54 protein-coding genes (2 of these 54 cut by a window edge) are annotated in these 56,409 nt (G+C 65.3%); 34 read left to right on the top strand and 20 right to left on the bottom strand.

Annotated elements, in window-relative coordinates; translation table 11 throughout:
* The 3 genes in view from RhoFasB10_RS02090 to RhoFasB10_RS02080 are tightly spaced (each overlapping or abutting the next) and all read left to right on the top strand, a layout consistent with a single transcriptional unit that may run on beyond the window.
* Positions 1-441: the final stretch of a thiolase family protein gene (locus RhoFasB10_RS02090; protein ID WP_167674898.1), read on the top strand. Its footprint begins 687 nt before the window's first position; 441 of the gene's 1,128 nt are visible here — the last part of the coding sequence; its start codon lies off the left edge, out of view; its stop codon occupies positions 439-441.
* On the top strand, positions 438-1,118 hold the full coding sequence (locus RhoFasB10_RS02085; RefSeq protein WP_167674896.1) for an ABC transporter ATP-binding protein: 681 nt from the start codon (positions 438-440) through the stop codon (positions 1,116-1,118). Before RhoFasB10_RS02090 ends, RhoFasB10_RS02085 begins: the two co-directional genes overlap by 4 nt.
* Entirely contained in the window at positions 1,115-1,717 is a 603-nt protein-coding gene (locus tag RhoFasB10_RS02080) for an energy-coupling factor transporter transmembrane protein EcfT (protein WP_068427763.1), read from the top strand. The genes RhoFasB10_RS02085 and RhoFasB10_RS02080 overlap by 4 nt, the downstream gene beginning before the upstream one ends.
* 29 nt (positions 1,718-1,746) lie before the next feature.
* On the opposite strand, the gene RhoFasB10_RS02075 is transcribed toward RhoFasB10_RS02080, so the two are convergent.
* Complete coding sequence (locus RhoFasB10_RS02075) at positions 1,747-3,189, bottom strand: bifunctional lytic transglycosylase/C40 family peptidase (protein WP_068427766.1); 1,443 nt, start codon at positions 3,187-3,189, stop codon at positions 1,747-1,749.
* A 192-nt stretch (positions 3,190-3,381) separates the two neighbouring features.
* Here RhoFasB10_RS02075 and RhoFasB10_RS02070 point away from each other — a divergent pair, with 192 nt between their 5' ends.
* Positions 3,382-3,765, top strand: coding sequence for a RidA family protein (locus RhoFasB10_RS02070; RefSeq protein WP_243636595.1), 384 nt, complete (start codon positions 3,382-3,384; stop codon positions 3,763-3,765).
* Positions 3,766-3,773: 8 nt separating this feature from the next.
* Here the strand turns inward: RhoFasB10_RS02070 and RhoFasB10_RS02065 are convergent, their stop codons facing one another.
* From RhoFasB10_RS02065 to aroQ, 3 genes are read right to left on the bottom strand one after another with little or no spacing between them, the layout of a single operon-like run.
* Entirely contained in the window at positions 3,774-4,343 is a 570-nt protein-coding gene (locus RhoFasB10_RS02065) for a vitamin K epoxide reductase family protein (RefSeq protein WP_068427769.1), read from the bottom strand.
* Positions 4,340-5,071, bottom strand: coding sequence for a thioredoxin domain-containing protein (locus tag RhoFasB10_RS02060; protein WP_167674894.1), 732 nt, complete (start codon positions 5,069-5,071; stop codon positions 4,340-4,342). The genes RhoFasB10_RS02065 and RhoFasB10_RS02060 overlap by 4 nt, the downstream gene beginning before the upstream one ends.
* A 59-nt stretch (positions 5,072-5,130) precedes the next feature.
* Positions 5,131-5,568 carry a type II 3-dehydroquinate dehydratase gene (gene aroQ, locus RhoFasB10_RS02055; RefSeq protein WP_174551443.1) on the bottom strand — a complete coding sequence of 146 codons (438 nt, stop codon included), beginning with the start codon at positions 5,566-5,568 and terminating at the stop codon, positions 5,131-5,133.
* 66 nt (positions 5,569-5,634) lie between these two features.
* On the opposite strand from aroQ, the gene RhoFasB10_RS02050 reads away from it, so the two are divergent.
* Positions 5,635-6,921, top strand: a complete 1,287-nt coding sequence (locus RhoFasB10_RS02050; RefSeq protein ID WP_068427773.1) for an MFS transporter — start codon at positions 5,635-5,637, stop codon at positions 6,919-6,921.
* On the opposite strand, the gene RhoFasB10_RS02045 is transcribed toward RhoFasB10_RS02050, so the two are convergent.
* Positions 6,896-8,413 (bottom strand): adenylate/guanylate cyclase domain-containing protein, encoded by a 1,518-nt coding sequence (locus tag RhoFasB10_RS02045; protein ID WP_068427775.1) that lies wholly within the window; start codon positions 8,411-8,413, stop codon positions 6,896-6,898. The two genes, RhoFasB10_RS02050 and RhoFasB10_RS02045, sit on opposite strands and share 26 nt — an antisense overlap.
* A 195-nt stretch (positions 8,414-8,608) precedes the next feature.
* Here RhoFasB10_RS02045 and RhoFasB10_RS02040 point away from each other — a divergent pair, with 195 nt between their 5' ends.
* Both RhoFasB10_RS02040 and RhoFasB10_RS02035 read left to right on the top strand, forming a co-directional pair.
* On the top strand, positions 8,609-10,276 hold the full coding sequence (locus tag RhoFasB10_RS02040; RefSeq protein WP_167674945.1) for an MDR family MFS transporter: 1,668 nt from the start codon (positions 8,609-8,611) through the stop codon (positions 10,274-10,276).
* A 210-nt stretch (positions 10,277-10,486) separates the two neighbouring features.
* Positions 10,487-12,511 carry a glycosyltransferase family 39 protein gene (locus tag RhoFasB10_RS02035; RefSeq protein ID WP_167674943.1) on the top strand — a complete coding sequence of 675 codons (2,025 nt, stop codon included), beginning with the start codon at positions 10,487-10,489 and terminating at the stop codon, positions 12,509-12,511.
* Between the two features lie 109 nt (positions 12,512-12,620).
* On the opposite strand, the gene RhoFasB10_RS26205 is transcribed toward RhoFasB10_RS02035, so the two are convergent.
* Positions 12,621-14,771, bottom strand: coding sequence for a DUF222 domain-containing protein (locus tag RhoFasB10_RS26205; RefSeq protein ID WP_240930822.1), 2,151 nt, complete (start codon positions 14,769-14,771; stop codon positions 12,621-12,623).
* A gap of 657 nt (positions 14,772-15,428) precedes the next feature.
* Complete coding sequence (locus RhoFasB10_RS02025) at positions 15,429-16,484, bottom strand: endonuclease/exonuclease/phosphatase family protein (RefSeq protein ID WP_167674892.1); 1,056 nt, start codon at positions 16,482-16,484, stop codon at positions 15,429-15,431.
* Positions 16,485-16,575: 91 nt separating this feature from the next.
* Between RhoFasB10_RS02025 and RhoFasB10_RS02020 the strand changes: the two genes are divergently transcribed.
* From RhoFasB10_RS02020 to tuf, 16 genes are all read left to right on the top strand, one after another.
* Positions 16,576-17,373 (top strand): TIGR03084 family metal-binding protein, encoded by a 798-nt coding sequence (locus RhoFasB10_RS02020; RefSeq protein ID WP_167674890.1) that lies wholly within the window; start codon positions 16,576-16,578, stop codon positions 17,371-17,373.
* A complete protein-coding gene (locus tag RhoFasB10_RS02015; RefSeq protein ID WP_167674888.1) occupies positions 17,370-19,061 on the top strand; it encodes an acyclic terpene utilization AtuA family protein in 1,692 nt (563 codons plus the stop codon). Before RhoFasB10_RS02020 ends, RhoFasB10_RS02015 begins: the two co-directional genes overlap by 4 nt.
* Positions 19,058-20,206, top strand: a complete 1,149-nt coding sequence (locus tag RhoFasB10_RS02010) for an acyl-CoA dehydrogenase family protein (protein WP_167674886.1) — start codon at positions 19,058-19,060, stop codon at positions 20,204-20,206. The genes RhoFasB10_RS02015 and RhoFasB10_RS02010 overlap by 4 nt, the downstream gene beginning before the upstream one ends.
* Complete coding sequence (locus RhoFasB10_RS02005) at positions 20,203-21,801, top strand: carboxyl transferase domain-containing protein (protein ID WP_167674884.1); 1,599 nt, start codon at positions 20,203-20,205, stop codon at positions 21,799-21,801. The genes RhoFasB10_RS02010 and RhoFasB10_RS02005 overlap by 4 nt, the downstream gene beginning before the upstream one ends.
* Positions 21,802-21,806: 5 nt before the next feature.
* Positions 21,807-23,759 (top strand): biotin carboxylase N-terminal domain-containing protein, encoded by a 1,953-nt coding sequence (locus RhoFasB10_RS02000; protein ID WP_114328683.1) that lies wholly within the window; start codon positions 21,807-21,809, stop codon positions 23,757-23,759.
* Positions 23,756-24,916, top strand: a complete 1,161-nt coding sequence (locus RhoFasB10_RS01995; RefSeq protein ID WP_068427787.1) for an acyl-CoA dehydrogenase family protein — start codon at positions 23,756-23,758, stop codon at positions 24,914-24,916. Before RhoFasB10_RS02000 ends, RhoFasB10_RS01995 begins: the two co-directional genes overlap by 4 nt.
* Positions 24,916-25,677, top strand: a complete 762-nt coding sequence (locus RhoFasB10_RS01990) for an enoyl-CoA hydratase family protein (protein ID WP_068427789.1) — start codon at positions 24,916-24,918, stop codon at positions 25,675-25,677. The genes RhoFasB10_RS01995 and RhoFasB10_RS01990 overlap by 1 nt, the downstream gene beginning before the upstream one ends.
* A 41-nt stretch (positions 25,678-25,718) precedes the next feature.
* Positions 25,719-26,348, top strand: a complete 630-nt coding sequence (locus RhoFasB10_RS01985) for a TetR/AcrR family transcriptional regulator (RefSeq protein WP_167674883.1) — start codon at positions 25,719-25,721, stop codon at positions 26,346-26,348.
* Positions 26,349-26,395: 47 nt separating this feature from the next.
* Positions 26,396-27,802 carry a guanine deaminase gene (locus tag RhoFasB10_RS01980; RefSeq protein WP_206030422.1) on the top strand — a complete coding sequence of 469 codons (1,407 nt, stop codon included), beginning with the start codon at positions 26,396-26,398 and terminating at the stop codon, positions 27,800-27,802.
* Positions 27,803-28,765 (top strand): antibiotic biosynthesis monooxygenase, encoded by a 963-nt coding sequence (locus RhoFasB10_RS01975; RefSeq protein WP_068427795.1) that lies wholly within the window; start codon positions 27,803-27,805, stop codon positions 28,763-28,765.
* 25 nt (positions 28,766-28,790) lie between these two features.
* Positions 28,791-29,306: a DUF3558 domain-containing protein gene (locus tag RhoFasB10_RS01970; RefSeq protein WP_167674879.1), complete on the top strand. Its 516-nt coding sequence runs from the start codon at positions 28,791-28,793 to the stop codon at positions 29,304-29,306.
* Positions 29,303-29,821: a DUF3558 domain-containing protein gene (locus tag RhoFasB10_RS01965; RefSeq protein ID WP_167674877.1), complete on the top strand. Its 519-nt coding sequence runs from the start codon at positions 29,303-29,305 to the stop codon at positions 29,819-29,821. Before RhoFasB10_RS01970 ends, RhoFasB10_RS01965 begins: the two co-directional genes overlap by 4 nt.
* Positions 29,822-30,106: 285 nt before the next feature.
* Positions 30,107-30,481 carry a 30S ribosomal protein S12 gene (gene rpsL, locus RhoFasB10_RS01960; protein WP_008714048.1) on the top strand — a complete coding sequence of 125 codons (375 nt, stop codon included), beginning with the start codon at positions 30,107-30,109 and terminating at the stop codon, positions 30,479-30,481.
* Complete coding sequence (rpsG, locus tag RhoFasB10_RS01955) at positions 30,482-30,952, top strand: 30S ribosomal protein S7 (protein ID WP_003941856.1); 471 nt, start codon at positions 30,482-30,484, stop codon at positions 30,950-30,952.
* A gap of 128 nt (positions 30,953-31,080) precedes the next feature.
* Positions 31,081-33,183 (top strand): elongation factor G, encoded by a 2,103-nt coding sequence (fusA, locus tag RhoFasB10_RS01950; protein WP_167674875.1) that lies wholly within the window; start codon positions 31,081-31,083, stop codon positions 33,181-33,183.
* Between the two features lie 121 nt (positions 33,184-33,304).
* Positions 33,305-34,495, top strand: coding sequence for an elongation factor Tu (gene tuf / locus RhoFasB10_RS01945; protein ID WP_068427803.1), 1,191 nt, complete (start codon positions 33,305-33,307; stop codon positions 34,493-34,495).
* A gap of 455 nt (positions 34,496-34,950) precedes the next feature.
* On the opposite strand, the gene RhoFasB10_RS01940 is transcribed toward tuf, so the two are convergent.
* The 5 genes from RhoFasB10_RS01940 to RhoFasB10_RS01920 are packed head-to-tail and all read right to left on the bottom strand — an operon-like array spanning position 34,951 to position 37,330.
* Entirely contained in the window at positions 34,951-35,505 is a 555-nt protein-coding gene (locus tag RhoFasB10_RS01940; protein ID WP_308115209.1) for a hypothetical protein, read from the bottom strand.
* Entirely contained in the window at positions 35,502-36,428 is a 927-nt protein-coding gene (locus RhoFasB10_RS26765; protein ID WP_308115208.1) for a DUF6286 domain-containing protein, read from the bottom strand. Before RhoFasB10_RS26765 ends, RhoFasB10_RS01940 begins: the two co-directional genes overlap by 4 nt.
* A complete protein-coding gene (locus RhoFasB10_RS01930; RefSeq protein ID WP_068427807.1) occupies positions 36,421-36,600 on the bottom strand; it encodes a DUF2273 domain-containing protein in 180 nt (59 codons plus the stop codon). Before RhoFasB10_RS01930 ends, RhoFasB10_RS26765 begins: the two co-directional genes overlap by 8 nt.
* Complete coding sequence (locus RhoFasB10_RS01925) at positions 36,597-36,893, bottom strand: hypothetical protein (RefSeq protein ID WP_167674871.1); 297 nt, start codon at positions 36,891-36,893, stop codon at positions 36,597-36,599. The genes RhoFasB10_RS01930 and RhoFasB10_RS01925 overlap by 4 nt, the downstream gene beginning before the upstream one ends.
* Positions 36,890-37,330, bottom strand: coding sequence for an Asp23/Gls24 family envelope stress response protein (locus RhoFasB10_RS01920; RefSeq protein ID WP_068427812.1), 441 nt, complete (start codon positions 37,328-37,330; stop codon positions 36,890-36,892). Before RhoFasB10_RS01920 ends, RhoFasB10_RS01925 begins: the two co-directional genes overlap by 4 nt.
* A gap of 112 nt (positions 37,331-37,442) precedes the next feature.
* On the opposite strand from RhoFasB10_RS01920, the gene ilvA reads away from it, so the two are divergent.
* The 3 genes from ilvA (at position 37,443) to RhoFasB10_RS01905 (ending at position 40,579) form a co-directional block, all read left to right on the top strand.
* A complete protein-coding gene (ilvA, locus tag RhoFasB10_RS01915) occupies positions 37,443-38,657 on the top strand; it encodes a threonine ammonia-lyase (protein ID WP_167674869.1) in 1,215 nt (404 codons plus the stop codon).
* A gap of 165 nt (positions 38,658-38,822) precedes the next feature.
* Positions 38,823-39,791, top strand: a complete 969-nt coding sequence (locus RhoFasB10_RS01910; RefSeq protein WP_167674867.1) for an ATP-binding cassette domain-containing protein — start codon at positions 38,823-38,825, stop codon at positions 39,789-39,791.
* Complete coding sequence (locus RhoFasB10_RS01905; RefSeq protein ID WP_068427820.1) at positions 39,788-40,579, top strand: ABC transporter permease; 792 nt, start codon at positions 39,788-39,790, stop codon at positions 40,577-40,579. The genes RhoFasB10_RS01910 and RhoFasB10_RS01905 overlap by 4 nt, the downstream gene beginning before the upstream one ends.
* A 9-nt stretch (positions 40,580-40,588) precedes the next feature.
* On the opposite strand, the gene RhoFasB10_RS01900 is transcribed toward RhoFasB10_RS01905, so the two are convergent.
* The 3 genes from RhoFasB10_RS01900 to RhoFasB10_RS01890 all read right to left on the bottom strand — a co-directional run bounded on the left by RhoFasB10_RS01900 (position 40,589) and on the right by RhoFasB10_RS01890 (position 43,064).
* On the bottom strand, positions 40,589-41,845 hold the full coding sequence (locus RhoFasB10_RS01900; RefSeq protein WP_167674865.1) for an acyl-CoA thioester hydrolase/BAAT C-terminal domain-containing protein: 1,257 nt from the start codon (positions 41,843-41,845) through the stop codon (positions 40,589-40,591).
* A gap of 91 nt (positions 41,846-41,936) precedes the next feature.
* Positions 41,937-42,431 carry a transcription elongation factor GreA gene (gene greA, locus RhoFasB10_RS01895; protein WP_068429008.1) on the bottom strand — a complete coding sequence of 165 codons (495 nt, stop codon included), beginning with the start codon at positions 42,429-42,431 and terminating at the stop codon, positions 41,937-41,939.
* A 210-nt stretch (positions 42,432-42,641) separates the two neighbouring features.
* A complete protein-coding gene (locus tag RhoFasB10_RS01890) occupies positions 42,642-43,064 on the bottom strand; it encodes a DUF4307 domain-containing protein (RefSeq protein ID WP_068427824.1) in 423 nt (140 codons plus the stop codon).
* A 117-nt stretch (positions 43,065-43,181) separates the two neighbouring features.
* On the opposite strand from RhoFasB10_RS01890, the gene mca reads away from it, so the two are divergent.
* From mca to RhoFasB10_RS01875, 3 genes are read left to right on the top strand one after another with little or no spacing between them, the layout of a single operon-like run.
* Positions 43,182-44,057 (top strand): mycothiol conjugate amidase Mca, encoded by an 876-nt coding sequence (gene mca / locus RhoFasB10_RS01885; protein ID WP_174551444.1) that lies wholly within the window; start codon positions 43,182-43,184, stop codon positions 44,055-44,057.
* Complete coding sequence (locus tag RhoFasB10_RS01880) at positions 44,058-44,312, top strand: hypothetical protein (protein WP_068427830.1); 255 nt, start codon at positions 44,058-44,060, stop codon at positions 44,310-44,312.
* Positions 44,313-44,314: 2 nt separating this feature from the next.
* On the top strand, positions 44,315-46,324 hold the full coding sequence (locus tag RhoFasB10_RS01875) for a thioredoxin domain-containing protein (protein WP_167674863.1): 2,010 nt from the start codon (positions 44,315-44,317) through the stop codon (positions 46,322-46,324).
* Here RhoFasB10_RS01875 and RhoFasB10_RS01870 read toward each other — a convergent pair.
* Positions 46,321-46,986 (bottom strand): hemolysin III family protein, encoded by a 666-nt coding sequence (locus RhoFasB10_RS01870; RefSeq protein ID WP_167674861.1) that lies wholly within the window; start codon positions 46,984-46,986, stop codon positions 46,321-46,323. The genes RhoFasB10_RS01875 and RhoFasB10_RS01870 overlap by 4 nt on opposite strands.
* Positions 46,987-47,113: 127 nt before the next feature.
* Between RhoFasB10_RS01870 and RhoFasB10_RS01865 the strand changes: the two genes are divergently transcribed.
* Positions 47,114-47,896: an isoprenyl transferase gene (locus RhoFasB10_RS01865; RefSeq protein WP_068427835.1), complete on the top strand. Its 783-nt coding sequence runs from the start codon at positions 47,114-47,116 to the stop codon at positions 47,894-47,896.
* A 44-nt stretch (positions 47,897-47,940) separates the two neighbouring features.
* Here RhoFasB10_RS01865 and coaA read toward each other — a convergent pair whose 3' ends face one another.
* On the bottom strand, positions 47,941-48,864 hold the full coding sequence (gene coaA / locus RhoFasB10_RS01860; protein WP_068427837.1) for a type I pantothenate kinase: 924 nt from the start codon (positions 48,862-48,864) through the stop codon (positions 47,941-47,943).
* A 127-nt stretch (positions 48,865-48,991) separates the two neighbouring features.
* Here coaA and RhoFasB10_RS01855 point away from each other — a divergent pair, with 127 nt between their 5' ends.
* A complete protein-coding gene (locus tag RhoFasB10_RS01855; RefSeq protein ID WP_167674859.1) occupies positions 48,992-50,188 on the top strand; it encodes a DUF885 domain-containing protein in 1,197 nt (398 codons plus the stop codon).
* 59 nt (positions 50,189-50,247) lie between these two features.
* Entirely contained in the window at positions 50,248-51,531 is a 1,284-nt protein-coding gene (gene glyA, locus RhoFasB10_RS01850; protein WP_167674857.1) for a serine hydroxymethyltransferase, read from the top strand.
* Between the two features lie 95 nt (positions 51,532-51,626).
* Here glyA and gdhA read toward each other — a convergent pair whose 3' ends face one another.
* Positions 51,627-52,964, bottom strand: coding sequence for an NADP-specific glutamate dehydrogenase (gene gdhA / locus RhoFasB10_RS01845; RefSeq protein ID WP_167674855.1), 1,338 nt, complete (start codon positions 52,962-52,964; stop codon positions 51,627-51,629).
* A gap of 432 nt (positions 52,965-53,396) precedes the next feature.
* Here gdhA and RhoFasB10_RS01840 point away from each other — a divergent pair, with 432 nt between their 5' ends.
* Positions 53,397-54,722, top strand: coding sequence for a PhoH family protein (locus RhoFasB10_RS01840; protein WP_068427845.1), 1,326 nt, complete (start codon positions 53,397-53,399; stop codon positions 54,720-54,722).
* A gap of 30 nt (positions 54,723-54,752) precedes the next feature.
* Here RhoFasB10_RS01840 and RhoFasB10_RS01835 read toward each other — a convergent pair whose 3' ends face one another.
* A complete protein-coding gene (locus tag RhoFasB10_RS01835; RefSeq protein WP_167674853.1) occupies positions 54,753-55,166 on the bottom strand; it encodes a limonene-1,2-epoxide hydrolase family protein in 414 nt (137 codons plus the stop codon).
* Positions 55,167-55,294: 128 nt separating this feature from the next.
* Here RhoFasB10_RS01835 and RhoFasB10_RS01830 point away from each other — a divergent pair, with 128 nt between their 5' ends.
* Positions 55,295-56,152, top strand: a complete 858-nt coding sequence (locus tag RhoFasB10_RS01830) for an acyl-ACP desaturase (protein WP_114328360.1) — start codon at positions 55,295-55,297, stop codon at positions 56,150-56,152.
* A gap of 157 nt (positions 56,153-56,309) precedes the next feature.
* Here the strand turns inward: RhoFasB10_RS01830 and RhoFasB10_RS01825 are convergent, their stop codons facing one another.
* A protein-coding gene (locus RhoFasB10_RS01825; RefSeq protein ID WP_068427849.1) for a class II fumarate hydratase crosses the window boundary here: on the bottom strand, positions 56,310-56,409 show its 3' portion. Its footprint extends 1,307 nt past the window's final position; only the last 100 of its 1,407 coding nucleotides appear in the window; its start codon lies beyond the right edge, outside the window; it ends in the stop codon at positions 56,310-56,312.

The raw sequence follows: 56,409 nt of genomic DNA, 5'->3' as shown, positions 1-56,409 counted from the left end.
TCGTGCGGAATCTCCGACGGCGCAGCCGCTCTCGCGGTGACGACGGAAGCGCGCGCGAAAGGACTTCCCGCACTGCGTGTTCTGGGTTCGGCGGTGGCCGGGTCGGATCCGGCGCTACCGGGCCTCGGTCCGGTGCCTGCGATCGAGAAGGTACTACGACGCACCGGCGTCGCGCTGGCGGACGTCGGAATCGTCGAGATCACCGAAGCATTCGCGTCGGTCGTCCTGGCGGTGACGGACAGCCTCGGCATCGACGAGAATATCGTCTGCCCGCAGGGAGGGGCCATTGCGATGGGGCATCCGTGGGGCGCGTCGGGCGCAATTCTGTTGGTGCGCTTGGCAGCTCGAATGCTTGTGGACGACGGACCCGAGGTGGGGCTTGCGGCCTGCGCCATCGGCGGTGGGCAAGGTATTGCGATGATAGTGGAGCGTGCGTGGTGAGCGAAATCGTGTTCGACTCGGTGCGGCATTCGTTCGGGGACCGAGAAGTGTTGCGCGGCATCAGTGTGACGATTACCGAGCGCCGCGTCGGCATCATCGGCACCAACGGATCGGGCAAGTCGACGCTGGCGCGGACGATCAACGGTCTGCTGACCCCGACGTCGGGCACCGTCACCGTCGACGGCGTGGACGCGTCGAAGAAGGGCGCACAGATCCGCAAGAAGGTCGGCTTCGTCTTCACCGACCCGGACACGCAGATCGTGATGCCGACGGTCGCCGAGGATCTCGCGTTCTCGCTACGCCGATCCGGGCTGAGCAAGACCGAGATCGCCGAACGCGTCCGGGAGATTCTGGTGCGCTTTCGGCTCGACGGCCATGCCGACCATCCGTCGCATCTGCTGTCCGGTGGGCAGAAGCAGTTGCTCGCGATCGGTGCCGTGCTGATCCGGCATCCCGAGGTCGTCATCGCCGACGAGCCGACGACGTTGCTCGATCTGCGCAACGCACGCGTCGTCGCCGAGGCACTGAATTCGATGGATCAGCAAGTGATCGTCGTGACGCATCAGCTGGCTTTGCTCGACGGTTTCGAGCGCGTCGTCGTCATCGACGACGGTCGCGTCGCCTTCGACGGCACCCCGGACGACGCCGTTCCCGCCTATCGAGAGCTCGTCGCGTGATCGGGCTGTATCGACCGGGGAACTCGCTGCTGCACCGACTGCCTGCGGGCGTCAAACTGGTGCTGCTCATCGTCGCGATCCTCGCCGCGACGATCCTGGTCCGCACGCCAGTAGCCGTCGGTGCAGTCGCGGTGGTCGTCGCAGCACTGTTCGCGACAGCCCGTATTCCGGCGAAAGTTGCTGTCGCGCAACTACGTCCGATCGTCTGGATGCTCCTGATCATCGGTGTGTTCCAGGTGATCATCACGTCGTGGCAGCGTGCCCTCGTCGTGTGCGGGCTGTTGCTGATCTCCGTCGCGCTGGCCGCACTCTTCACGCTGACGACGCGGATCAGCGACATGCTCGACACCGTCTCTCGCGCACTGCAGCCGCTACGACGGTTCGGCGTCGACCCAGAGCGCGTCGGTCTGATGCTCGCCCTCGCGATCCGGTGTATTCCGCTGCTCGCCACGATCGTGCACGAGGTCGCGGAGGCACGGAAGGCGCGCGGTCTGCAGTGGTCGATGACGGCACTGGCTACACCGGTTCTCGTGCGGGCACTGCGGACCGCAGATGCCATGGGCGACGCCCTCGTGGCCCGCGGCGTCGACGACGACTGACACCGGCGCCGTCGACGCGAGGTAGCTGCTCAGAGCACGTGCCGCGCCTTCATGCCCGCGAACACCGGTGCGACTCGGACGACGTCGCCCGTGGTGGGTGCGTGCACCATTTGACCGTTGCCGATGTAGATGGCGACGTGGCCGGGGCCGCCGGATTGCCAGTTGCCGAACAGCAGATCGCCGGGTTGCGCCATCGACAGCGGAATCTCGGTACCGACGTTCCACTGAGTCTCGGACGTGCGCGGCAGTTTCAGCGTGCCGTTCGACGCCTTGTACACCGCGTACGACGTCAGTCCTGAGCAGTCGAACCCGCCGCCCGACGGGCCGTTGATGTTGCCGCCGCCCCACACGTAGGGCAGGCCGAGGTAGTCCATGGCGAGCTGTACGACGCGGCCGCCGATTCCGGCGAGGTCGAGCGCCGAGAACGGCGTCAGCAACGCGGCGAACTGTGGTTCCATCGCTCGGATCTTGGCGACGTACGGTTTCGTCTGATTCTCGTAATCCGGTGTTCCCGACGGCATTCCGCCGGATCGAAGCACGGCCCCGGCGCCTGCGTTGTACCCGGCGATCGTCAGATCCAGTGTGTCGCCCTGGACTCGTCCGTCGGACTTCCATTTCGATACCTGAGAATGTATGTCGCACAACAGGTTTCCCGACGCCATGACCGAGTCGGCGATGCCGTTGATGTCGGCCACTCCGTCGCCGTCGGCGTCCTTGCCGTACTTGCGCCACGTCGACGGCATGAACTGGCCGGGGCCTCGTGCGCCCGAACTCGACACGGGTGACGTCGGGCCGTAGCGAAAACCGTTCTCCGCGGCGTACAGCGCAGCGATGGTCGGGGCCGTGACGCCCTCGCAGAGCGATCCGGCGCGCGTCAGCCAGGGGACGAATGCGGTGATCGCACCGATCGGCGACAGCGAGACACCGGTGAACGTCGCGGGCATGCCCGGGAACAGTGCCCGGCGAACGGCTTCGGCGGCAGGCATGAACGCGGTCTGGTTGGTGAGGTCGGACAGCGAGAAGCTGAGTGAGCCGAACTGCATCGTGCCTGCACCGGACGGGAACAGCGACGGCGCGAACGCACTCGGTGCGACGGGAACGCTCGCCGCCAATTCCGTGGTGGGCAGGGTGGGTGATTCCGGAACCGGCGGCTCGGGTGCCGGGGCGGCCCCGGCTTCCGGCGCCGGCAGCGCCTCCGGCTCGGCGGGCTTCTCGAGCAACAGTGGGTCAGTGGCGGTTTCGAGGGCGGCGGCGCCGTTGTCGAGTGCTGCGCTCGCCGCGTCCCGCGCCGGCTCGGGCATCGACTTCAGCAAGTCGTCGAGTTGCTGCGTCAGCCCGGGCGCGCTGTTCTCCGCTGCGGCAGCCACATCCTCGGCCGCATCCTGGACAGGTTGGGGGAGATCGGTTCCTGCTACGGCGCCTGCGGCGGACACGATGACGGCAACTATCACTGCGATCGGATCGCCTGCCATGTACAACTCCTGGTGCTCGAGCTCTCCCCGACATGCCACGCCAACCCCTTCGCGTGAGCTGACTCACACATCATGCCTTGCCGAGATGATTCGCGGGCCGAAACGGAAACGAGTTCTAGTACGGCCGTGCCGGTGTTGGGTTCGCAGTAAAGTTGTCCCCGATCACAAGGAGGGGTCGTCATCACCAGAAAAGTGCTGTCACCGGACACAGTCTGGGACCCGGGTGAGCAGTTGTTGTCGCAGTGCGTCGTCACCTCGAACGCCTCGCGCACCCTGTATCTGTCGGGACAGACGGCGATCACCGCCGACGGTCGATTCGCCGGTATCGACGACGTCGAGGCGCAGATCAGGTTGGCCTTCGAGAACATCCGGCTCATCCTCGCGGCCGCGGACGGCACGCTGGACGACGTCGTGAAGGTGACGGTGTACTTCGTCGACATCGGCAATCTGGATACGTACACCAGAATTCTGGGTGAGCTGTTCCCGCAGACACGGCCCGCGCAGACCGTCGTCGAAGTAGCTCGTTTGGCGATGCCCGAATTACTGATCGAGATCGACGCTGTGGCAGTGCTCTAGAAAGTCTTTCAGATCAGCGTCGCCCAGTAATCCGAGAAGCGGATACCGATTGCGACGACGACGATCGCGTACCAGACAGCGAGGATCGTCCACCGCCATTCGAGCAGGAGCCTCGCCGCCGTGCCTGCGCTCTGGCGATCGACCAGCTGCGACAGCGACACGACGAAGATCGGCATCGTCACGGCCCAGACGACCATGCAGTACGGGCAGAGTGCGCCGATCTCGTACAGGCTCTGGTAGATCAGCCAGTGGACGAACACCTCGCCGAGGAGCGTGCCGAGGCTCAGACCGAGCCAGTACCAATGCGGGAGTTCGACCTTCGCGAGCGTCAGAACGCCGGTGACGACGACGATCGAGAACGCGACGATGCCGAGGATCGGATTGGGAAATCCGAAGACCGCGGCTTGTTCGGTGGTCATGACCGAGCCGCAGGACAGTACCGGGTTCAGGCTGCACGACGGCACGTACGACGCGTCCTCGAGCAGCTTGATCCGCTCGATCGTGAGTGTCAGTGCGGCGAGGAGTCCGAGGACGCCGCCGATCGACAGGACCCACGCGGTGACCCTCGCGGGTCTCACTGTGCTGCGGAAATGGCCGCGCGCAGGCCGTCCGGCGTCGGGTTCTGGACCACGGTGCCGTTCACCGAGACGGTCGGGGTGCCGGTGACGCCGCCCTGCAGCACGGTCTGGGTCTGGCTGGTGACGTAGTCGGTGTAGGTGCCGTCGGTGATGCAGCCGGCCACCTCGGCACTGTCCGCGCCTGCAGAGGCAGCGATGGCGACGAGCTCGTCGTCGGTCAGACCGCTGCCGCCCTCGGCGGGCTGCTGCTCGAACATGGCCGTGTGCCACGCCGGCCAATCGGCGATGTCCGCGTCCGCGACACACATGCTCGCGTTGGCTGCGCGGGTGGAGTAGTTGGTCGACGACATGCGGTCGAGAATCGCGATGGGCTTGTAGTCGACCGCGACGGTGTTGTCGGCGACGAGGCCCGAGAGGGTGTCACCGCTGATGGCTTCGAACTGCTTACAGGCCGGGCACTGGAAGTCCTCGACGACCGTGACGACGACGGCGGCGTTCGGGTCGCCGATGCGGATGGCGCCGTCCGAGGTGACTGCCGACGGGGTGGCGTCAGGTGTTGCGGTGCTGTCGTCGGACTTCTTCGATGCGATCGAGAATCCGATGACGGCGATGAGCGCAATGAGTACGACGGCGACACCGATCTGGATCAGTGTGCGGCGCTGCTTGTCCCTCTTGCCCTGCAGAGCGGCAGCGGCTGCCTGTGCCTTCTTCTTGCTGTTGTTGCTCACTGGTTCCCTCGCTCACCCGAAAAAGTCCTCCGGCCAGGATAAGCGCGCGAACCTGAGCGCTACGTAAGAGCGACGATCCGCTCGACGGCGTATCCGTAGCCCGCGATGCCGAGTCCGGCGATCACTCCGCTGGCGATGGGGGAGACGAACGAGTGGTGACGGAACTCCTCGCGTGCGTGGACGTTGCTGATGTGCACTTCGACGATGGGCACCTCGGGGATGACGAGTGCATCCCGGAGTGCGACGGACGTGTGAGTGAGACCACCGGGGTTGATCACGATGCCCGACGCCTTCCCACGGGCTTCGTGGATCCAGTCGATGAGCATGCCCTCGTGATTCGACTGTTCGGCGCGGACGGCGCGTCCGTGCGCGGCAGCGGTTTTCTCGCACAGGGCGACGACGTCGTCGAGCGTTTCGTGACCGTACACGTCGGGCTGACGGGTACCGAGCATGTTCAGGTTCGGTCCGTTGAGCACCAGGATGTAGCTGTCGGTCATGGGATTGCTCACTTTCTCTTCGCCTCGCGCCGCCGGGTCGAATCCTTCCACAGGCCACCCGGCAGAATGTTCACAGTGAAAACGGTGTGGGTCGTGTGGGGAGTCGGCGTCTTCGCGTACATCGTCGCCATCCTTCACCGCACTGCTTTCGGCGTCGCCGGTCTCGAAGCGGCGTCTCGTTTCTCGATCAACCCAGCGGTGTTGTCGTCGTTCGTCGTGCTGCAGGTCGTCGTGTACGCGGCGATGCAGATCCCGGCAGGACTGCTGTTGGACCGTGTCGGATCGCGCAAGATGATCGCGCTCGGTGCGCTTCTGATGACGACGGCGCAGGTCATGCTGGCCGTGACGGAGTCGCTGCCGGTGGCCGTCGCGGCCCGTGCCCTCGTCGGTATCGGTGACGCCCTGACGTTCATCTCGGTGCTGCGGCTGGTGCCGCGATGGTTCCCGCCGCGTCAGGTGCCGATCGTGTCGCAGCTGACCGGTCTGATCGGGCAGTCGGGACAAATTCTGTCCGCGGTGCCGTTCCTGATTCTGCTGCAGGGACCCGGGTGGACATTCGCGTTCGGCAGTGCCGCGTCGCTCGGCCTGTTGGCTTTCGTGCTCGCGTTGTCCCTGATTCGGGACACACCTGCCGGCGCCGACGTCGTCGAATCGACGACGTCCCTGCGGGAGACGTTCGGGTCGATCGGCCAGGTGTGGAAGCGCCCTGGCACGCGGCTCGGCTTCTTCAGTCACATGGGCACGCAGTTCTCGATCACCGTGTTCGCGCTGCTGTGGGGCATTCCGTACCTGACGTCCGGGCAGGGTCTGTCGGCGTCGACGGCAGGAGGGTTGCTGTCCATCTCGGTGGTGTCGTCGGTGTTCTCCGGCATCTGCCTCGGCATCCTCACCGGCCGGTATCCGATGCGTCGGTCGTGGTTGGTGCTGGCCGTCATGGTCAGCAATGCCGCGATGTGGGGCATCGTGCTGGCGCTGCCCGGCCCCGCGCCGTTGTGGCTGCTGGTGCTGCTGGTCGTCGTCATCTCGGTCGGTGGTCCCGGGTCGATGATCGGGTTCGACTACGCCCGTACCTTCAACCCGAGCGCGAACCTCGGTACGGCTCAGGGCATGGTCAACATCGGCGGGTTCACGGCGTCGCTCCTCGTGATCGCCGCGATCGGGTGGATTCTGCAGGCGCTGGGCGGTTACACGTTCGACGCGTTCCGCGTCGCCTTTCTCGCGCAGTACCCGGTGTGGATCGTCGCGATCGTCGGGGTGTTGCTGACGCGTCGCAAGACTCGTCGTCAGCTGGCCGACGAGGGCATCTACCCGCACACGATGCGGGAGGTCATTCAGCGCGTTCGCGACCGGTAGTGCTTCCCGCGAGCGTCGCGACGGCCGTCGGCGCGGCCAGACCCCGCAACGTGACGTGCCCTGTGCCATGCCACTGCTCGGCCTCGTCGGCCGCGGCGACGTCGACGAGATCCGCCGCGACGAGGACCCGCGACGGTTCGGTCTTCGCCAGGTCCGACAGCCTCGCCGCACAGTTCACCGGCTCGCCGATGACGGTGTACTCGTAGCGTGTTTTCGCACCGATGTCGCCGGCGAAGACCTGTCCGGCTGCGACGCCGATTCCGAAATCCATCGAGTCGAGTACCTGCAGCGCGACGCGCAGATCGCGTGCGGCGCGCAACGCAGCCGTTGCCGGGTCGTCGATGGGCTGCGGCGCACCGAAGATCGCGAGTGCCGCGTCGCCCTCGAATTTGTTGATGAAGCCGAGGTTGTCGTCGACGGTTTCGACGACGATCGCGAGAAACTCGTTCAATGCTTCGGCGACGCGTTCGGGCGGATGATCGACGGCGAACGACGTCGACCCGACGAGGTCGATGAACAGCACCGCCGCGTAGCGGACGTCGCCACGGGGGAAGTCCGACTCCTCGAGCGCGCGCGAGGCGACCTGTGCGCCGACGTGTCGACCGAACAGGTCACGAAGACGCTCACGCTCGGCCAACCCGGCGGCCATGCTGTTGAATCCGCGCTGCAGAGTTCCGATCTCGGAAGCGTCGTAGACCGGGACCGCGACGTCGGTTCTGCCGTCTTCGATTTCCGTCATGGCCGAGCTCACTTCACGGACGGGCTCCGACACGGACCGGGCGACGAGTATCGTCCCGCGCAAGCCGGTGGCCAGCGCGATCGCCGACACGATCAGTATCGGGAGCTCGATGGGTGCCTCGATCTTCAGGGGCGTACCGGTGGCGTGGACGACGACGATGAGCGTGATCGCCGCGACGGGAATCGCCGTGCAGACCAGCCACGTGCCGATGAGCCGGGTGAGGACGGATGATTCCGGCCGCGTTCTCGGTGCCGTCGCCGACGCGAGCGCGGCCACCGGGCGGAGTGCTCGCTCGGTGAGAAGGTAGCCCGTGCCCGCGGTCGTCACGGCGCCGAAGACCGTGCCGACGACGATCAGCACGGTGATGTCGCGATCGGTGTCGTGGGTCAGCAGCGCAAGCGCGAAACCGAAGACGAGCCACATCACCAGGTGGGAGATCGTGTGACGCAGCGGTGTTCGGACAGCGTGCCGGGACTGTCCTGCCGTCGGGACGTCCCCGCGCGCGACCCACCGCAGAGTGGGAACGATCAGCAGGACACCTGCCGCTGCGCCGGTCGTGATGCCCAGCGGCACGATCCAGCGGAATGCGCTGTAGGCCGGGTCGGTCAGGACACCTGCCACCGACGTCGACTCGGATCGAGCCAGTAGAGCGACGACGAATCCGACCTGGACCGCGGCGACGACGTTGAGGACGATCAGCGAAATGCCGTAGTGCGCCGCAACTCTGCGAACCTGAACCTGGTTGTCGGGCATGGTGTCGAATTCTGCTCTTCTCACGTGCCCGGCCGGGTGAAATCTCTTTGCAATCTCATCCGGCCGCGAGCATGCTGGTGGTCTGCTTTTTAGTTGCATGACGTAAGCAAACAAAACGTAAAGGTGTGACCAAGCGTGGTATCCCAACCTGACGTGACGGCATCCGATTCCGGCGAGTACAGCCACCGGGAGATCATGACGATCCTGTCCGGGCTGATGCTCGGCATGTTCCTCGCTGCGTTGGACCAGACGATCGTGTCGACGTCGGTGCGTACGATCGCCGACGACCTCAACGGGTTCTCGATCCTGGCGTGGGTGACGACGGCGTACCTGATCACCTCGACGGTGTCGACGCCGTTGTACGGCAAGCTGTCCGATCTCTACGGGCGCAAGCCGTTCTTCATGACGGCCATCTCGATCTTCGTCGTCGGCTCGATGCTGTGTGGGATCGCGACGTCGATGTACGAGCTCGCTGCGTTCCGGGCCGTGCAGGGCCTCGGCGCGGGCGGTCTGATGTCGATGGCGCTGGCCATCATCGGCGACATCGTGCCGCCCCGTGAGCGAGCGAAGTACCAGGGCTATTTTCTGGCCGTGTTCGGCACGTCGAGCGTCCTCGGTCCCGTCATCGGTGGCCTGTTGGCCGGCCAGTCGTCGATCCTCGGGATCACCGGGTGGCGCTGGGTCTTCTACATCAACGTTCCGCTCGGCATCATCGCGCTCGTCGTGGTGTGGCGGGTGCTGAATCTGCCCGTGTATCGGCGGGAGGCGCGCGTCGACTGGTGGGGAGCGGTGTTGCTGACCATCGGCCTCGTCCCGTTGCTGATCGTCGCCGAGCAGGGCCGCGTCTGGGGATGGACGTCGGCGCGCGCGTCGACATGCTTCGCCATCGGTGTCGTCGGCGTCGTGCTGTTCGTTCTGGTCGAGATCAAGATGCGCGACGACGCCCTCATCCCCATGCGGTTCTTCCGGAACCGGCTGTTCGCGCTGTGTATCGCGGTCAGTGTCATCGCCGGTGCGGCGATGTTCGGTGGTATCTCGCTGTTGCCGCAGTATCTGCAGGTCGTGAAGGGCTCGTCGCCGACGCTCGCCGGGTATCAGACGCTTCCGCTCGTCGGGGCGCTCATGGTCGCGTCGATCGTGTCGGGTCGCGTCATCTCGAAGACCGGCCGATACAAGATCTTCCCGATCGTCGGCACCGCGTTGATGGCGGTTGCGATGTTCGCGTTCCACTACGTGGGTGCGGACACCCCGCTGTGGCAGACGATGATCGTGATGGCTGTGTTCGGCATCGGACTGGGGTCGATGATGCAGCCCCTCACGTTGGCGATCCAGAACGCGATGCCACCGAAGGACATGGGTGTGTCGACGTCCGCGGCGACGTTCTTCCGCCAGATCGGAGCGACGCTGGGTGTCGCGGTGTTTCTGTCGATGCTGTTCAACCAGCTCACTCCGAAGACCGGGGATGCGCTCGTGGCGGCCAGTTCGGATCCCGAGTTCCAGGAGGCTGTGAAGACGGCTGCCACAAGCAGTGATCCGCTCGAGTCCGGCTTCGCGAACGCACTGATCACGCACGATTCCTCGGTCGCGGGGAGTGCGCTGACCGACTCGTCGTTCATCCAGAAGATCGACTCGGTTCTGGCCGAGCCGTTCCGCATAGGTTTCTCGAACGCGATGGACTACGTGTTCCTGGCGGTGTCGATTCTGATGGTCGTCGGATTCGTGCTCGTGCTGTTCGTCAAGGAGGTGCCGCTGCGGACGATGTCCGGCATCGCGGCCGCGCGTCAGGAGCGGGAGGCGGAGGCGGCTGCTCAGGACGCTTCCGACGATGCGGCTGGGGCCGAATCGGAGGAGAAGCGTCGGTAGTACCTCGTTCGACGGCGCCCGAGACTCACTGCTTTCCTCGAGCGAGCTCCCAGGCCTGCCGCAAGTAGCGGGGTCACTCTGGTCACAAGACATCTTCGATGGAGGACCACCGTGACCACACCACTTCTGCCACCGCGAGCGACTCCGCAGCCGCGCGCTGCGTCTCGGCACCGCCGCGCGCGTCGTTTCACGTCGAACCGCGATCATGTTCTGCTGGCCGCGCTGCTCGTCGCCACGGCGGTGCTCTATCTGTGGAATCTGACTGCGAGCGGCTACGCCAACACCTTCTATGCCGCGGCGGCGCAGGCGGGTTCGAAGGACTGGACGGCGTGGTTCTTCGGTTCGCTCGACTCGTCGAACTTCATCACCGTCGACAAGCCGCCGGCGTCGCTGTGGGTGATGGGCCTCTCCGCGAGGATCTTCGGATTCTCCAGCGCGAGCCTGCTCGTCCCGCAAGCGCTCATGGGTGTCGGCGCGGTGGCGACGGTGTATGCCGCGGTGAAGCGGGTCGCGAATCCGACTGCCGGTCTGCTGGCCGGTGCTGCGTTGGCGTCGATTCCCGCTGCTGCTCTGATGTTCCGGTTCGACAATCCCGACGCGCTGCTGGTGCTGCTGATGACGGTGGGCGCGTACTTCGTGGTGCGGTCGTTGCAGACTGCGGTCGGTCTTCGTGCTGCGATGTGGCTCGCGTTCGCCGGTGTCGCACTGGGATTCGCGTTCTTGACGAAGATGCTGCAGGGCCTGCTGGTGTTGCCCGCGTTCGGACTGACGTATCTCGTTGCGGGACAAGCACGTCTGCGTGCGCGCCTGCTGCATCTCGTCGGTGCTTTCGCGGCGTTGATCGCCGGTGCCGGGTGGTGGGTCGTGACGGTCGCGTTGTGGCCTGCCGATGCTCGTCCGTACATCGGTGGTTCGACGGACAACACCGTGTTGGATCTGGTGCTCGGCTACAACGGGCTCGGGCGCATCTTCGGAGGAAGCGGCAACGGCGGTGGGGGCGGTGGCGGCGGAATGAGCGGCGCCGCTGCGGGTTCCAGTTTCGGCGGCGCCACCGGCCTGGATCGGTTGTTCGGCAGCGAGATGGGTATCGAGATCTCGTGGCTCGTTCCGGCTGCGCTGATCGCGTTGGTGTTCGGGTTGATTGCTCGCGGTCGCGCGCCGCGGACGGACCTGCTGCGAGCCTCGCTCGTGCTGTGGGGCGGCTGGTTCCTCGTGACGGGCCTGATCTTCAGTTACATGTCCGGCACGATTCATCCCTACTACACGGTGGCTCTGGCGCCCGCGATCGCAGGTCTGATCGGTACGGGCGGGTACGCACTGTGGTTGCGCCGTGAATCGGTCTGGGGCAGAGCGGGTCTGGCGACAGTCATGCTCGCTGCCGGAATCTGGTCGTGGGTCTTGCTGAACCGCAATGCCGATTGGCTGCCCGCATTGAAATGGATCTTGTTGGTGGGCACGGTCGTCGGAGCTGCGCTGTGGCTTGCGGCCGGTCGGTTCCGGAAGTTGGCGGCTGTCGCGCTGATCGTCGGGGCGCTGGCAGGACTCGGTGGTGGGACGTCGTACGCCATCGCGACGGCGGCGACCGCGCATGGTGGATCCATCCCGACCGCTGGTCCGACCGGTGCCGTCTCGGATACCGGTATGGGCGGCGGCATGGGTGGCGGCATGGGTGGCGGCGGCATGCGGATGCCGAGTGACGGTCAGGCGCCCGGTGGTGAAATGCCGAGTGGTGAGATGCCGGCCGGTGGAATGTCCGGCGGTGAGGTGCCCAGCGGTACGGGTGATGGTCAGCAGCCCGGCGCGTCGGTGTCCGACAGCACCCAGGGCGGTACTCCGTCCGGCGGCGCTCCGTCCGGCGGCCCGGGTATGTCGTCGCAATCGTCCGATGCGGTGAACGAGTTGCTCGAATCTGCCGGCACCACGTGGTCGGCCGCGGTGAACGGTTCGCAGTCGGCCGCGACGTACGAGCTGGCTACCGATACGGCCGTCATGGCGATCGGTGGGTGGAGCAGTGACCCTGCTCCGACGCTCGACCAGTTCATCGCGTATGTCGCGGACCATCAGGTGAAGTACTACATCTCGAGTGGTCAGGGCGGAGGCATGGGCGGACCGGGCGGTCCCGGCGGTGGCTCGGACAGTACGTCGTCCGAGATCGCAGAATGGGTGGCCGCCAATTTCACGGCCACGACTGTCGACGGCACGACTGTCTACGACCTCAGCACCTACGCCGGCTGAGCCACGCAGCACCAAGACATGGCAGCCCCCGACCTCAGGCCATGACGCGTAGATCCCCTGTCCTGCCATCACGGTGGGGCAGGGGATCGTCGTTGTCGGATCGCCTGTGTCAGAACGGCGCTGGGTCATCGGCGTCTACCCTTTCTTTTCCGGTGATATCGACGTTCCAGGGGTCGGTGGGTTGATCGTGGGTGGTTGTCTCGCTGGCCTTCTCGGCCCCCTGGTCTTCTCTGTCTCGCTGGTCTTTTCGGGCTCGACGGGCGATGGGGCTGTCGATTCCGGTTCGGCGGGTTCTGCTTTGCATGTGGGTCTGCGTTTGCGGGGTATGTGGGGTGTGAGTGTGTGGCCGGTGAGATCGGTTGCGCCGACGCTGCTTCCGGGGAGGGTGACGGCGGTGCTGCCGGAGTTCGATGTCCAGTATTCGATGGCTCCGGCGAGCATGGTGGTGTGCCAGGCGCCCATGGTTTTGAGGGAGTGGTGGTAGCGGCACAGGCAGTGCACGTTGGTCAGGATCGTCCAGCCGCCGTGGGCGGGGTCGTGGTGGAGGTAGGGGATGATGTGGTCGAGTTCGCAGCTGGCTGCGGGTACGTCGCAGCCGGGGAATCGGCAGGTGCGGTCGCGGTGGCGGACCAGGTCGGCGAGCTGTGTGCGGGGCTTGTAGTGCAGTGCTCCGGCGGGTGGTTCGATGAATCCTCCGTGGCCGTCGGGGTAGAGCGCTTGCGCGACTGCGGGGTTGGCGGCGATCGCTTTCTCCGAGGGCGGCGATGAGTGTGTAGGAGCCGCGGTAGGGGCCGGTGTCGTTGGGGACGGTCTGTGCGCGAGTGGCGCCTGCTGCGGGTTTCGGGAGGTTCAGTCCGCGTCGGCGTCGCCCGCGTCCGAGTGGGTGGAATGTCAGATGATCGACAGATGCCGAGCCTCCGGTAGCTGCGGGGGCATTCTCGGATTCGGCCGCGGCGTCCCCGGGATCACCCTGCTCGGCGCTTTGTTGGCCGACCGTTCCTTCGGAGCTTTCATGACCGGCCGTTCCTTCGGCCGCCTCGCTGCCGTCTTTTTCGCCCTGGCCGTTGGTCGCGTCGCTGTCGTTTTCTTCGACCTGGTCGTCGGTCTCGGCCGCAGTGTTCTCACTCTCCGCGGTCTCGGTTGCCTCGGTGGTCTCGGTCTCCGCGCTCTCGCCGTCGGCCTCGTTTTCGCCGCCTCCGCCGCTGCAGGTCTCGTCGCTAGCCTGAATGTCGTCGTCAGCCTCGCTCGCGTCGTTTACTTCGTCGTTGTCGGCCGTGTCGTCGGCTGTGGTGGTGATCTGGAGTTCGTCGGCGATGTTGCGGGCTTCGGTGATGACGATCTGCCAGTCACTGTTGGCGGCGAGTTCGCGGGCGTAGGCGGCGTCGATGAGGCCGTGTCCGGCGAGGTAGGCGGGTAGATCGTTCAATGCGGCGAGGGTGGCGAGGTCGATGGTGATCGAGGTCAGTGGTACTCGCCGGTCGGGCAGGGTTCGGTTGGCGGTGCAGGGGTGGTCTTCGTCGGCTTCGCAGGTGCAGGCGAGATGGGTTTCGCGTCGTATGCATGCGGTGTAGGCGGCGGCGAGGCGTTGGCTGCGGGTGCGGGGGTCGCGCGGGCATAGGGTGGCGGCCATTTCGGTGATCGCTTGCCAGCAGGCGGCGGCGTCGGCGGCGTCGAGGGTTGCTTCGATGGTGGCGATCAGGTCTTTGTCGCGGTAGCGCACTCCGGTGAGTTTTTTCAGGTCTTCCCGTGTTTCGGCGACTTCGTCGGGTGCGGTGCGCTGGATGATGGCGGCGATTTCGGTGGCCAATGGTCCGGGGGAGAGCCTTCTGGCGGCGTGTAGCACTTCGGCTTCGATCCGTGTGGCGGCATCCAAAGACAGCGGGGAGGTGACGCGGTAGATCGCGCGGACGCGGGCGAGGTCGAGTTCGCCGGCGTCGAATGCTGTTTTGATCGCGGGCAGGCGTAGGCGTAGGTCCATGCCGATCTCGGCGAAGGTGTCCGCGACGGTTTTCGAGCAGCCCAAAATCTTCGCTGTTTCGGAGGCCGCATAGTTGCCGGCGTCGGTGATCAGGTCCCCGACCTGAATGGTTTGATGGATGCACGAATCCCATATGTGGGCTGCGAGAGCGACTTTCCGTGCGCAGGCCTGATTCTCCAGGACCGCGACCTGCGACAGTTCACCCAACACCGCCGTGTCGATGACCGGTTTCTTCTGTGGTCCGACGTATTTCGCGAACGCGCTGCGCTCCGTGAACGGCATGGATTCAAGCCCCCCGACTCGATTCGAACTTGTGTTCGACTATACCACCGGAGATCGCGATGTCAAGGAAAAGTTACTGCGTCACAGAGGATTTCGATGCTGCGGGCGCTACCACATGCCACCGACAAGAACGCGCCGCGCCCATCGCGACAGGCATCGACCAGCGTCACGCATCAATGGGACTGGGCCCGGGCACCCGAACGCCTCTACGTCACATCCCGGATATCCGTGACCCTGTGGTCGAATTCGCTGTCCACGTCGTCGACAGCATCCTCGACGCGCCCGAACTCGAGAGGCCGGTATACGAACACAGTTGACATTCCCAGATCTCGAGCCGCCCGCAGATCGTACGGGTGCGACGCCACCATCGCTGCACGCTCAGGGCGCACACCCAAGTATCGGCACGTTTGTTCGTGCAACACGGATCTAGCTCGAATCCGTCGAACATCTCGGCGGTCAGCGATGCACCTCAATCGCTTTCGTGCTTTTCGGCCGATTCACCATCGACGACACTCGTCCACCACAGCCGATCCCCGCAACTCGCGAACCCCGTCGACGACGTCCGGCCACAGCGTCAACCGGCGCCGCGTCTGAAGACGCCGTCCGAGAGACGGAGACGACGAATACACACGCGCCCTACGCCGTCGCGCGAGGGCCCTAGATCTGCACGTCCACCCACACCAACCTGTGGTCCGACGGGTGTTCCACCCCGGCCGGCCAATGAACACCCGAGCCCGCGACCGGCAGGTCGTCCGATGGCAAGGCGTAGTCGACCCGCAGATCGCCGGGCACGGGATCGGCGAAATCCGCTGTATCCGTTCCACTACCGGCTTCCGACGTCGGCGCAGGATCCTGAACTCGAGGGTGATCCAACAGTTGCTGAATCGACCCGGCCACCGAATCGCCGTCGACCGGATCGCTGTTCTGATCACCCACCACGACGAACGTTGCACCGGAGTCCAATCCGCCACGAACTCCGTTGTCGTCGTACAGATACTCCGCACCGGAGATGTAGTCGGCCGTCAGTCGGATCTCGTCGTGATTGCGCTTGCCGTTCCGATCCTCCGGGCCGTCGAACGACGGGGGAGTCGGATGCGACGCCAGCACATGCAGCGTCCGGCCGTCGACATCCACCGGTACATCCCAGTGCGACTTGCTGGACAGTCGCAACGCGTCCGACGCCTCCCCGTAGTAGTCCCGTGGCAACAGCGAACTCGGCATGTCCTTCCACAGGAAGTTCTGGAACGTACGCACGCCCGAGGTGTCGATCGGATACTTCGACAACACCACCATTCCGTACTGGCCAGGGAATTGACCGAACCCGTAGGCATCTCCCGGGCCACCCGTGGCGCCGTCGACATCCAGATCCAGCCCCGAGTCGACACCCGTGTTCACGGGCGCCGTGTACGAGAATTCGTATCTGCCTTCGAGATACCGATCACGAAACAGGTTCACCGCATCGGGACCCGAATAGTCGAACTCGTTGATCAGCAACACATCCGGATCGTTCTGCCCGACGATGTCGGCAACCGCACGTATCTGCGCATCGTCGCCCTGCAGGTCGGCGACCAGCTCGCCCGCGGCGCTTCGATTCATGCTCGCGTTGAACGTCGCAACCCTGATGGTCGACGCCTCATCCTCGGCCCCGGACTCGGCGGGCGACGCGCACCCGGCCAACACGGCAACAGCACAAACACCGGCGAAAATCCTCATGCCCGGCACCGTAGAGACTGCATCTGAACAGCACGTGAATTAACAAGCAGGCGCGCTTGCTTTTTTACGAACCCGCTGGAATGCTGTCCACATGGCCGACCTCGACTCGATCGTCGATGACCTCCGCGCGGAAGGCGATGCGCTGGACGCGCTCGTCGCCGACCTCGACCAAGAACAATGGTCGACGCCTACTCCCGCCGCCGGATGGACCATCGCTCACCAGATCGGACACCTGTCCTGGACAGACAACGTCGCCGAGCGGACGACGTCGGGTGCCGCAGGCGACGCCGACGCGGCGGCCGAGTTCGACGTAGCACTGAAGCAAGCGTGGGCCGACCCCGCCGGATTCGTCGACGCCGCCGCCGACGAGGAGGCCGCCAAGCCGGACCTGCTGACCACCTGGCGCACCCGCAGGCACGCCATGACCGATGTGCTCGTGAAAGTACCTGCGCGAGTGAAGATCACATGGTTCGGCCCGCCCATGAGCGCGGCGTCCATGGCGACAGCCCGATTGATGGAAACGTGGGCACACGGCCAGGACGTCGCCGACGCACTCGGCATCGTCAGGGAGCCGACCGACCGTATCAAGGGCGTGGCACACATCGGGGTGCGCACACGCGACTTCGCCTACGCCGTCAATCAGCAGACTCCGCCGGCCGAGCCGTTCCGGGTCGAGCTCACTTCCCCCTTGGGCGAGCTCTGGACCTGGGGACCGGAGGATGCGTCGCAGCGCGTCACCGGCTCGGCGGCGGACTTCTGCCTCTTGGTGACCCAGCGCGCTCACCGCGACGACCTCGATCTCACGGCCGTCGGTGACGACGCACAGCACTGGCTCACCATCGCTCAGGCCTTCGCGGGCCCACCTGGATCGGGACGTGACAAACGATGACCGTGCGGATCGGTAACTGCTCCGGCTTCTACGGCGATCGTCTCTCGGCGATGCGTGAGATGCTCGAAGGCGGCGAACTCGACTATCTGACAGGCGATTACCTCGCCGAACTGACGATGCTGATTCTCGGCCGCGACCGGATGAAGGACGCCACCCGCGGCTACGCGAAAACCTTCCTGCGCCAGGCCGAGGACTGCCTCGGGCTCGCTCTGGACAAGGGTGTCAAGATCGTCGCCAACGCGGGCGGACTCAATCCCGAAGGGCTCGTCGACGCGCTCGACAAGCTCGGTTTCGGCGCCGAAATCGCCTATGTCGAGGGCGACGACCTGTTGCCGCGCGCACAGGAACTCGGCCTCGGCTCGCCACTGACCGCCAATGCCTATCTCGGCGCGTGGGGCATCGTCGAATGCCTGAAATCGGGCGCCGACGTCGTCGTCACCGGGCGCGTCACCGACGCGTCCGTCATCGTCGGGCCAGCCGCACATCACTTCGGTTGGACACCAACCGATTACGACGCCTTGGCCGGGGCTGTCGTCGCCGGCCACGTCATCGAATGCGGCACCCAGGCGACGGGCGGTAACTACTCCTTCTTCACCGAGATCGCCGACATGTCCCGTCCCGGCTTCCCGATCGCCGAGATCGAGGCCGACGGTTCCTCGGTCATCACCAAGCACGAGAAGACCGGCGGCGCAGTGAGCGTCGGTACCGTCACCGCCCAGTTGCTGTACGAGATCACCGGTGGGCGCTACGCGAACCCCGACGTCACCGCGCGGATCGACACGGCCCGACTGACACAGGAATCGAGCAATCGCGTCCGCATCAGCGGCGTCACCGGCGAAGCACCGCCCCCGACGCTGAAGGTCTCGCTCAACTCGCTCGGCGGTTTCCGCAACGAATTCACGTTCGTGCTGACAGGACTCGACATCGACGCGAAAGCCGAACTCGCCCGTCGACAATTCGAAGCCTGGTTGCCGACGAGGCCGAAAGAGCTCGACTGGACCCTCGTTCGCAGCGACAAGCCCGACGCCGACACCGAGGAAACTGCGAGCGCCGTGCTTCGGTGCGTCGCGCGCGACAGCGACCCCAACATCGTCGGCCGCCAATTCTCCGCAGTGGCAGTAGAACTCGCACTCGCGAGCTACCCCGGCTTCTCGCTGACGGCCCCGCCGTCGAACGGCGGTCCGTACGGTGTGTTCACGGCCGGCTTCGTACCGATCGCCGCCGTGCCGCATACGGCGGTACTCCCGGACGGTACGCGGCGCGACATCCGCCCTGCCGAAGAGACCCGTGAGCTTGCACCTCTGGATCCTCCCGAGCTTCCAGGCACGCGTCCGGCGGAGCCCACCGTCCGCCTCCCGCTCGGCACCATCGCGGCCGCCCGTAGCGGCGACAAGGGCGGCAATGCCAACGTCGGCGTCTGGGTGCGCACCGACGACGAATTCGCTTGGCTCGCACATGCACTGACGGAGTCGAAGCTGAAAGAGATGCTGCCGGAGACGCGCGAGCTCACCGTCACCCGACACGTACTGCCGAACCTCAGAGCCGTCAATTTCGTCATCGACGGGATTTTGGGCGAAGGCGTTGCGTCACAAGCACGTTTCGATCCTCAGGCCAAAGGCCTCGGCGAGTGGCTTCGGTCTCGCCACATCGACATTCCCGAAACGCTCGCATTCCAAGGAGACATATGACGATCTGGACGACGCCGGAGCGGCAGCAGCTCCGGAAGACCGTTCGCGGCTTCGTCGAACAGGACATTCTGCCGCACCTGAAGCAGTGGGAATCCGACGGTGAACTACCGCGCGAACTGCACAAGAAGGCCGCAGCACTGGGCCTGATCGGCGCGGGCTTCCCAGAGGACGTGGGCGGTGACGGTGGCGACCTCGCCGACGCCGTCGTCATCTGCGAGGAAATGCACCAGGCCGGTGCGTCGGGAGGTTTGTTCGCGTCGCTGTTCACCAGCGGAATCGCGTTGCCGCACTTGGTCGCAGCACGGAACGACGAGCAGATCGACAAGTGGGTCCGCCCGACCCTCGCGGGCGAGAAGATCGGCTCGCTTGCCATCACCGAACCCGGCGGTGGATCCGACGTCGGACATCTGCGAACCAAGGCGGTGCGCGACGGCGACCACTACGTCGTCAACGGTGCGAAGACCTACATCACGTCGGGCTGCCGTGCGGACTTCGTCGTCACTGCCGTCAGGACGGGCGGCGACGGTGCCGCCGGGGTATCGCTACTCGTCGTCGAGAAGGGCACCCCCGGTTTCGAGGTCGCGAACAAGCTCGACAAGATGGGATGGCGCGCATCGGACACCGCGGAACTGTCGTTCACCGACGCCCGAGTGCCCGTGGAGAACCTCGTCGGCGCAGAGAATTCCGGGTTCGCGCAGATCGCGCAGGCCTTTCTGACCGAACGTATCGCCCTCGCCGCCCAGGCCTACGCCAGTGCGCAGCGGTGCCTCGACCTGACGCTGCAGTGGGTGCGCGACCGTGAGACGTTCGGAAAGCCGCTCATCGCACGACAATCCGTGCAGAACACCGTCACCGAGATGGCGCGCAAGATCGACATCGCACGCGTCTACACCCGCAACGTCGTCGAGCGATCGCTCGACAGCAACGACGACCTGATCGCCGAAGTCTGCTTCGCGAAGAACACCGCCGTCGAAACCGGGGAGTGGGTGGCCGACAAAGCCGTGCAACTCTTCGGTGGCCTCGGCTACATGCGGGAAAGCGAAGTCGAACGCCAGTATCGCGACATGCGCATCCTCGGTATCGGCGGCGGAACCACCGAGATCCTGACCGGACTGGCAGCGAAACGATTGGGGTACCAGGCATGAGCGTGCTGAAGTCCACTCTCGACACCGCATCGGAGCAGTTCACCGATGCGACGGGGGCGATGAACACCAAACTCGCCGAGATCGACGCCGAGCACTCGAAGGCGCTCCTCGGCGGGGGCGAGAAATACGTCGAGCGACACAAGAAGCGCGGAAAGTTGCTGGCTCGCGAGCGTATCGAACTCCTCATCGACGAGGATTCCGCATTCCTCGAACTGTGCCCGCTGGCGGCCTGGGGGAGTGAATTCCCCGTCGGCGCAAGCACGGTCATGGGGATCGGCGTCGTCAGTGGAGTCGAATGCCTGATCGTGGCCAACGATCCCACCGTGCGCGGCGGTGCCAGCAACCCGTGGACGCTGAAGAAAGGGTTCCGCGCCAACGACATCGCGACCCAGAACCGTCTCCCGGTGATTTCGCTCGTCGAATCCGGCGGAGCGGACCTGCCCACCCAGAAGGAAGTCTTCATCCCGGGCGGCCGGATGTTCCGCGATCTGACGCAGCTGTCCGCGAAAGGGATTCCGACGATCGCACTGGTCTTCGGCAACTCGACCGCGGGCGGCGCGTACATCCCCGGAATGTCCGATCACGTCGTCATGGTGAAGGAACGCTCCAAGGTGTTCCTCGCCGGGCCTCCGCTCGTGAAGATGGCCACCGGCGAGGACTCCGACGACGAATCCCTCGGCGGTGCCGAGATGCACGCCCGAAAGTCCGGTCTCGCAGACTACTTCGCCGTCGACGAGCAGGACGCCATCCGTATCGGCCGCAGCATCGTGAAGCGGCTGAACTGGAAGAAGAAGGGACCCGAGCCGCGCGCCGACGTCATCGAGCCGCTCGCGGATCCCGAGGATCTGCTGGGCATCGTCCCCACCGACCTCAAGATTCCGTTCGACCCGCGCGAGGTCATCGCCCGCATCGTCGACGGCTCCGACTTCGACGAGTTCAAGCCCATGTACGGCTCCTCGCTCGTCACCGGATGGGCTGAGCTGCACGGCTACCCGATCGGTATTCTCGCCAACGCCCGCGGCGTCCTGTTCAGCGAGGAATCGCAGAAGGCGACGCAGTTCATCCAGCTCGCCAACCGGTCGAACACGCCACTGTTGTTCCTGCACAACACAACCGGATACATGGTGGGCAAGGAATACGAGGAAGGGGGCATGATCAAGCACGGTTCGATGATGATCAACGCCGTATCCAACTCGACGGTTCCGCACATCTCGATCCTGCTCGGCGCGTCGTACGGTGCAGGGCATTACGGCATGTGCGGCCGCGCATTCGATCCACGCTTCCTGTTCGCCTGGCCGTCGAGCAAGTCTGCCGTCATGGGCGGCGCGCAACTGGCAGGCGTCATCTCCATCGTCGGACGCGCGGCAGCAGAAGCCCGCGGTCAGGCATTCGACGAAGAGGCCGACGCCGGATTGCGCGCGATGATCGAGAACCAGATCGAAGCCGAATCGCTCCCGATGTTTCTGTCCGGACGCCTCTACGACGACGGCGTCATCGACCCCCGTGACACCCGTACGGTAGTGGGAATGTGCTTGTCGGCCATCGCCTCTGCCCCGATCGAAGGCACCGATACCTTCGGTGTCTTCCGGATGTGAGCGACATGACCATCACGAGCGTCCTCGTAGCCAACCGCGGCGAAATCGCCCGACGCGTCTTCACGACCTGCCGTCAGGAAGGCATCGACACGGTCGCCGTCTTCTCCGACGCCGACGCGGATGCCCCGCACGTCCGCGATGCCGACGTTGCGGTCCATCTGCCCGGCACCGCGTCGGCGGACACCTATCTGCGCGGTGAGCTCGTGATCGCGGCCGCCGTCCAGACCGGCGCCGACGCCATCCACCCCGGTTACGGATTCCTCTCCGAGAACGCCGATTTCGCACAGCAGGTGCAGAACGCCGGACTGACGTGGATCGGACCGCCCGTCAAGGCGATCGAACTCATGGGCTCGAAGGTCGAGTCGAAGAAGATCATGTCCGACGCCGGCGTGCCGGTTCTCGACCGTCTGACTCCGGCGGACGTCACCGACGCCGACCTCCCGGTGCTCATCAAGGCCTCGGCGGGCGGTGGTGGTCGCGGCATGCGCGTCGTCCGCGAACTCGCGAAGCTCGACGAGGAGATCGAAGCCGCTGGGCGCGAGTCGCTGTCTGCATTCGGTGATGCGACGGTGTTCGTCGAACGCTACATCGAGACCGGGCGGCACATCGAAGTGCAGGTCATGGCCGACCGCCACGGGACCGTCTGGACCGTGGGCGAACGCGAATGCTCGATCCAGCGCAGGCACCAGAAGGTCGTCGAGGAGGCGCCGTCGCCACTCGTCGAACGCATCGACGGCATGCGGGACCGGTTGTTCGACGCCGCGCGAAAAGCAGCCGAGGCCATCGGCTACGAGGGTGCAGGCACCGTCGAGTTTCTCGCCGACGAGAAGGGCAACTTCTTCTTCCTGGAGATGAACACCCGCCTCCAGGTCGAGCATCCCGTCACCGAATGTACGACGGGACTCGACCTCGTCGCGCTGCAGATCAGCGTCGCGGCAGGGGATCCGTTGCCCACGGAACAGCCGTCGGCGCAGGGGCATTCGATCGAGGTCAGGCTCTACGCCGAGGACCCGGCCCAGGAGTGGCAGCCGCAGAGCGGACCGGTCCATCGGTTCGACATCCCCGGCAGGCACTTCGAAGTCCTGACCGCGTCGGGCATCCGCGTCGATTCGGGCGTCGAGAGTGGCAGCACGATCAGCACCCACTACGACCCCATGCTCGCCAAGGTCATCTCGTACGCACCCACGCGCGGTCAGGCCGCGAACCTTCTCGCGAAGTCCCTGTCTCGCGCCGTCATTCACGGGCCGACGACCAACCGCGACCTCCTCGTCGCGATCCTGCAGCACCCTGCGTTCCTGGCTGGCGACACCGACACGGCCTTCTTCGACACGCACGGCCTCGACATTCTGTCCCAGCCGATCGCGCAGGGGCGGGCAGTCCGGATGTCGGCACTCGCGGCGGCGTTGGCCGATGCGGCATCGAACCGCGACAGGGCGACGGTCAACAAGGGTCTGCCGAGCGGCTGGCGCAACCTCCCGTCGCAACCGCAGCGAAAACTGTACGGCGACATCACCGTCGAATACACCCTCGGCCGCTACGGGCTGAAGACGGACCAACTCGACGGCGTCACCCTCGTCGACTACACGCCGAACCGAGTCGTGCTCGACGACAACAAGATCCGTCGTACATTCCAGGTGAGCACGTACGGCTCGCACGTCTTCGTGGATTCACCGCTCGGCCCGGTGCGTCTCGAACGCACACCGCGCTTCGTCGACCCCACCGACGAAGTCGCGGCAGGTTCGTTGCTCGCGCCGATGCCGGGCAGCGTCGTCAGAGTTGCTGCAGCACAGGGTGACACCGTGACCGCAGGCCAGCCGATCCTCTGGCTCGAGGCCATGAAGATGGAACACACCGTGACTGCACCCGCGGACGGTGTGCTCACCGAACTGAACGTCAGTGCAGGTCAGCAAGTGGAAGTCGGGACGGTCTTGGCCGTTGTCAGTGAGGGAGAAGAATGAGCTTCATCGAAACCGACGAGCAGAAGGGCCTGCGCGCCGCGGTCTCGTCGCTGGGCAAGCGCTACAACTACGTCGACTACGTCCTACCGAAGGCTCGCAAGGGCGAACCACTGACCGAACTGTGGGGTGAGGCAAGCAAACTCGGCTTCCTCGGCGTCAACCTGCCGGAGGAGTACGGCGGCGGGGGTGCGGGCATCTACGAGCTCGCGCTCGTCCAGGAAGAACTCGCGGCACACGGTGCAGGTCTGCTGCTGGTCGTCGTCAGCCCTGCCATCTGCGGAACCATCATCGGCAAGTACGGCACCGACGAGCAGAAGCAGGCGTGGCTGCCTGCGCTGTCCGACGGGTCGAAGATCATGGCGTTCGGCATCACCGAGCCCGACGCCGGATCGAACTCGCACCAGATCACGACGACGGCTCGTCGAGATGGAAGCGACTGGATCCTTCGCGGCAGCAAGATCTACATCTCCGGCGTCGACCAGGCCGATGCGGTGCTGATCGTCGCCAGGACCGAGGACAGCAAGACAGGGAAGCTGAAGCCGGCGCTGTTCATCGTCCCGACCGATTCCGAGGGCTTCCAGAAGACCCGGATGGAGATGGACATCATCGAACCGGATCACCAGTTCACGCTGTTCCTCGACGACGTTCGACTGCCCGCGGACGCTCTCGTGGGTGAGGCCGACGCGGCCCTGATGCAGCTGTTCGCGGGACTGAACCCGGAGCGGATTCTCGGTGCGGCGATGGCCGTCGGGATGGGGCGTTACGCGCTCGATGCGGCCGTGAAGTACGCGAACGAGCGGACCGTCTGGAAGTCGCCCATCGGTGCGCATCAGGGCATCGCGCATCCACTCGCGCAGGTGAAGATCGAACTGGAACTGGCCAAGCTGATGATGCAGAAGGCCGCGGTCCTGTACGACAGTGGCGACGACTTCGGTGCAGCCGAGGCCGCCAACATGGCGAAATATGCTGCGGCAGAAGCAAGTATCAAGGCGCTCGATCAGGCCATCCAGACGCACGGCGGTGCAGGCCTCACCGAGGAGTACGGCCTGGCCGCGATGCTCGGTGCGGCTCGTATCGCCCGCGTCGCACCGGTGAGTCGCGAGATGATCCTGAACTTCGTGTCGCAGCACTCGCTCGGTCTGCCGAAGAGTTACTGATGGCAGTCACCAGTTCGACGGACAACTCCGTCACCACGCTGACACTCGATTCCCCGCACAACCGCAACGCCCTGTCGACGATCCTCGTCGACGAGCTCGAAGCCGGTCTGAAGGCCGCAGCCGACGACCCCGACGTGCGCGCGATCGTGCTCACCCATACGGGCGGCACGTTCTGTGCGGGGGCCGACCTGTCCGAGGCCGGGTCGTCGGTCGAGAGCAGGACGTCGCAGATGCTCGGCCTGTTGCGGCTGATCGTCGAGACCCCGAAACCGGTCGTCGGACAGATCGACGGACACGTGCGTGCCGGAGGTATGGGGCTCGTCGCCGCGTGTGACATCGCCGTCGCAGGCACTGCCGCCACCTTCGCGCTGACCGAGGCTCGGCTGGGACTGGCCGCGTCGATCGTGTCCCTGACGGTGTTGCCGCGACTGGACTCGCGCGCAGCCAGCCGGTACTTCCTGACCGGCGAGAAGTTCGGGGCACACGAGGCGGAAGCGATCGGGTTGATCAGCGAGGCCAGCTCGGATCCGGCGTCGACCGTCGTCGACATCCTGGATTCGCTGAGACAGGCGTCGCCGCAGGGGCTGGCCGAGTCGAAATGGCTGACCACGCGGGCTGTTCTCGCCGGCTTCGACGCCCGCGGCGAGGAGCTCTCGGCCCATTCGGCGAGGCTGTTTGCATCGGACGAAGCGCGGGAGGGGATGATGTCCTTTCTGCAGAAGCGTCCGCCATCGTGGGCGGGAGTGAAGCCTACGGAATGACCGGATGGTCAGCCGCTAGACCGGGAGAGAAGTAGTACGAGATGGTGACGGCGCGTGAACCGAAGCAGGACCGCAGTAGAGCCACGCGCCAGCGGCTTCTCGAGGCGACGATCGATTCGCTGTCGGAACACGGCTGGGCCGCGACGACGGTAGGCGTCGTCGCCGAACGCGCGGGAGTCTCCCGCGGCGCGACGCAACACCACTTTCCGACGCGCGAGGACCTGATCACCGCGGCGCTGGACTCGATGTTCGACACGCGGATGGAAAACGCCCAGGCGGAAACGACTCCGGTGCCGCCGGGCCCGGAGCGGACGCAGGCCGTGGTCGAGCGGCTCGTCGAGTACTACACCGGACCGCAGTTCAAGGCCGCCCTGCAGGTGTGGACGGCCGCGGCCGCCGACCCCGAGATGCGCGCCCGGGTTCTACCTCTGGAGGAGAAGTTCGGCCGCGTCGCGCATCGAATGGCCGTCGCACACCTCGGTGCCGACGACTCCGATCCGCAGACGCACCGCCTCGTTCAAGCCACGCTGGATCTCGCGCGCGGCCTCGGACTTGCCGACGTGCTGAGCGACGACTCGCGTCGTCGCGCGGAGATCGTGCGGGCCTGGGCAGGCGTCCTCGACAGCTCGTTGAAGATTCGACAGGGTGAAATCGCTGTTCTGAACGGATGATTTCGACCGTTCGGCAAGCGGTGCGCATCTCGGCGTGATTCGCTTCGCTGGTGAACCAGGTACACAGAGGCCACATCTTCCACGTCGCCGGATCGCCCACGGTGCACGGCGCGACCGACGCGCTCGAGTACCTGGAGGACGGAGCGCTCGTCGTCGGCGGTGACGGACGCATCGTCTACTGCGGCGCGTTCGACGGATTGCCCGAGGACCACGAGAGCTGGAACGTCGTCGACCACCGCCCGGGCTTCCTCTTCCCCGGGTTCGTCGACACGCACGTCCACTTCCCGCAGACCTTCGCCGGCGACGCCTACGGCGGTGGCCAACTGCTCGAGTGGCTGAACGCGTGCATCTTCCCGTCGGAAAGCCTGTTCGCCGATCCGGACTTCGCGCGGGAAGCCGCCGTGAAGTTCTGCGATCGACGCATCGCGGCCGGTACGACGCAGGCGATGGTGTTCGGCTCGGCCTTCCCGCACGCGCAGGACGCACTGTTCGAGGAGACCAGGCGTCGAGGCCTGCGCGTCGTCAGCGGACGGGGAGTGCAGACCACCGGACCCGACTCGGCCGCAGCCCTGATCACCAGCGAAGACGATGCCGTACGACTCGTCACCGAGGAGATCGAGAAATGGCACGCCGCCGACACCGGGGACGTCCGCACGGCGACGTTGCATGTGGCCGTCGTGCCGAGGTTCTCGCTCGCGGTCACCACCGAGACGTTGAAGAACCTCGGTGAACTCTACGATTCCGTCCGCGACCGCGGCGTCTACTTCCACAGTCACCTCAACGAGAACGATCGGCCCGGCACCGGCGAAGTGGCGACGACGAAGGAGATGTACCAGGTCGACTCCTACCTCGACACGTACGACGGTAAGTTCCTTCCCGGATCCGCCGTCGGCGGCAAGAGCTTCCTCGGCCGGCGCAGCATCCTCGCGCACGCGGTCCACTGCCAGGACGTCGAGCTCGCTCGCATGGCCGAGACGGGCACCTCGATCTCGCACTGTCCGACGTCGCAGCAGTTCCTCGGTTCCGGAACGATGCCGTGGAAGCGAACCATCGCGTCCGGGGTCAACGTCGCCATCGGTTCCGACTTCGGCGGCGGTGACGAATTCCTGCTGGCCCGGGTTCTCGGCGACGCATTCAAGGTCCATATTTCCGAGGCGGGCGACGACGGCATCTCGATGCACCCGGCCGAGATGCTGTTCACCGGAACCCTGGCCGGCGCGCGGGCGCTCGACATGGAAGATCGCATCGGCAACTTCGACGACGGCAAGGAAGCGGACTTCGTCGTCGTCGACCCGCGGGCGTGGCCCCCGCTGCAGGGCGTGATCGACAACGGCGTGCGGTCCGACGACCCGACCATGGCTCGTGACCAGACGCTCTTCGCAGTGCTGATGGCCATGCGCGAACCTGCGATCACCGAGGTCTACGTGCAGGGTCGTCGGATCGACGTGACCTAGATGGCCGAGTCCGCGGCGACTGCCGTCAGTGTGTTCCGATCGAAAGGCGAGCACGACGGCTTCACTGCCTGGACTCGCACGATGCACGAGGCTGCAGCCACGAGCCCTGGGTTCCTGACTGCCACGGTGTCGACTCCGGTCGGAAGCGGATTCGACTGGGCTTCGTCGGTGTCGTTCGATTCCGAGAAGCATCTGCACGCCTGGCTCGACAGCGACGACCGCGCCGCGCTGCTGCACGCGGGGGAGAAGGATGGTCACACCCGCGTCAGCACGGACCTGCTGATCGTCGACGGGCACGCGCCGTCGACGGGAGTGGGCATCATCGCGCACGACGTCGTCGACGGTCGTCTGACGGACTTCCGCCGGTCGCAGGAGGAGCTGGTCGCGCTGAGTTCCGGCTTCTCCGGATTCGAGGGTGCGGTTCTGCTCGGGCCCGCGGACCCGAGCGACACCGAATGGATCTCGATACTGCGGTTCAGGACCGACCGTCAACTGTCCGAGTGGATGCAGTCCGACACCCGGTCCAAGGCCCTTCCCGAACTGCGTAGACACCTCGCGGGCGAGTTCTCGGTGATCACCCACAGCACGCCGTTCGGCTCGATCGTCCGAGTCGAGGACGGTCAGGCCAAGGTGACGCCGGACTGGAAGACGGCGATGCTCGTCCTGCTCGTGCTGTATCCGACGGTGATGACGCTGTCGCGGTTCGTCGGACCTCTGCTCGACGACGTCGGCGCACCCCCGTGGCTGTCGATGTGGCTGAGCCAGATCTGCAGCGTCGGGTTGATGACGTACTTCTTCATGCCCGCGGTGACCGGTTGGTTCCGTCGTTGGCTCGACCCGATCGACGGGGCGTCGCGTAAGGTCTCGGTCGTCGGCGCGCTGGTGGTCATGGCCGTGTACGCGGCGACGCTGTCGTTGTTCGCGTCGGTGAAATGGCTGCAGTTCTGGGACTACTTCGACTAGCACCCCTCGACTAAGGTGCCTGAACATGCGAGCGATCGTGGTTCTGGGCGTGGCACTTGTCGCGCTGTCGGCGGGATGCAGCAGCAGTGACGACGCAGCGGTCCCGTCCGCGACGACGGCGAGCGAGGACCCGGGCGCGGCAGGACCGTTCTTCGGTGCGTGCGGTTCGGTCACCGACGAGGAGGTTCGCAGCGCGTTCGCCGTTCCCGCGTTCACCGCCATCACCCGCAATTCCCTCGGGTGCGAGTGGGAGGTCGGCGGCTTCACCGGCCCGTCGGTCAGTTTCTCGTGGTACCGCGGCAGCCCCATCGAGCGGGAGCGCGCAGGCTCGGAATTGATCGGTCGCCCCGCCGAGAACATCGAGATCGACGGACATGACGGTTTCGCCGCGGCAACCGACAACTACCTGTGCGAGGTCGGCGTGCAGTACGGCAAGGACTTCATGCATTGGTCCGTCACGTACGGCGATCAACCGCCGACGGCGAGTCCGTGCGACGTCGCCGAACAGTTGGCGACGCTCTCCGCGGAGCTCGCGCAATGAGGCGCGCTCTGGCCGCCGCGAGCCTGCTGCTCCTCGCCGGATGCAGCACGACCGTGCAGGGCACGCCGACCGCGGCGACGTTCGACGGGTCGGGCAACCCGGATCTGCGCAAACTGCTCACGGAATGCGACGCCGTCTCCGACGACCAGATCGCGAAGACCGTGGGTGGCGACGCCATCGCCCGCGCCTTCTTCGGAGCGATCTGCCGCTGGGACGTCGCGGGTCCGGCAGGCACGGTGAAGGTGTCGTTCAACTGGTTCGAGAACGGCTCGCTCGACGTCGAGCGACGGACGAACGAGCAGCTCGAGTACACCGTCGGCGACATAACCGTGCAGGGCCGCAAGGCAATTCGGGTGCAGCCGCCAGGTGACCCCGCGTCGTGCGGCGTCAGTGCAGGGTCGCCGGACTCGGGCGTCGTCGGATGGTGGGTGCAGTATCAGCCGGGTTCGGCACACCCCGACCCGTGCGAGGCCGCGACGGCGTTGATGGACCTGACGATCAATCTGGCCCGGTAGCACAACCTGGGTCGTTTTGACCCGAGGCCGCGCCGCCGGGTATCGTTATGGGTCGTGTCCGGCCTGGCCGGTCCGTTTGTGTGCCTATGCGAGGTACAGCCGTGCGCCCGCTGATACGACAGCGAGCTCGGGCTGCACGTGTGGGGGTATGCGACACACCCGACCGCGGGGTGCAAGAGACCCGCGGTGGTTCCACTGGGTGAGGAGCAGTGTTCTCTTGCTCCAACTGCTAGATCCCTGAGTCTCGATCAAGTACGAGACTCGCGACACGAAGAAAGCCGGTTCATGCCAACTATCAACCAGCTGGTCCGTAAGGGTCGCACCGACAAGGTTGCGAAACTGAAGACCGCTGCCCTCAAGGGCAGTCCCCAGCGTCGTGGAGTGTGCACTCGCGTGTACACCACCACTCCGAAGAAGCCGAACTCCGCTCTGCGTAAGGTCGCGCGTGTGCGCTTGACCAGCTCGGTGGAGGTCACCGCCTACATCCCCGGTGAAGGCCACAACCTGCAGGAGCACTCGATGGTGCTCGTTCGCGGTGGTCGTGTGAAGGACCTCCCGGGTGTGCGCTACAAGATCATCCGCGGCTCGCTCGACACCCAGGGTGTCAAGAACCGCAAGCAGGCACGCAGCCGTTACGGCGCCAAGAAGGAGAAGAGCTAAATGCCACGCAAGGGCCCAGCACCCAAGCGGCCGCTGATCAACGACCCGGTCTACGGATCGCCGCTGGTCACGCAGCTCGTCAACAAGATCCTTCTCGACGGCAAGAAGTCCACCGCCGAGCGCATCGTCTACCAGGCGCTCGAGCAGGCTCGTGAGAAGACCGGCACCGACCCCGTCGTCACGCTCAAGCGTGCACTCGACAACGTCAAGCCGGCCCTCGAGGTCCGCAGCCGTCGCGTCGGTGGCGCCACCTACCAGGTGCCCGTCGAGGTTCGCCCCGGCCGCTCCACCACGCTGGCTCTGCGCTGGCTGGTCACCTTCTCGCGCGCTCGTCGTGAGAAGACCATGGTCGAGCGTCTGGCCAACGAGCTTCTCGACGCCAGCAACGGCCTCGGCGCCGCTGTGAAGCGTCGCGAGGACACCCACAAGATGGCTGAAGCCAACAAGGCGTTCGCGCACTACCGCTGGTGACTTCCGGCCGGAAGGACGTAGTGAAACTTTCTACGTCCTTCCGGCGTTAGACCTAGTACCTGGTCGGCATCATCACCTCCGAGCTCGACCAGCCCCACTTCTTCGACTTACAAGGCGGGATGAATTCCGTGGCACAGGACGTGCTGACCGACCTCAACAAGGTCCGCAACATCGGCATCATGGCCCACATCGATGCTGGTAAAACCACCACTACCGAACGCATCCTGTTCTACACCGGGGTGAACTACAAGATCGGTGAGACGCACGACGGCGCGTCGACCACCGACTGGATGGAGCAGGAGCAGGAGCGTGGCATCACGATCACGTCTGCTGCTGTGACCTGCTTCTGGAACCAGAACCAGATCAACATCATCGACACCCCCGGCCACGTCGACTTCACCGTCGAGGTCGAGCGTTCGCTGCGCGTCCTCGACGGCGCCGTTGCCGTGTTCGACGGCAAGGAAGGCGTCGAGCCGCAGTCGGAGCAGGTGTGGCGTCAGGCCGACAAGTACGACGTTCCGCGTATCTGCTTCGTCAACAAGATGGACAAGCTGGGCGCTGACTTCTACTTCACCGTCCAGACCATCAAGGATCGCCTCGGCGCGAAGCCGCTGGTCATCCAGCTCCCCATCGGTGCCGAGAACGACTTCGAAGGCATCGTCGACCTCGTCGAGATGAAGGCGAAGGTCTGGAGCGGCGAGACCAAGCTCGGTGAGAAGTACGAGGTTCAGGACATTCCTGCCGACCTTCAGGAGAAGGCCGAGCAGTACCGTCAGGAACTCCTCGAGACCGTCGCCGAGTCCGACGAAGCTCTGCTCGAGAAGTTCTTCGGTGGCGAAGACCTCTCCATCGAGGAGATTAAGGGCGCCATCCGCAAGATGACCGTCAACAGCGAGCTGTACCCGGTTCTCTGTGGCTCCGCGTTCAAGAACAAGGGCGTTCAGCCCATGCTCGACGCCGTCATCGACTACCTGCCGTCCCCCCTCGACGTCGAGTCGGTTCAGGGCCACGCAGTCGGCGACGAAGAGCAGGTCATCACGCGCAAGCCGTCCGCCGACGAGCCGTTCTCGGCTCTCGCGTTCAAGATCGCTGCGCACCCCTTCTTCGGCAAGCTGACCTACGTCCGCGTCTACTCGGGCAAGGTCGAATCCGGCGCTCAGGTCATCAACTCGACCAAGGGCAAGAAGGAGCGTCTGGGCAAGATCTTCCAGATGCACTCCAACAAGGAGAACGCAGTTCCGTCTGCTTCTTCCGGACACATCTACGCCGTGATCGGTCTGAAGGACACGACGACGGGTGACACCCTCTGCGATCCGCAGAACCAGGTGATCCTCGAGTCGATGACCTTCCCGGACCCGGTCATCGAGGTGTCGATCGAGCCGAAGACGAAGAGCGACCAGGAAAAGCTGGGAACGGCTATCCAGAAGCTCGCCGAAGAGGATCCGACCTTCTCGGTGAAGCTGGACGAGGACACCGGCCAGACCGTCATCGGCGGCATGGGCGAGCTCCACCTCGACATCCTGGTCGACCGCATGAAGCGTGAGTTCAAGGTCGAGGCCAACGTCGGTAAGCCGCAGGTCGCGTACCGCGAGACCATTCGCAAGAAGGTCGAGAAGCTCGACTACACGCACAAGAAGCAGACCGGTGGCTCGGGTCAGTTCGCGAAGGTCATCATCAGCCTCGAGCCTTTCGAGGGCGAAGACGGCGCGACCTACGAGTTCGAGAACAAGGTCACCGGTGGTCGTGTGCCGAGGGAGTACATTCCTTCGGTCGACGCCGGAGCTCAGGACGCCATGCAGTACGGCGTCCTCGCCGGATACCCGCTCGTCAACGTCAAGGTCACGCTGCTCGACGGCGCGTACCACGACGTCGACTCGTCGGAAATGGCCTTCAAGGTCGCCGGCTCACAAGCGTTCAAGGAAGCTGCAAAGAAGGCCGGCCCGGTCATTCTCGAGCCCGTCATGGCCGTCGAGGTCACGACACCCGAGGATTACATGGGTGAGGTCATCGGCGACCTGAACTCCCGCCGTGGTCAGATTCAGGCCATGGAGGAACGTAGCGGCGCACGTGTCGTCAAGGCACAGGTTCCGCTGTCGGAGATGTTCGGCTACATCGGAGACCTTCGGTCGAAGACTCAGGGCCGCGCTAACTACTCCATGGTGTTCGACTCCTACGCCGAGGTTCCCGCGAACGTCGCCAAGGAGATCATCGCGAAGGCGACCGGAGAATAATTCTCCGCGAGCTGGACACGCTGAATCAGTAACACCGCACGACCGAGCAGTTCAAAAGAACTGCGAAGACAACCGCACTGCTGCATAAGAAGCAAGCACCAACAGTCCAGGAGGACACACAGTGGCGAAGGCGAAGTTCGAGCGGACGAAGCCGCACGTCAACATCGGGACCATCGGTCACGTTGACCACGGCAAGACGACGCTGACTGCAGCAATCACCAAGGTTCTGCACGACAAGTTCCCGGACCTCAACGAGGCCTCGGCCTTCGACGAGATCGACAAGGCGCCTGAGGAGAAGGCTCGTGGTATCACGATCAACATCTCCCACGTCGAGTACCAGACCGACAAGCGCCACTACGCGCACGTCGACGCTCCGGGCCACGCCGACTACATCAAGAACATGATCACCGGTGCTGCCCAGATGGACGGCGCGATCCTGGTCGTGGCAGCAACCGACGGCCCGATGCCGCAGACGCGTGAGCACGTGCTCCTCGCCAAGCAGGTCGGCGTTCCGTACATCCTCGTCGCCCTGAACAAGGCCGACATGGTCGACGACGACGAGATCATCGAGCTCGTCGAGATGGAGGTCCGCGAGCTTCTCGCTGCGCAGGACTTCGACGAGGACGCACCGGTTGTCAAGGTCTCCGCACTGAAGGCACTCGAGGGTGACCCGAAGTGGGCCGAGAGCGTTGCAGAGCTCATGCAGGCTGTCGACGACTCCATCCCGGACCCGGTTCGTGAGACCGACAAGGCATTCCTCATGCCCGTCGAGGACGTCTTCACCATCACCGGTCGTGGAACCGTTGTCACCGGCCGTATCGAGCGTGGCGTGATCAACGTCAACGAAGAGGTCGAGATCGTCGGCATCCGCCCCGGATCGACCAAGACCACGGTCACCGGTATCGAGATGTTCCGCAAGCTGCTCGACTCGGGCCAGGCAGGCGACAACGTCGGTCTGCTCGTTCGTGGCATCAAGCGCGAAGACGTCGAGCGTGGCCAGGTCATCATCAAGCCCGGCACCACGACTCCCCACACGGAGTTCGAGGGCAACGCCTACATCCTGTCCAAGGATGAGGGTGGCCGCCACACGCCGTTCTTCAACAACTACCGCCCGCAGTTCTACTTCCGTACCACGGACGTTACGGGCGTCGTTACCCTCCCCGAGGGCACCGAGATGGTCATGCCCGGTGACAACACCGAGATGTCCGTCCAGCTGATCCAGCCGGTCGCCATGGACGAGGGCCTGCGTTTCGCTATCCGCGAGGGCGGTCGTACCGTCGGCGCCGGTCGCGTCACCAAGATCATCAAGTGATCTAGCTCCACCTGAGAAGCGCCCATCCCCTTCGGGGGGTGGGCGCTTTTTGTTGCGCTCGCTTTCGTGCGCTCGTTTCGGCATCGATGGCCCGCAGCATCCGATAGACGGTTGTCGTGGTCCATTCATGCGGCGGCGGGGGCGGATTCTGCGGCGCGGACCCCCTTACCGCGCACCTTTCAGTAGCTGCGCAGGTTGCAACCTGCGCGGTGGCTGGAACCTGCGCGGGTGGTGGTCAGAAGCCCTACGTCGGCATGCCCGAGCGATAGCGCGCACCTTTCAGCAGCTGCGCACGTTGCAACCTGCGCGTTCGCTGCAACCTGCGCGGGTGGCCGTGATTGCGCCCCGGACCCCCTTCCCGCGCACCTTTGAGCAGCTGCGCACGTTGCAACCTGCGCGGTGGCTGCAACCTGCGCGGGCGACGGTCGGACGCCCCACGTCGGCCTGTCCGAGGACTAGCGCGCCCCGGCATCCACGTGCACCTGCACGCGCAGGGCGACGGGGGCGTTCTCCAACGTGTCGGCGACGAACTCGGCCCGCGACTCGGCGACCCGGGTGAAGGCGTCGATGTCGACGTCGGGTGAGGTGTGGACCGTGACGGCGAGGGTCGGGACACCACGATCGTCGATGGCCCGACCCTCAGCGCTCACGACGCCCGGGAACGTCGCGAGGTCGGCTGCGACGCCCCGCGCCAGCGCGGCGAGGTCGACCCGCACCGCGAGGGAGTCGTCCGACGCGATTTGCACCGTCCCGGTTCGGCGCGGAGACAGGTTGCCGATCGATAGCACGAGCGCGACGACGGCCGTGATCACAGCAGTGGCAGCGAGCGCCACCTCCCACCAGTTCCGATTCGGGATGGACACGAAGATGTCTCGGTCGAATGTGGCGAACCTCTGCACCGCCCACGGAACATCGAAGTACCAGGCGAGCGCGAACGCTCCCGCGCACATCAGCGCCACTCCCAGCACTACGGCGAGAATGCGGTCGACTGCCGCCATCACACGCTTCACGAGCGCACGTCTTTCACCCGAACCTGAATCTTCCGCGGTTCGGCGAGCACCGCGACTGTCGGGGCCACGGCCTCACGCACCGAATTGCTGAGGGCGTCGTTGCCGTCACCGGCACGATGCACGTCGACGATGACCTTCTTGCGCGTGACGGTCGTGCGCGCGGAGTCCACTTCGGGCACCGAGCTGGCACGATCGCTGCACATGCGGGCGACATCGGTGGGACGCAGCCACACCATCGGTGACGACGACGTCGGAGATACCGCGCCCGCATGGGTTTTCGTGCGTGGCTTAAGTCCCAGCACGACGAGTACGACGCCGACGACAATCGATGCAACCGACGCCGCGACCATCCATGGCGCCCAACGTAATTGGGCAATCCAATCGATGCTGTTGTGAATCCACGGCGCTCCGCCGAGAGTGTCGTGCACGATCAAGAATTCACGGCCCGCGACGAACGCGACGCCGAGCAACGCGAACGCGATCACGACAGCGACGGGAAGCGCCGCGGGACTGGCCGTCGGCGGGCGCGGCCTCGGTACGACGACGTCACGCTCGGTCGCGCCGACGTGGTCACCGTCGTCACCGACCGTCGTTGCCGCGACCATCACGTTCAGCCGATGCAAGGGGAGCCCGACGATGCTGTCCAGAGTGCGGCTGACCTCGTCGTGAACCGACGCGGCCACCTCCGAGATGCGGCACGGCCACGCGAGCGCGACGTACAGATTCACCGACACCGATTCCTCGCCGACGGACACATCGGCGCGAGGAAGGTCGCGGCCGGTGAGCCGGGACATGCCTCCGACCTGTCGAACCACCGACGGAACCGTCAGCGCGGCGGCGACGGCGACACGCGCTACGGCTCGATCCTTGATGACGAGACTGCCGGGACCTCCGTTCGAGATCGCGCCGTCCGTGTCAACCACGGCCACGACTGCGCAGCAACGATGTCAGGTCGAGCCGCCCGTCGAAGTGTGCCCCGACGGCGACGCCGACAGCACCGAGGAACAGGGCGAGTACGAAACCACTGAACCCGCCGACGATGCCGGCGAGCGCGAGCAGCAGACCGGTCAGCAGTCCGACGATCGTGTAGTTCATGACTTGTCTCCAGGGAAGCGAACATCTTCGACGGTCACCGACACCGGCACCGTGATCAGAGGCTGCACGGCCGCTACTACACCGCGTGCCACCGCATGCACGTCGCTGGGATACTCGGCGGTGATGTGGACGTCGCATCCGTCCGCATGGATCCGAACGCCGACGACTTTGCGTCCGGGCAGATACGTCGCGATCTCACCGAACTCACCGCCGTTCAGCGCGACGACGCCTGCCACCGACAACGCGGCCGCAGCAACCGAGTCGGCGAGCTCGTGTTCCTGGACGACGCTCACTGGACGCGACGGACGTCAGGTTCGAGCGCCGCGTCGGCCTCGTCGAACAGCATGACGTCGTAGACGGTGATGTTGACTTCGGTGACCTCGAGGCCGGTCATCCGTTCGACGGCCGTGATGACGTTCCTACGGATGCCTGCTGCCAGCTCGTGCAGCGCGACGCCATACTCGGCGACGATGCCGATGTCGATGGCCGCCTGTTTCTCACCGACCTCGACCGCGACACCCTGGCTGTGGTTGACCCGAGCACCGGGGATGCGGTCACGCAGCGCGCCGACGACGCGCGCGGTGCCGCCACCGACGTCGTAGACGCCGTTGATCTCGCGCGTGGCGATGCCAGCGATCTTCGCGACGACGGCGTCGGCGATGATCGTTCGACCCTGCGTGGTGGTGAGCGCAGCGGAACTCGCGGAGGCGAAGCTGGGGTCAGTACTCATACGTTCGATCGTAGTGACTTCGGGCCCGACGCGGCGACGTAAACGCTGTCGGGACGTCCTGGCATACTGCGGCAGTGGTGAGTTTCTGCGTGTCGTCGTCGGTGGGTCCCGCATGACCGGGTCGCTGCTCACGGCCGCGGACATCTCCGACGCCGAGGCACTCCTCGGCCCGGTGATGCGGCGAACGCCGGTCGTCGCGTCACGGATTCTGTCCGATCTGACCGGACACGACGTGCGTCTCAAATGCGAAAATCTGCAACGCACAGGGTCGTTCAAGCCCCGCGGTGCGTACAACCGCATCGCACGTCTCGACGCGTCGGAACGACGCAACGGGGTCGTTGCGGCGAGCGCAGGCAATCACGCGCAAGGAGTAGCTTGGGCGGCAACGGAATTGGGCATTCCGTCGACGGTGTTCATGCCGACCGGGGTGTCGCTGCCGAAACTCGTCGCCACGAAGGCGTACGGGGCCGACGTGCAACTCGTCGGCCACACCGTCGACGAGGCGCTCGTCCACGCGCACGAGTGCGCCGAGCGAACCGGCGCGGTGTTGATCCATCCGTTCGATCACGCGGATATCGTTGCGGGACAAGCAACGTTGGGTACCGAGCTGCTCGCGCAGATGCCGGACGTCGGCACCGTCGTCGTACCGACGGGAGGCGGGGGACTGCTCGCGGGTGTCACCGCGGCGATGCGCCTGCACAAGCCGTCGGTGCGGATCATCGGGGTCCAGGCCGAGGGTGCCGCGGCATGGCCGGCCTCGCTCGACGCAGGACACCCGGTCGCGGCGGGGTCGATGTCGACGATGGCCGACGGCATCGCTGTCGGACTGCCGGGCAGTGTGCCCTTCGAGCATGTGGTGAACCAGGTCGACGACATCGTGACCGTCTCCGAGGACGCGCTGTCGAGAGCCTTGCTGATGTGCATCGAACGCGCCAAGCTCATCGTCGAGCCTGCCGGTGCCGCTGCCGTCGCCGCTCTGATGACACGCGACGACCTCGCGCTGGACGGGCCGGTCTGCGCAGTGCTGTCCGGCGGCAACATCGACCCACTGCTGCTGACGCACGTCATCACGCACGGTTTGCGCGCCGCGGGTCGGTATCTTGCTGTGCGCGTGACCATCTCGGACCGGCCCGGTGGTCTGCTCGATTTGCTCGGCGTCGTCAAGGATCTCGGCGCGAGCGTCGTCGACGTCGTGCATTCACGCACCGGCGGGCAACTCGGACTCGACGAGGTCGAGGTCATGCTGACCGTCGAGACCCGCGGACCCGAACACCGGCAGGAGATGCTCGACGCGTTCGAGTCGGCGGGATACACGGTTCGCGCTTAGCCCGCGCGTGTCGGTCCGAGACCGTAAGGTGACCGCGGTGCGAGCGACGTGGGGGCCGTTCACGAGGAAACTTCTTCAGGACAGCAGGTGTCCGCGGCACCGATTAATGTTCGACGCGTTCCGAGTCTGCAGTACGGATGCATCACAGGAATGGGGTTACACACCATGGCACATGCCATCGAAGTCGAAGATCTAGTACTGGAGTACGGGAAGAACACCGCGCTCGCCGGGATCAGCTTCACCGTCCCCGAGGGCACCGTCCTCGGCGTTCTCGGTCCCAACGGGGCCGGAAAGACGACGGCCGTTCGTATTCTCGCGACCTTGTTGAAGGCGACGTCGGGCACCGCCCGCGTCCACGGCGTCGACGTGGGGGAGCACCCGAACGAGGTCCGCAAGACCATCGGACTCACGGGCCAGTTCGCGGCCGTCGACGAATACCTGACGGGTTACGAGAATCTCGAGATGGTCGGGCGGCTGTTCGGTCTGAAGAAGGCCGAGGCACGTCGCCGCGCCGACGAACTACTCGAACGATTCGATCTCGAATACGCACGCGACCGGACTGCGAAGCAGTATTCGGGCGGTATGCGTCGTCGACTCGACATCGCGGCCAGCCTCATCGGGCGGCCTAAGGTCGTCTTTCTCGACGAGCCCACCACTGGACTCGACCCGCGCAGCCGAATTGCCATGTGGGAGTTCATCGCCGACCTCGTCAAGGACGGCACCACTATTCTGCTGACCACGCAGTACCTCGAAGAAGCGGACCGGCTGGCCGACTCGATCATCGTGCTCGACAAAGGATCGATCATCGCCAGGGGCACGGCCGACCAGCTCAAGGAACAGGTCGGCGGCGAGCGGCTCGAATTCGTGCTCATCGACCCGGCCGACCGCGAGCGCGCCGAGCAGATCCTGACGCCGATCGGCGTCGACACTCCGGTCTACGACGAGCAGGCGCGTCGCCTCGCCGTGTCCGTGGGCGACGGCGCCGACGACCTGACCACCGCTCTCGTTCAGCTGAAGGACGCCGGAGTCAAGGTGGTGGACGTCGGATTGCGACGCCCCAATCTCGACGACGTGTTTCTCACGCTCACCGGCCATGCCACCGAGGCCGACGCACCCGTGGAGGAAGCGAAATGACCGTCGCACACGATTCGCTGATCGTCACCAAGCGAAACCTGATCAAGCTCAAGCGGGTTCCCGACCTGCTGTTCTTCGCGACGCTGTCGCCCATCATGTTCGTGCTGCTGTTCGCGTACGTGTTCGGCAGTGCCATCGACGTTCCCGGGGTCGACTACAAGAGCTTCCTCATGGGCGGCATCTTCGTACAGACCATGATCTTCGGAGCATCGATCACCGGATCGTCGCTCGCGGAGGATCTGCAGAAGGGCGTCATGGACCGGTTCCGATCGCTCCCGATGGCCAGGTCGGCCGTCGTGATCGGTCGGACGGCAGCCGACGTCGGCAACAACATCGTGACCATCACGATCATGTCGATCACCGGACTCATCGTCGGATGGCGCATCACGTCGTCGTTCTTCGAAGCAGTCGCCGGGTACGTTCTGCTGCTGTTGTTCGCGTACTCGATCTCGTGGGTCATGGCCTTCGTCGGATTGACGGTGCGGTCGCCGGAGATCTTCAACAACGCGTCGTTCATCGTGATCTTCCCGCTGACGTTCATCGCCAACACGTTCGTGCCGATCGACGGTTTCCCGACGGTCCTGAAGACGATCGCGGAGTGGAATCCGATCTCGGCCGTCACCCAGGCGGTGCGTGAACTGTTCGGGAACACCAACCCGATGGTTCCGCCGCCGGATGTCTGGCCGCTCCAGAACCCGGTGCTCTACACGTTGATCTGGGTCGTGCTGTTCCTGGTGATCTTCGTGCCGTTGTCGGTGCGCAAGTACGAGCGGACCCTGACCGCCTGATCTCGTACCTCATTGGGTGGCAAGGGTTTCCGACAGGAAGTCGAGCGTCTCCGTCCACGCCCGTCGCTGGCCTTTGGCCGTGCCGGCGGGCGTGCCTCCGGACACGATGAAGTTGTTGCGGTCCACGGTCGTCGGCGTTGCCGGCGGCCGGAGGAAATGGCCCGCGTTCGGCAACACGAGAAGTCGGTCGGTGTCACGATGGCGTCGCGCGATCAGCGCTCGCGCCATCCGATCCGCCGGGTACGACGCGTCCGCGACGCCCGCGATCGCGAGCATCGGCGCATCGATCTTCTCCACCGGAATGACGGCCCGAGCGACGGCCTCGTCGTCGCGCAGGCCTGCGGAGTAGGCGGGTCGCAGTGACAGAGCGCGCGACGTCGGCGACGGCGAGAACAGCCGTCCGACGGTTCTCTTCACGATCTGCCCGACGAGTCTCTCGGCGCGAATCGGCATGTACGGCAACGGTTCACCCGCCTCGGTCAGCGACGACGCCCGCGGCGGCGGCCCGGTGTCGGACAGCGCCTGAAGAACGACGTGTGTCGGCGCGAGCGCGACGACCGAGCGCACGGTCAGCTCGGGTGTGCGGGCAAGGGTGGACAAGGCAACGGAGGCGCCCACCGACGCGGCGTGCAGCGCGATGCGGTCGGCGTCGACGCGTTCGTGCGACGCGAAGGCCGCGATCCCGGCAGCCACTGCTTCGATCGGAATGGACTCGAAGGCGTCGGGCAGCCCGGGTTCTCCCATGTAGGACAGGACGGCGCTGACGTAACCGTGCGACGCGAGCAATGCCGCGGTCGGCGTCGAGGGTCGGGCGCCCATCGTGCCGGGCAGCAGCAGAACTCCCGCGGTGACGTCCTCGCTCGTGTCCGGCAGGTAGACACGCAGACGCCACCCCTTTCCGGCGTGGTCCTCGCGCACGACGTCGTCGCCCCAGCTGCGACGGATCGTCGTGCTCGACGAACCCTCGTGAGCGTGTACGGAGACGCGGTAGTCGAGGCCTGCTTCGGAGCCGACGAACGTCACCGGTGCGACGCCCTCGTCGACGAACTGCATGTTCCACCACGGGCGATCCGGGTCGGCCATCTTCAGCCGCCCGTCGGCGTCGATGTCGTAGTCCTGATGGGACACCCAGTGGTGACCGTCGTCGTCGACGGTGGCGACGTCGAGATGGACCGGCAGACCCGGTCGGACGCCGTGAACGCGAAAGACCGTGGGGCTGTCGATGGGCCCGGAAACCGGGTCCACCTGCAGTGATACGGGCTCCATCGGTCAAGTGTGCGCCGCGTCTCGCGCCGGTGTCGGCCGTATAACGCAAAAAGCCCCACCCTGGCGGGTGGGGCTTTCGGCTGGAGCGGGCTTACTCGTGGTACGGCTCCGCGCTGAGCAGCGTGACCTTCATGGTCTTGCCGTTGGGCAGCGTGTACTCACGGGTGTCACCGACCTTCGCGTCGATGAGGGCACCGCCGAGGGGCGAGCTGGGGGAGTAGACCTCCAGCTTGCCGTTGCGTGCACCTTCTTCGCGCGTGGCGATGAGGAACGTTTCGGTATCGGACTCGTCGCCGTCGTAGTAGACCTTCACGACGGATCCGGGCAGCGCGACGCCGGACTGGGTAGGTGCTTCACCGACCTTGGCGGAGTTCAACAGCTCCTGCAGCTGGCGAATGCGAGCTTCCTGCTGGCCCTGCTCCTCGCGCGCAGCGTGGTATCCGCCGTTCTCTTTCAGATCGCCCTCTTCGCGTCGCTCGTTGATCTCGGCGGCGATGACCGGACGATTGGAAATGAGTTGGTCGAGTTCGCTCTTGAGCCTGTCATGTGACTCCTGGGTGAGCCAGGTCACCTGCGTCTCGGTCATCTCGATCACTCCCTTGTAAGTCGAAGCCGCAGCGGGCTTCTGGTGTGCCTGCGGACGGACGCGCGAGCGCTGACGAACGCATCGATCCACGAGGCTCTTGTCTGTCGGAGTCCCCCCGGATCGGTCCGCTCAATCGACCGTCAATGCAGCAATACACGGCCCCAGTGCGGAACCGTGTACGGGTAGATGTTACCACGAGCAGGCGTTCGGTCAGCTTCCACGTAAATATTGCGGAACATTCAGACTGCACCCGTAGACATCGCCGACGGCCGGTGGTTGCGACGTCTTGACCTCGGAGACCACCTCGACCTCGCGGTCCGCCGATCCCGGAACGAGTACCTCGCGTCGGCCCGTCTCGGATCCGTCACGAGACCTGGCGCGGACGATACAGACGGCTTCCTGATCGGGGTGGGCACGCGTGACGCTGAAGCGAATCGACACCGTTTCGTCGTCGAGCAGATCGAATGCCAGCGCGGTTCCTTCGACGTCCTTGACGGAGAAACGCTGGTAGGCGACGAACGCAACCCCGAGTCCGATCACAACCGCGAGCGCGATCACGGCCAGCTTGACGCCTCGGCCGATACTGCGATGCGTCGACCTCGGATACCGGCCTTCGGGGAGCGTGGCAGTCATTCGAGCGTCTCTCGGTGGATCGGATTGTTTCTTCGGCAGCCGGTGCAAGTGTTGTCGGCGTCAGGTGGAACTATAGGGGCAGGTTCCAAGCAGGCGACGCTGAGGTGAGGAAAGAACGTGTCCGGACTACGGCTCATGGCTGTGCACGCCCATCCCGACGACGAGTCGAGCAAGGGCGCGGCGACGATGGCTCGGTACGCGGCCGAGGGAAACGACGTTCTCGTCGTCACGCTGACCGGAGGCGAGCGAGGAGACATCCTCAATCCGGCGATGGACATTCCCGGAATCCACGAGCGCATCCAAGAGGTGCGACGCGAGGAGATGGCCGAGGCGGCACGGATCCTCGGCGTGCAGCAGACCTGGCTCGGATTCGTCGACTCGGGACTTCCCGAGGGCGACCCGCTGCCGCCGCTGCCCGAGGGGTGTTTCGCTCTCGTCCCGCTCGAGGAATCCACCGAAGCGCTGGTCAAGGTCGTCCGCGAGTTCAAGCCGCACGTGATGACCACGTACGACGAGAAGGGCGGATACCCGCACCCCGACCACATCCGGTGCCACGAAGTGTCCGTCGCCGCATTCGAGGCAGCGGGTGACCCGGAGAAGTTCCCGGACGCGGGCGAGCCGTGGACGCCGCTCAAGCTCTACTACTCGCACGGCTTCCTGCGTAAGCGGATGCAGCTGTTCCACGACTGGTTCATCGACCGCGGCGAGGAAAGCCCCTTCGTCGATTGGCTGAAGCGGTGGACCACCGATCGCGACGAGATCATGGAACGCATCACCACGCAGGTGACCGTCGGCGACTACTTCGAACAGCGCGACGACGCCCTGCGCGCCCATGCCACGCAGATCGATCCGAACGGTTCGTTCTTCGCCGTGCCGGTCGACGTGCAACGTAAACTGTGGCCTACCGAGGAATACGAACTCGCACGCACCCGCGTGAAGACGTCGATCCCCGAAACCGATTTGTTCGCCGGTATCGATCCCGAGGACGCCTGAGTGATCATCTCCATCTTGGCGCAGCAGCCGACCGGGCCGGAGTTCGGTAAGTCGTCTCCGGTCGGTCTGGTGATCATCGTCGCGCTTCTCGTCGGCACCGCGTTCCTCATCTGGTCGATGAACAAACAGATCAAGAAGCTTCCGGAATCCTTCGAGAAGGACGATCCGGGTGCCGACCGGGAATTCGACGAGGGCACCGACCGCGGTGCCGTTCGAGACACCGACCGGACCGAGACCGAACCTCGCGACAGCTGACGATGCTCGGCGCCAACGCACTCGGGGACTCGACCAGTCCGTACCTGCGGCAGCACGCCGACAACCCGGTGCACTGGCAGCAGTGGTCCGAAGAAGCACTGGAGTCCGCCCGCGAGCGCGACGTGCCGATCCTGCTGTCCATCGGGTACTCCGCATGCCATTGGTGCCACGTCATGGCACACGAGTCGTTCGAGGACGAGGCCACCGCGGCCGTCATGAACGAGCATTTCGTCTGCATCAAGGTCGATCGCGAGGAACGCCCCGACCTCGACGCGGTCTACATGAACGCGACGGTCGCGATGACGGGCCAGGGCGGCTGGCCGATGACCTGCTTCCTGACCCCGGACACCGAGCCGTTCTACTGCGGCACCTACTACCCACCGAAACCACGCGCGGGTAGTCCGTCGTTCACCCAGTTGCTCGAGGCCATCGCCGACACGTGGAGGACGCGTCGCACCGAGGTGTTCGACGCGTCGGCTGCCGTCGTCACGGCCTTGAAGCAGAACTCGGGCGGGCTACCGGCGTCGGATCGACCCGTCGACGCCGACCTGCTCGCCGACGCCGTCGCCGCCGTGCTGCGGGACGAGGACGTCGACCGGGGTGGCTTCGGAGGTGCACCCAAGTTTCCACCGGGACCGTTGCTCGAAGGGCTGCTGCGTCATCACGAACGCACCGGGTCCGAAGAAGCTCTGGCGACGGTGATGCGTACGGCGTCGGCGATGGCTCGTGGCGGGATGTACGACCAGATCGGCGGCGGATTCGCGCGCTACTCGGTCGACGCGGAATGGGTCGTCCCGCACTTCGAGAAGATGCTGTACGACAACGCCTTGCTGCTTCGCTTCTACGGTCATCTCGCCCGCGTCACGGGCGATTCGACGGCCCTGCGCGTCGCCACCGCGACAGCAGGATTCATGCTGCACGAACTACGCACCGACAGTGGTTGTTTCGCATCCGCCCTCGATGCCGACACCGAAGGCGTCGAAGGTCTGACGTACGCGTGGACACCCGAACAGTTCGTCGAGGTCCTCGGGTTCGAGGACGGTGTGTGGGCTGCAGGCCTGTTCGTCGTGGACACCACGGGCACGTTCGAAGCCGGCATGTCGGTGCTGCAGTTGCCGGAGGATCCGGACGACATCGAACGTTTCGACCGTGTCTGCACAGCACTGCAAGACGCACGCGACCGTCGTCCTCAGCCGGGACGCGACGACAAGGTCGTCACCGCGTGGAACGGGCTCGCGATCACCGCCCTCGCCGAAGTCGGATCCGGCCTCGGACGCAGCGACTGGGTCGATGCTGCCGTCGAATGCGCCGAACAGATCTTCGCGACGCACGACGAGAACGGCCGGCTGCGTCGGGCGTCGCTCGGATCCCACGTCGGTGAGGCACCGGGGGTGCTCGAGGACTACGCGAGTCTCGCGGTCGCGTCGCAGACGCTGTTCCAGGCCACCGGGGATCCGGTCTGGTCCGACCGCGCGCGCACCGTGCTCGATGCGGCAATCGCTCACTTCGCCGACGCGGACAACCCCGGCAGCTGGTTCGACACCGCCGACGACGCCGAAACTCTCGTCACCCGTCCGCGTGATCCCCTCGACAACGCGACCCCGTCGGGGGCGTCGACGATCACCGGGGCTCTGCTGACGGCCGAGGCGCTGGTACCGCCGTCGGAGTCGGCGCGGTACGGGGAGCTGGCGGCAGCCGGTCTGGCGCGCGCAGCCGTCGTGCTGGGGCGTGCACCGCGATCGGGCGGCCACTGGCTCGCGGTGGCGGAAGCGTCGGTGCGAGGCCCGTTGCAGGTGGCCATCTCTGCCAGCGAGTCCGGCCGTCTGCTCGAGGTGGCGCGCCGGTACGCACCCGGCGGTACGACGATCGTCTCGGGCGTCGTCGATTCGTCGCCTCTGCTCGCCGATCGACCGACCGTCGACGGTCGGGAGGCGGCGTACGTGTGCCGCGGATTCGTGTGCGATCGGCCCGTCACCACCGAAGACCACCTGATCGCCGCCTTGCGGCGCTAGAAGACCACGAGCCACACCGCGACGAGGTGGCAGATCGCCGCGAGCACGGTCGCCGCGTGGAAGAACTCGTGGTGCCCGAACGTCGTCGGCCATGGGTTGGGCCATTTGGTGGCGTACAGAACGGCGCCGACGCTGTACAGGACGCCGCCGACGAGAAGCAGTACGAACGGTGCGTAGCCGACGTGCTCGATGAGCGTCGGAGCGACCGGAACGATCGCCCATCCCAGGAGCAGGTAGAGCGGGACGCCGACCCACCGCGGCGCATGCGGCCACAGCATCTTGAGTGCGACGCCTCCCAGCGCGCCTGCCCAGACGACGATCAGCAGCGTGCGGCCCGTCGCGGTCGGCAGGCCGAGCACCGCGAACGGGGTGTAACTGCCGGCGATGAACAGAAAGATCATCGAATGGTCGGCCCGCTTCATCCATATGCGATGCGTCGGGTTGTCCCAGTGCACGCGGTGGTACGTGGCGCTCACACCGAACACACCGCAGACCGTCGTCGCGTAGACCGCGGTTGCGATACCGGCGCTCACCGAGACGAGCGTGAACGCGAGGGTGACCAGCACGATTCCGGATACGACCGCGAATCCGAACGCATACAGGTGAATCCAGCCCCGCATACGCGGCTTGACCGGCAGTTCGTCGATTCCGAACATCGTCATCGGCGTGACCTCCTCACGTGCCCGAACCTACGCAACCGTAGGTTCGCTGCTCACTGTACCGGCGAGTAGTTCGACAGTGTCGGCGTAAGGTTGTCCCCCGTGGTGATGTGGCAGTGGTGATGTCTCGGTGAAGATTCTCCCGACCAAGGTGCGCAGCGTCCTCTACAACGTGTACGAGCGACGTCTGCTGACTCAGCTCGACGGTGTGGCGCATCCGCGTCACGTCGCTGTGATGTGCGACGGCAACCGCCGCTGGGCACGTGAGAACGGCTTCACCGACGTCGCACACGGACACCGGATGGGCGCGCTGAAGATCGCCGAGATGCTCGGTTGGTGCGACGCGGCAGGTATCGAGATGGCCACCATCTATCTGCTCTCCACCGAAAATCTGCGACGCGATCCCGACGAGCTCGATTCGCTGCTCGAGATCATCACCGACGTCGTCGAGGAGATCTGTGGTCCGGAACAGAACTGGGGCGTGAAGATCGTCGGCACGCTCGACCTGTTGCCGGCAGCAACGGCACGCCGTCTCAAGGAAGCCGCCGACCTCACCGCAGGTCGGTCCGGAACCCACGTCAACGTCGCCGTCGGCTACGGCGGACGACAGGAGATCGCCGACGCCGTGCAGTCGCTGATCGGCGAGCAGATCTCGGAGGGGGTGTCCGGGGAGGATCTGGTCCAGTCGATCACCGTCGACGCCATCGATTCACACCTGTACACGTCCGGGCAGCCCGATCCGGACCTCGTGATCCGCACGTCGGGGGAGCAGAGGCTGTCGGGTTTCCTGCTCTGGCAGAGCGCGTACTCGGAGATCTGGTTCACCGAGGCCTACTGGCCGGAATTCCGACGCGTCGACTTCCTGCGCGCTCTGCGTGACTACGCCGCGCGGCATCGACGGTTCGGGGTGTAGTCGTGCGCGCGAATGTACAGCCCGCTGTACATTCGCGCGCACGACTACAGCTTGCGAAGCCGCAACCGGTTGATCGTGTGATCGGCGTCCTTACGTAACACCATCGTCGCCCGCGGCCGCGTCGGCAGGATGTTGTCGACGAGGTTCGGCAGGTTGATCGAGTGCCACAGATCCTCGGCGGCGATCCGCGCATGCTCGTCGGACAGATTCGCGTAGTGGTGGAAGTGCGCATCCGGATCCGCGAACGACGTCTCACGCAGTGCGAGGAACCGCTTGACGTACCAGGACTCGATGTCCTCGATGCGCGCGTCGACGTAGATGGAGAAGTCGAACAGATCCGACACCATCAGGCGCGGTCCGGTCTGAAGCACGTTCAGCCCCTCGACGATGAGGATGTCGGGCTGCCGAACCATGTGGAGCTGACCCTTGACGATGTCGTACGACACGTGCGAATACACGGGCGCCGCAACCTCTTCCGCACCCGATTTGACCTCCGTGACGAAGCGCAGCAACTTGCGGCGATCGTAGCTCTCCGGAAAACCCTTGCGGTGCAGGATGCCTCGACGCATGAGTTCGGCCGTCGAATAGAGGAATCCGTCGGTCGTGACGAGGTCGACGCGTGGGTGGTGGTCCCAGCGGGCGAGCAGCGCCTGCAGAACACGAGCCGTCGTCGATTTCCCGACGGCGACGCTTCCGGCGACGCCGATGACGAACGGCACCTGCCGATCCGGGTGCTTCTCGCCGAGGAACGTGGCCGTCGCGGCGAACAGTCGCTGACGCGCAGCGACCTGGAGATGAATGAGCCTGGCAAGCGGCAGATAGACCTCGGCCACTTCCTCCAGGTCGATCTGCTCACCGAGACCACGCAGGCCGACGAGTTCTTCCTCGGTGAGCACCAACGGCGTCGACTGGCGGAGCGTGCGCCACTGCTTGCGGTCGAACTCGACGTACGGGCTGGATTCGCTCACTGCTCGTGAGCCTTTCGAGTACCGGAAAGTACGCAAAAGGCGCACGAGGGTCTTCCCATGTTCTCAGATTGTGCTCGGTGCCACGGCGGCTCGCACGGCCGGGGTGGCTCACCTATCGTCGGATCTCATGAACACCGATAGTTTTGTTCGTGAATATCTCGTCCTCGGTCTCGGCTTCGATCGACTGGAGGAAGGCTTCGTCGACGCCTACACCGGCGATCCCGAGCTGCGTCGACAGGTCGAGAACGCCCCCGCTCCCGAGCCGCGCGCGCTGGCGCGTCGGGCCGCGGAACTGCGAGGGGAAATGCGCAACACCGAGTTGCCGACGCAGCGGGCCGAATTCATCGACGTGCACCTGCGTGCGCTCGAATGCTCGGGGCGGAAGTTCGCCGGCGACGACATCGGATTCGTCGACGAGGTGTTCGCCTACTTCGACGTCCGCATCGAGGCGGGCGATCAGGACGAGTACCGCGAGGCGCACCGCCGCATGGACGAGGTCCTGGCCGGTCCGGGCTCGCTCGCCGAGCGTCTGGCCGCGCATCGGGCGAGTGACGTCGTTCCCGCCGACCGCCTCCAGGAGTGTGTCGACGCGTTCTCCAGCGCGTTGCGTGACAAGGTCCGCGCCGAGTACACGCTGCCCGAGACCGAGCAGGTGACGTACGAGGTCGTCGGCGACAAGCCCTGGTCGGGCTTCAACTACTACCTCGGCGACTACAAGTCGACCGTCGCGATCAACTCCGACCTCGAGCAACAGATGGCGAACCTGCCGCACCTCATCGCGCACGAGGCGTACCCGGGCCACCACACCGAGCACTGCCGCAAGGAAGCCGGTCTCGTCTCGTCGGGCCAGCTCGAGCAGACGCTGTTCCTCGTCAACACCCCGCAGTGTCTGATGGCCGAAGGCCTTGCCGACCTCGCGCTGAAGTCCATCGTCGGACCGGGATGGGGTCTGTGGGCGCAGGAGATCTACGCCGACCTCGGTCTGCGTTTCGACGGCGAGAAAGCCGAGCGACTGGCGAATGCGTCGGGCCAGCTGCTCGGGGTTCGTCAGGACGCTGCCCTGTTGCTGCACGATCAGCACCGAAGCCAGGACGACGTCGCCGCTTACTTGGAGAAATGGTCGCTGGCGTCGCCGAAGCGGGCGCGTCAGAGCCTGAAGTTCCTGTCGTCGCCGCTGTGGAGGGCCTACATCAGCACCTACGTCGAGGGATACAAGCTCCTGGGAAGCTGGCTCGATCAGGGCAAAACGGTCACCGAACGATCCGCCCTGTTCGGACGGCTTCTCGACGAGCCCCTGATTCCGAGCGCGCTGCGAGAGGCGTGAGCCGCATCTTCTAAACTGGGTACGCCAATCCCACTGCGTTCCCCTTGGAGATTCTTGAAATGACCGACGTCAACAACCTGTCGCTGGCCGAACTCGACCCCGAGGTCGCCGAGGCGATGGCGGGCGAACTCGGTCGTCAGCGCGACACCCTGGAGATGATCGCGTCGGAGAACTTCGTTCCCCGCGCAGTTCTGCAGGCCCAGGGCAGCGTTCTGACCAACAAGTACGCCGAGGGCTACCCGGGACGCCGCTACTACGGCGGCTGCGAGCACGTCGACGTCGTCGAGGATCTCGCCCGCAACCGTGCGAAGGAACTGTTCGGCGCCGAGTTCGCCAACGTTCAGCCGCACGCGGGTGCGCAGGCCAACGCCGCCGTCCTGATGGCGCTGATCAACCCGGGCGACAAGATCCTCGGTCTCGATCTCGCCCACGGCGGCCACCTCACGCACGGCATGAAGCTCAACTTCTCCGGCAAGCTGTACGAGGTCGAGTCCTACGGCGTCAGCAAGGAAGACCACCGCATCGACATGGACGAGCTGCGTAAGCAGGCCGTCCAGTCGAAGCCGCAGGTCATCATCGCAGGCTGGTCGGCCTACCCGCGTCACCAGGACTTCGAGGCGTTCCGTTCGATCGCCGACGAGGTCGGAGCACTGCTGTGGGTCGACATGGCCCACTTCGCCGGCCTGGTTGCCGCCGGACTCCACCCGTCGCCCGTGCCCTACGCCGACGTCGTGTCCTCGACCGTTCACAAGACCCTCGGCGGACCTCGTTCCGGCCTGATCCTCGCCAAGAAGGAATGGGCCAAGAAGATCAACTCGGCCGTGTTCCCGGGCCAGCAGGGCGGCCCGCTCATGCACGCCGTCGCAGCGAAGGCCGTGGCCTTCAAGATCGCGTCGACGCCCGAGTTCAAGGAACGTCAGGAGCGCACGCTGCTGGGCGCTTCGCTGGTGGCCGAGCGTCTGCTCGCCAAGGACGTCGCCGACAAGGGTGTCTCGGTCCTGACCGGTGGCACCGACGTTCACCTGGCGTTGGTGGACCTGCGTAACAGCGAGCTCGACGGCCAGCAGGCCGAGGATCTGCTGCACGAGGTCGGCATCACCGTCAACCGCAACGCCGTGCCGTTCGACCCGCGCCCGCCGATGGTCACCTCCGGTCTGCGTATCGGAACCGCAGCCCTCGCAACGCGTGGTTTCGGTGAAGCCGAGTTCACCGAGGTCGCCGACATCATCGGCACCGCCCTCGCAACCGGTGAGGCCAGCGATTCCCTGAAGGACCGCGTCGTGAAGCTGGCGCAGAGCAAGCCGCTGTACGACGGCCTCGAGGACTGGGGCCTGCTGGGCTAGACGCCTCTCGTTCCGGCATCGATGGGCCGTGGCATCCGATAGACGGTTGCCACGGCCCTTCGATGTTTTACGGAAGCGGATGTTGTCGGGGAGGGTCAGATCACGCCCGTCGCGATCATGGCGTCGGCAACCTTGGTGAAGCCGGCGATGTTCGCGCCGAGCGCATAGTCGTAGGGCCGGCCGTACTCGTCGGCGGAGTCGCGGCACCGGTCGAAGATGTCGGACATGATCGACGCCAATCGCTGGTCTGTGTAGTCGAAATGCCACGAGTCGCGCGACGCGTTCTGTTGCATCTCCAGCGCCGACGTCGCCACACCGCCCGCATTCGCTGCTTTGCCGGGCGCGAAACGTACCGAGGCCTTCTCGAAGACCGCGGTTGCGCGAGGCGTCACCGGCATGTTGGCGCCCTCGGCGACGATCGTCGTCCCGCCTCGCACCAGGGTCTCGGCGGCTTTGTCGTCGAGCTCGTTCTGCGTTGCACACGGCAATGCGACGTCGCAGGCCACGTCCCACACGGAACCTCCCTCGACCACGTGAGCGTTCGGGCGCTGTTCGGTGTATTCGGAAAGTCGCCCGCGCCGAACCTCTTTGATGTCCTTCAGTACGTCGAGGTCGATGCCGTCCTCGTCGACGACGTAGCTGTTCGAGTCGGAACAGGCGACGACGAGGCCGCCGAGTTGCTGGACCTTCTCGATCGCGTAGATCGCGACGTTGCCCGAGCCCGACACCGTGACGCGTTTGCCGTCGAACGAGTCGTTCTCGGCGGCGAGCATGTTCGACACGAAGTAGGCGAGGCCGTATCCCGTTGCCTCCTTGCGGACTTGGGATCCACCCCAGCTCAAGCCCTTGCCCGTCAGCACACCCGATTCGTGCGTGTTGGTGAGTCTCTTGTACTGGCCGAAGAGGTATCCGATCTCGCGTCCTCCGACGCCGATGTCACCGGCAGGCACGTCGGTGTACTCGCCGATGTGACGGTACAGCTCGGTCATGAAGGACTGGCAGAACCGCAGCACTTCGAAGTCGCTACGCCCCTTCGGATCGAAGTCGGCACCACCCTTGCCTCCGCCGATCGGAAGCCCGGTCAGCGAGTTCTTGAAGATCTGCTCGAAGCCGAGGAACTTCACGATCGACAGATTGACGCTCGGGTGGAAGCGCAGTCCGCCCTTGTAGGGTCCGAGGACGCTGCTGTACTGCACCCGAAAGCCCCGGTTGACGTGGACCTGGCCTGCGTCGTCGATCCACGGAACACGGAAGATGATCTGTCGCTCCGGTTCGCACAGCCGCTCGATGAGCGCCGCGTCGGCGTAATCGGGATAGCGCTCCACGATGACGGCGAGCGACTCGAACACCTCGGTGACGGCTTGGTGGAATTCGGGCTCACCTGCGTTGCGGCGGACTACTTCGGCGAGTGCTTTCTCCAGCTTGGCGTTCACGATCGTCTTCCTTTCGTATGTTAGGTAATCCTTTCAAATCAATTGACAGGTATCGAAGTGGGGTAGCTCGGGGCCGACGAAATGGTATGAATGCAGACAGCCGCATTCGCACGCCGAATGTGCCCACCGGGCGCCGCGACACCGTCGCGGACTCGCCTGGATTCCGTGCGTTTCGCGCCGTCGCAGCAGCTGAAATCGGTTTACGCGTTGTTCATCGACACGCCCTTCGCTCGCCGAGCCAATCGCCGGAATCGCCTGTACCGTCGGCAGTAACAGGCAGCGGGGAAGTTGTCTGTGCGGGAGGTTCTGATACGTGACTGAGCTAGTGAGCGCGAGAGGGCCGGCACCCGGTCCTCGTGTCATCTGACACGCCAGACCGACCGGCCGAGCGACACAGTCCGCGCGGTGCCGCGCGAGACATAGGAGCCCCACGTGACCACTTCACGCTCCGTTTCCGCCCCTCTTCGGACCTTCGTCCTGGATACCTCGGTTCTGTTGTCGGACCCGTGGGCAGTCATCCGGTTCGCCGAGCACAACGTGGTCCTGCCGCTGGTGGTCATCAGCGAGTTGGAGGGAAAGCGCCATCACCACGAACTGGGATGGTTCGCGCGGGAATCCCTACGTATGCTCGACGATCTCCGTGTCGAGCACGGCCGTCTCGATCAGCCGGTTCCGATCGGAAACGACGGCGGCACACTGCAAGTCGAGCTCAATCACACCGATCCGTCGGTGCTTCCCGTGGGATTCCGAACCGATTCCAACGACTCTCGAATCCTCGCCTGCGCACTCAATCTCGCAGCCGAGGGCAAAGACGTCGTGCTGGTCAGCAAGGACATCCCGCTCCGCGTCAAAGCCGGCGCCGTCGGACTTCGCGCCGACGAGTACCACGCGCACGACGTCGTGCCGTCGGGATGGACCGGTATGGCCGAACTCGAGGTGCAGCCCGGCGACATCGATCAGCTGTTCGCCGAGGGCGTCATCGATCTCGACGGTGCGCGAGAGATGCCGTGTCACACCGGAGTTCGTCTGCTCGGTGGTCGTTCGAGCGCGTTGGGGCGCGTCACACCCGACAAGCAGGTTCAGCTGGTCCGCGGTGAGCGCGAGGCGTTCGGCCTGCACGGTCGGTCCGCGGAACAGCGTGTGGCGCTCGATCTTCTGCTCGACGAGAGCGTCGGTATCGTCTCGCTCGGCGGCAAGGCCGGTACCGGAAAGTCGGCGCTGGCGCTGACGGCCGGACTCGAAGCGGTCCTGGAGCGTCGCACACATCGGAAAGTCGTTGTGTTCCGGCCTCTCTACGCCGTGGGCGGTCAGGAGTTGGGGTACCTCCCCGGTAGCGAGAGCGAGAAGATGGGTCCGTGGGCCCAGGCGGTCTTCGACACCCTCGACGGGCTCGCGAGCCCCGAGGTGATGGAAGAAGTCATCGCCCGCGGAATGCTGGAAGTGTTGCCGCTGACCCACATTCGAGGACGGTCGCTGCACGATTCGTTCGTGATCGTCGACGAAGCGCAGTCACTCGAACGCAACGTCCTGTTGACGGTGCTGTCGCGACTGGGCAGCGGCTCACGCGTCGTCCTCACGCACGACGTCGCGCAGCGCGACAACCTGCGCGTCGGGCGTCACGACGGCGTCGCCGCGGTCATCGAAAAGCTCAAGGGACACCCGCTTTTCGCGCACATCACCCTCACGCGCAGTGAGCGTTCGCCGATCGCCGCGCTGGTGACGGAGATGCTGGAAGAGTTCGGTCCCGCAGGCGCCTAGCGGCGCCCGTGAGTGGGAATGTATAGCCCTCTATGCATTCCCACTCACGAGGGCACGGAAAGCGCCCTTCGCGAATCCTTTCGAGATGTCGGCGACGTCGCCGTAATCGCGCCACACGGCGATCTTGCCGTCGCGCAGTTCGAACGTGCCACACACCCAGAAATCGACGCGCAGGCGCCGGTAGACGATCGCGTCGGTACGTTCGGTCAACACGATGTTCCCGTTCGCGGCGATGTTGTGGATCGTGACGTCGAAACCCCATTCTGGTTTCGCGAGCGCCGTCATGTACTTGCCGACGCGGTCGCGTCCCCGCACCTTGGGAAGCCCGACGTTGTGCCAGACGATCCCGTCGTCGAACAGATCGACGGCCGTGTCGACCTTCCGGTCCCGCAGCGCGTGCAGCATGGTCTCGACCACTTCGGTGGCCTGCGTCGTCTCGGTCATGGCGAATCCCTCCCCCTCGTTTCACGGACGAATCGAGCGTAGACCTGCGCTATCAGCGACGTTGGGACAATTCACAGACGTCCAGGGCACGACATCTGTCGTCCACCACGAGGCGCTACGGTTGTCGGATGCCTACGAACATGACGGACGGCGACCTGTTGCTCCGGTTGGAGCCCGCCGTGGAAGAGAACCTGCGTCGCCACCTCGACGAAGCCGAGGACTGGCACCCCCACGATTTCGCGCCGTGGGACGAGGGCAAGAACTTCGCGTTCCTCGGTGGTGAGGACTGGTCGCCCGAGCAGTCCCACCTGAGCGACGTCGAGATCCTCTCGGCCACCGTCGGGGTGCTCGTGGCCGACAACCTGCCCGCCTACCACCGCGAGCTGGCTCGGGCACTCACCGGGCTCGGTGCCTGGTGGAAGTGGACGGGTCGCTGGACGTCGGAGGAGAACCGTCAGGCGATCGTGCTTCGCGACTACCTGGTTCTGACGCGTGCGGTCGATCCCGTCGCGCTCGAGCGCGTGCGTATGGAGGAGATGACGCGGGGTTACTCCGCGCCGAGCCTGCACGTGCTCGACATCGTCGCGCACTTCGCGATCGACGAGTCCGCCGCGGCACTGCGCAACACCAACACCGTCGCACTGGGCGGCGACAAGGTGCTCGCGACGATCCTGACGAAGATCGCAGCCGACGACGTCCTGCAGTCGCGCTTCTACGCGAACATCGTCACCGAAGGATTCGGCGTCGTACCGGACCAGACGATGCGCGCCGTCGCGGACCGCATCAACGGCTACGCCATTCCGGTCGTCGACCTGCCGAGCAAGGCGAACAGCACCGAAGCGCTGAAAGAAGCGGGAATCTACGACGACGACCAACAGCGCGAGAAGGTGTTCAAGCCACTGCTCGCGACCTGGAACGTCTTCGGCCGCGACGACCTCGGCGACGAGGGCAAGAAGGCGCGCGACGAGTTGGCGCATCTGGCCTGACGCCGGCCCTGTTACGCATCGATGGCCCGTGGCAACCTGTAGACGGTTGCCACGGGCCATCGATGTTGTCGGGCCGACAGTCCCCGAAAACATCGATGGACCACCGCATCCGTCTAGCGGATGCCGCGGTCCATCGATGCGGAAAGGGGGCGGGTGACTACTGGTCCTTGACCTTCGCCATGGCCAGGACGTCGAGACGCTTGTCGAGCTCTTCCTCGCTCAGCTTGTCGCCGATGAGTCCGCGATCGATGACGGTC

Origin of the sequence: Rhodococcus sp. B10, from assembly GCF_011770055.1 — a bacterium.
GTDB lineage: Bacteria > Actinomycetota > Actinomycetes > Mycobacteriales > Mycobacteriaceae > Rhodococcoides > Rhodococcoides kyotonensis_B.
Note: the sequence above shows the minus strand (reverse complement) of the source record. Positions and strands in the feature narration are given on the sequence as shown.

What these genes read in the sequence shown, in the direction of transcription:
- RhoFasB10_RS02075 (WP_068427766.1), bottom strand. Translation starts at nt 3,189, where the DNA reads ATGGCAGGCGATCCGATCGCAGTGATAGTTGCCGTCATCGTGTCCGCC.
- aroQ (WP_174551443.1), bottom strand. Translation starts at nt 5,568, where the DNA reads ATGACCGACAGCTACATCCTGGTGCTCAACGGACCGAACCTGAACATG.
- RhoFasB10_RS02050 (WP_068427773.1), top strand. Translation starts at nt 5,635, where the DNA reads ATGTTCACAGTGAAAACGGTGTGGGTCGTGTGGGGAGTCGGCGTCTTC.
- RhoFasB10_RS02045 (WP_068427775.1), bottom strand. Translation starts at nt 8,413, where the DNA reads ATGCCCGACAACCAGGTTCAGGTTCGCAGAGTTGCGGCGCACTACGGC.
- RhoFasB10_RS02040 (WP_167674945.1), top strand. Translation starts at nt 8,609, where the DNA reads ATGACGATCCTGTCCGGGCTGATGCTCGGCATGTTCCTCGCTGCGTTG.
- RhoFasB10_RS26205 (WP_240930822.1), bottom strand. Translation starts at nt 14,771, where the DNA reads ATGCCGTTCACGGAGCGCAGCGCGTTCGCGAAATACGTCGGACCACAG.
- RhoFasB10_RS02025 (WP_167674892.1), bottom strand. Translation starts at nt 16,484, where the DNA reads ATGAGGATTTTCGCCGGTGTTTGTGCTGTTGCCGTGTTGGCCGGGTGC.
- RhoFasB10_RS02020 (WP_167674890.1), top strand. Translation starts at nt 16,576, where the DNA reads ATGGCCGACCTCGACTCGATCGTCGATGACCTCCGCGCGGAAGGCGAT.
- RhoFasB10_RS02015 (WP_167674888.1), top strand. Translation starts at nt 17,370, where the DNA reads ATGACCGTGCGGATCGGTAACTGCTCCGGCTTCTACGGCGATCGTCTC.
- RhoFasB10_RS02010 (WP_167674886.1), top strand. Translation starts at nt 19,058, where the DNA reads ATGACGATCTGGACGACGCCGGAGCGGCAGCAGCTCCGGAAGACCGTT.
- RhoFasB10_RS02005 (WP_167674884.1), top strand. Translation starts at nt 20,203, where the DNA reads ATGAGCGTGCTGAAGTCCACTCTCGACACCGCATCGGAGCAGTTCACC.
- RhoFasB10_RS02000 (WP_114328683.1), top strand. Translation starts at nt 21,807, where the DNA reads ATGACCATCACGAGCGTCCTCGTAGCCAACCGCGGCGAAATCGCCCGA.
- RhoFasB10_RS01995 (WP_068427787.1), top strand. Translation starts at nt 23,756, where the DNA reads ATGAGCTTCATCGAAACCGACGAGCAGAAGGGCCTGCGCGCCGCGGTC.
- RhoFasB10_RS01990 (WP_068427789.1), top strand. Translation starts at nt 24,916, where the DNA reads ATGGCAGTCACCAGTTCGACGGACAACTCCGTCACCACGCTGACACTC.
- RhoFasB10_RS01985 (WP_167674883.1), top strand. Translation starts at nt 25,719, where the DNA reads ATGGTGACGGCGCGTGAACCGAAGCAGGACCGCAGTAGAGCCACGCGC.
- RhoFasB10_RS01975 (WP_068427795.1), top strand. Translation starts at nt 27,803, where the DNA reads ATGGCCGAGTCCGCGGCGACTGCCGTCAGTGTGTTCCGATCGAAAGGC.
- RhoFasB10_RS01970 (WP_167674879.1), top strand. Translation starts at nt 28,791, where the DNA reads ATGCGAGCGATCGTGGTTCTGGGCGTGGCACTTGTCGCGCTGTCGGCG.
- RhoFasB10_RS01965 (WP_167674877.1), top strand. Translation starts at nt 29,303, where the DNA reads ATGAGGCGCGCTCTGGCCGCCGCGAGCCTGCTGCTCCTCGCCGGATGC.
- rpsL (WP_008714048.1), top strand. Translation starts at nt 30,107, where the DNA reads ATGCCAACTATCAACCAGCTGGTCCGTAAGGGTCGCACCGACAAGGTT.
- rpsG (WP_003941856.1), top strand. Translation starts at nt 30,482, where the DNA reads ATGCCACGCAAGGGCCCAGCACCCAAGCGGCCGCTGATCAACGACCCG.
- RhoFasB10_RS01930 (WP_068427807.1), bottom strand. Translation starts at nt 36,600, where the DNA reads ATGAACTACACGATCGTCGGACTGCTGACCGGTCTGCTGCTCGCGCTC.
- RhoFasB10_RS01920 (WP_068427812.1), bottom strand. Translation starts at nt 37,330, where the DNA reads ATGAGTACTGACCCCAGCTTCGCCTCCGCGAGTTCCGCTGCGCTCACC.
- ilvA (WP_167674869.1), top strand. Translation starts at nt 37,443, where the DNA reads ATGACCGGGTCGCTGCTCACGGCCGCGGACATCTCCGACGCCGAGGCA.
- RhoFasB10_RS01910 (WP_167674867.1), top strand. Translation starts at nt 38,823, where the DNA reads ATGGCACATGCCATCGAAGTCGAAGATCTAGTACTGGAGTACGGGAAG.
- RhoFasB10_RS01905 (WP_068427820.1), top strand. Translation starts at nt 39,788, where the DNA reads ATGACCGTCGCACACGATTCGCTGATCGTCACCAAGCGAAACCTGATC.
- RhoFasB10_RS01900 (WP_167674865.1), bottom strand. Translation starts at nt 41,845, where the DNA reads ATGGAGCCCGTATCACTGCAGGTGGACCCGGTTTCCGGGCCCATCGAC.
- greA (WP_068429008.1), bottom strand. Translation starts at nt 42,431, where the DNA reads ATGACCGAGACGCAGGTGACCTGGCTCACCCAGGAGTCACATGACAGG.
- RhoFasB10_RS01890 (WP_068427824.1), bottom strand. Translation starts at nt 43,064, where the DNA reads ATGACTGCCACGCTCCCCGAAGGCCGGTATCCGAGGTCGACGCATCGC.
- RhoFasB10_RS01875 (WP_167674863.1), top strand. Translation starts at nt 44,315, where the DNA reads ATGCTCGGCGCCAACGCACTCGGGGACTCGACCAGTCCGTACCTGCGG.
- RhoFasB10_RS01870 (WP_167674861.1), bottom strand. Translation starts at nt 46,986, where the DNA reads ATGACGATGTTCGGAATCGACGAACTGCCGGTCAAGCCGCGTATGCGG.
- RhoFasB10_RS01855 (WP_167674859.1), top strand. Translation starts at nt 48,992, where the DNA reads ATGAACACCGATAGTTTTGTTCGTGAATATCTCGTCCTCGGTCTCGGC.
- glyA (WP_167674857.1), top strand. Translation starts at nt 50,248, where the DNA reads ATGACCGACGTCAACAACCTGTCGCTGGCCGAACTCGACCCCGAGGTC.
- RhoFasB10_RS01835 (WP_167674853.1), bottom strand. Translation starts at nt 55,166, where the DNA reads ATGACCGAGACGACGCAGGCCACCGAAGTGGTCGAGACCATGCTGCAC.
- RhoFasB10_RS01830 (WP_114328360.1), top strand. Translation starts at nt 55,295, where the DNA reads ATGCCTACGAACATGACGGACGGCGACCTGTTGCTCCGGTTGGAGCCC.